The organism is Puniceibacterium confluentis, from assembly GCF_007923445.1.
GTDB classification, from domain to species: domain Bacteria; phylum Pseudomonadota; class Alphaproteobacteria; order Rhodobacterales; family Rhodobacteraceae; genus Puniceibacterium; species Puniceibacterium confluentis.
The window spans coordinates 1-53703 of the sequence record NZ_VOJI01000002.1; the positions used below are offsets into that span (position 1 = coordinate 1).

The following is a 53703-nucleotide window of genomic DNA, read 5'->3' on the forward strand; positions in this document are numbered from 1 at the left end:
CCGCCCTGGCCCCGACCCGCGCCGCCATCGCCCGCAGGTTCGGCCTGTCCGCCCCGACCGGGGGTGATGCGGCATGAGCACTCCCAGCCCCCTGCACGACGACTCCACCCGCGCCCGCGCCACATGCCTGCTGGTGATGGCGCTGGCACTCGTCGCCGAAGCGGACCGCATGGCCACCCTGCTGGCGGACCTCTGCGATCTCGATCCGTCTTGCGACGAGATCACAGAGGCCGTCTGGAACAACACCAACGTGGGCGAAGGCATCATGATCCTGCGCGGCGACCTCCCGGTGCGCCCGGACGCAGAGGTGCTGCAATGATCGACCACCTTGCCGACACCTACGCCCGCAGCCAGCGGATCCGGCCCAACTGGCTGGCCTATGGCATCGCCCTCACCTCGGTCAGCATCGCCACCCTGCTGGCCACGCTGATCACCGGCGACCTGCTGCAGCTTCTGGCGCTGACCCATGCCTACGGCACACCCTGTGCCCTGACGGGGTGCTGAGCCATGGCGGATGACATGATTACCCGCACTTCCCCCCAGGCGGGTGGCCTGCAGGCGGGCGCAGAGCCGCTGTTCTACGCGCGCTCCGTGCTCGCCGATCTGGCCCACTTTGACGACGAGACGATCCACCTGGCCTGCGCCTTCCTGATCGGCCACGCCGACACGGACGAGGCGGAAAAACATCGCGCCCGCCGCACCCGGCAGATGTTCCTCGGAAAGCCATCCGCATGACGTCGCCCCTCCGGGTCCTGATCGGCTGCGCGACCAGCTGCGTGGCGCTGGACGCTTTCCTTGCCCGGGGCCACGACGCCTGGCAGTGCGATCTGCTGCCCGCGGACAAGCCGACGAACCGGCACATCCAGGGGGACATCCGCGATGTGATCGGCTGGGGATGGGATCTGCTGATCGTGAGCAACCCGCCCTGCACCCGGCTCTGCAACTCCGGGGTCCGCTGGCTGCACACGCCACCGCCAGACAAGACCGCCGTCGAGATGTGGGCCGAGCTGGACGATGGCGCGGCCCTGTTCAGCGACTGTCTCAATGCCCCCATCGCCCATGTTGCGGTCGAGAACCCCGTCATGCACCGACACGCCCGCGAACGGATCACAGGATGGATCAAGCCGCAGATCGTGCAGCCCTGGTGGTTCGGGGATCCGGCATTCAAGGCAACGGGCCTCTACCTGCGCAACCTGCCCGATCTGTCGGCAACCGGGCGCCTGGAGCCGCCCAGGCCCGGCACGGCAGAACACAAGGCCTGGTCCGCGATCCACCGCGCGCCGCCGGGACCGGACCGCTGGAAGATCCGCAGCAAGACGTTTCCCGGCATGGCCGAGGCCTGGGCAGACCAATGGGGCGGGCATGCCCTCGGACAGGAGATTGCAGCGTGAGGATGATGGAATGACCGACGAGGCAACAATCACCAAACGTCGCATCGAGGCCGCTGTCATTGCCTCTCAGATGAACGCGCGGAACCACGGCGGCGATGACGCCACTGCCGCTGCTGACTTGAAGTGCGCATTTGTCCTGATCTCGGTCAAATCAGGCGCTGACCCTGAGCGGGCCCTCGCGGCGATGTGGGAGAATGCCAAGGCGGCGGTGTCCGGCTTCTGGCCAGATCAGAGGGTGAACTGACATGGCTGACCCCTCCCGCATCCTTCTGTGCCGCACCAAAGGCTGGCGCAAGCCACCAGAGGCCCGCGTGGTCGCGCGCAACACGATCTTCGGCAACCCCTGGGTGGTCGGCGCGGATGGCGCGTACTGCTGGCCGCGTGGCACCCGGGCGGGCTGGCAGTCGTCGCACCGCACCCCGGCAGGCAGGCTGACCGCAGAGCAGGCCGTGGGTGCCTTCGCGGTCTGGATCCATGGTTATCCGGTGCCGGTACGGCTGCGCCCCGACATTCTGCCCCCGACCAGTCGGCGCCGGTGGCGTGACGACATGCAGGCCCGCCGCGCGGCGATCTGGCAGGCGCTCAGTCTGGGCGAACTGCGCGGCCTCGACCTGTGCTGCTGGTGCGCCACAGATGCGACCTGCCATGCCGACGTGCTGCTGGCGCTGGCGGCTGACACGCGGGCGGATCTGAGCCGGTGGATGGATCTGGTCGCGGGGGAGTTCGACTGACATGGGACAGCACCGCACCATTACCGTGACAGTGCCGACCGAGATCGCGCAAACAGCGCGACCATTGGCATATGTATCGGCCGCGACGTTGGCGCAGCTGCTCGACGCCAGCGAAACCACCATCCGGGAATGGACGCGGACCGGCGTCCTGCCCAAACCGATCAAGATCAGCAGCGGCGCGACACGATGGAAGTGGACCGATGTCGAGAATCGGCTCAACACTGGGTCAAACCACGTAGAGGACGATCCAATTTTGAGAGCAAGCCGTGGCCAGAAGTGAATTTCGCTTGGAGCGCTATGTTCAGCGCAAGGTGAAGCGCGGCCGCGAATTCTTCTATTTCCGAGTAGTGCGCAACGGCAATGAACAACGCTTCCCTCTGCCTCACCCTTTTGATTCCGACTATCGCGCCGCGTACAATAGCGCGCACCGTGTAGTCTTCGGCACGATCCCGGGGGAATTCGAAAGCAAGACTAGCATCGCCCGCATGGTGCGCGATCACCGCGACAGTGAACGGTTCCGCAAGCTGCCAAAGGCGTCGACCACCCTGCGCAATCTCGCATGCGATCTTATGCTGGAGCGATGGGGAGAGTTCGAAGCCTCTGCCATCAAACCGGTGCACGTTCAGGCCCTCTACGACTCTCTGGCCGATCGTCCGGCCACCGCGAACCGCCGCCTTGACGACATCAGCGCCGTGTTCGGATGGGGCAAGCCGCGGGGTTTTGTGGACACAAACCCCTGCACCGGCATCGAGCGGGTCCAGAGCGACGTCAGCTACGAACCTTGGCCAGAGGAAAAGCTGCAGCTGCTGATCGATCAGGGCAAGCGCGAGATCGTGAAGGTGGCCCTTGTCGCCGCCTACACAGGCCAGAGACGCGAGGACGTGCTGCGCAAGTTGACGGACAAGGCAATCAAGGACAGCGTCTGGTACCTGGAACAGGGCAAGACCAGGACAAGCGTCCCTGTTCCCCTTCATCCTGTTGTGCTGGCCATTCTCGACATGGAGCGCGCCGCGCGCCGCAAGGCCAGCATCATCGATCCCGGCCGTCCGCTACTGACAAACTCTCGCGGCAACCCATGGACTCCGAGCGGCTTTGGAGCATCGTGGCGGACCGAGCTCATCCGGCTGAAGCTGCGCCCGCACCGTGTGGAGAATCTGCCAGAGGGCGCGTTTCGCGCCACCCTGCACGGGCTTCGCCACACGAACGCAACGAACATAGCAAACGCGGTGGCCAGAAATGCCGAGATCTTTGGGGGAATCGCGCGGGTTCAGGCTATGTTGGGCCACCTCTCAGAAAGCATGTCCAAGCACTATGCCCGCCGTGCGGAGGTCGAGCATTTGAACCACGAAACGCTGCTGCTGTTGCCGGAAATTGGGAACCGGCCCGGCTGGATTGGGAACCAGTCAGAAAATTAGGCTGTAAGTGTTTGATTTTGGTGGGTGATAACGGGCTCGAACCGCTGACATCTTCGGTGTAAACGAAGCGCTCTACCAACTGAGCTAATCACCCGACTGAACGGCTTTTAGAATCCTGCGGCGCGGAGATCAAGGCATCTTGGGCCTGTCAGCCAATAGAATTTTCGCCGTCTTTCTCCAGCCAGCGCCGGGGTCCCGCGCCGGTGCGGCCCAGCGCATCCCCCGGATTGTAGAGCGGGCAGTTTTCCAGGGAAAGGCAGCCGCAGCCCATGCAATGGTCCAGCTGGTCGCGCAGTTTTGCCAGCAGCGCCATGCGCCGGTCGATCTCGTCACGCCAGCGGGTTGACGCGACCGCCCAGTCAGCCTTGCCCACGGCGGCACCGCTGGGCACCTGATCGAGGACAACGCGCACCTCGGCGAGCGGAATGCCAAGAGTCTGCGCCACGCGGATCACCGAAACCCGACGCAATTCGCGGCGATCATACCGGCGATGGTTGGCCGGGGTACGCCAACTGCTGATCAGGCCCTCGGCCTCGTAATAATGCAGGGTCGACACTGCAACCCCGGCGCGCCGGGCCATCTCTCCGACACTCAGATCGGCGGGCAGTATTTTGCGGGCAGGTTTTGACATCGGGCTTGACCTCAAGTTCACTTGAGGTCCGAGAGTAGACAGACTGACCGATTCCTCAAGGAGAATTCCATGTCCGTCCACCATCTCGATTTCCTGTTTCCGTTGCGCCGCCGGCCGCGCCTATGGCAACGCCTCAAACAGTGGTCACGAGCCCGCCGTGACCGCCGTCGTCTGGAACTGCTGCGTCAGACACCGCATCTGGCGCGTGATATCGGAATTCCGCACACGCCAGACACCCGCGGGACGACAGTCGACGATCGGGCATCATGGTAGAAGTTTTCCGGCGCGTGGCGCAGATTTTCGCCTTTGCACCCGGGTGCGGCGGATTGTGCGCAGCCGTTGCCGACGAGGTTGCGTCCATGCAGCACGCAGCGGATATCAGCGTGCTGGCTGCGCAGCCCGGCGACGCCCCGGCCCGGGAATCCCCTTCGGGTCAGGCGCGTGCCAGCTTGGCCTCTCGGGCGGCGCGCAGGCGGGCAAAATCGTCGCCGGCGTGATACGAAGACCGCGTCAGCGGCGTCGCTGACACCATCAGGAACCCCTTGCCCAGCGCCGCCCGTTCGTAGCCCGCAAATTCATCCGGATGCACGAAGCGATCCACGGCATGATGCTTGGGCGTCGGTTGCAGGTACTGGCCGATGGTCAGAAAATCCACGTCCGCGGCACGCATGTCATCCATCACCTGGAGCACTGCTTCGCGGCCCTCGCCGAGACCAACCATGATGCCGGATTTGGTAAAGATCGACGGATCCAGCTCTTTGACCCGCTGCAGCAGGCGCAGCGAATGGAAATAGCGCGCGCCGGGACGGACCGACGGATAAAGCCCGGGCACGGTTTCCAGGTTATGGTTGAACACGTCCGGTCTGGCGGCAACAACCGTTTCCAGAACCGAGGGCGCACATTTCAGGAAATCCGGTGTCAGAATCTCGATCGTGGTGCCCGGCGCCCGGTGGCGCACGGCGCGGATGGTCTGGGCAAAGTGCTCGGCGCCGCCATCGTCCAGATCATCGCGGTCGACGCTGGTGATCACCACGTGGTTCAGCCCGAGCTTCTGCACGGCATCCGCCACGCGACCGGGTTCGAAGGCGTCCAGAGTCTCCGGACGGCCGGTGGCGATGTTGCAGAAGGTGCAGCCCCGGGTACAGATGTCACCCATGATCATCATCGTCGCGTGGCCCTGGCTCCAGCATTCTCCGACGTTCGGGCAGCTCGCTTCTTCGCAGACGGTGACCAGATTGTTTTCTCGCATGATCTTGCGCGTGTCGGCATAGCCCTGCCCGCCGGGTGCGCGCACCCGGATCCAGTCGGGTTTCTTGGGTTGGGCATTGTCGGCGCGATGCGCCTTTTCGGGGTGCCGCTGCTCGGGTATCTTGAGATCTCGCATGTGGTGCCCCCCGCTGTGTCCTGACGCTTGGCCTATAGCATATGTCACGCTGGCAGGCAGTACCAGCATCGCATAGCTGCCATGCAATGCGCGATGTTCTGAAGAAGACAGGAACTGCGGCACCTTAGGTGTCCGGGCGGGCCGCTTGTTGCCGCCCCCTGCCCGGCGGTCGTACCAATTCGCAGGCATTTGGCGGGCACCGGGCCGGTTTACCCGCCGTCACGCTCAGCCGATCAACCCGCCGCCCGCGCCCACCGTCTCGTCGTAATGGCGGCGCAGGCGTTGCAGCGCGATGCGCAATACGATCTTGCCCGACCGGGCCGACCAGCCCATGCGCTTCTCGGCGGTCTCCAGACCCTCGAGGTGGCAGCAGCAACGCACCGCGACATCCGCGAGTCCGGGTCCAAGTTCCGACAGAGCCGCCGAAACCCGGCTGCGGGCCGCTTCCTGCCCGCGTGGCTCGGTGGTTGCACATTGCGGCTTGCCCGGCGCGGCACTCGGAACCCGGTCGCAGGTCTGCGGCCCCGGCTGCCCCATCTGGCTCAGCTCGAAATCCTCGCGCAGCCGCTCACCGGCACTGACCAGCGCATCTTCGAGAAACGGACTGCCGTCCCGGTCGCGGCGGCGGGCCAGAGCGGCCAGCGGGCTGTCACCGACCGCATAGCGCGTGCGCGCCGCGCGCGGGTCCAGCGCCTGGCGCTCCATCGCCTCTTCGGCGGCACGCCCGGTCAACTGTCCGGCAAAGCTGGTTTGCGTCTCGGCAAAGCCACGCAGCCGGCTTTCCTGCTCGGCAATCAGCTGAGACAGGGCCGCCCGCCCGGCCGGCGTGATCCGGTAGCGCGCGATCCGGCCCGGAGTGACGCAGGCGATCCAGTCTTTGAGGGCCATCGCCTGGGCAATCGTGCTGTCCACCACGGCGGTTCTCGTGCTGCCGCCATCCGCCGTATCGCGCACCACGACAGCCTTTTCCATTTCCGCCGCAACCGCAAGGACCGCCCCGGTTTCGCTCAGCCGCCGCAGGATCCGGCGTCCCTCACGTGCCAGGGTCTTCTGGTCGATGTTCGATGGGTTGGAAGAGGAGAGTGCATTCATCTTGGCAGATTCCTTTTCAAGCTGTCCGGCTGTCGGCTGAATGAGATGTTGACCCAAACGGCGCAGCGCAGCGTCAACCAGGGGATCGTCGCGCCGACCTTCCAGTTTGCGCACCTGGCGCAACACCGTCGAGGCATGACAGCCCGCCTGCCTGGCCAGAGCCCGGATCGGCAATCCGGTTTCGATGTGCACCAGGTAATGGCGTGCTGCCTCCGGCACCCACCCCGGCAGGGTCTGTTCAGTGTCACGCTGCGTGCTGCGGATCATGGTCCGGCTTCCTTTGATGCCCGCTGAGATATCCACAGAGATATCCCCAGCTTGGTGTGGAACATTTGACTGTTATCGTTACCCGCTGGTTAACAAATTTACGCTTATGTAAGGATTGTTGCGAATTTCTAAACAGTTGTGAACATTCCGGACGGTGACATTCGGCTTCGCGCAACACCCTCAAAAGTTGTGTCACATTCCAGAGACACGCTTTTTGGGAGAGACGCCATGACCACCGCCCTTCGCTGCCTTGACACGATTCGCCGCCCGCGCCTGCTGATCCGGACCGCCCGGATCGGTGTCGCAGACTATCGGCGGAATGTTCATCTGCACCGGCTGCTGGGCTTGGCGCACCTGCCCCGGAACGAAGCGGCACTGGAACAGCTGATCACCCTGGAACAGGAAATCGACACACAGCGACAGGAATGCGCGGCGAGCTACTCGATCAGCCGCCACATCGAGGTTCTGGTCGCCATGATGGGCGAGGCGCAACTGCTGCGCGCCTCGGCTCCTGTGTCACTGGTGGCGGCGGGTTAGAGAAAGGAATCCTGCATCGACGCCTTCTTGCTCGCAACAAAGGCGTCCAGCGCCTCGGCGATCGCCGGATCGAGCGGCGGTTGCTGATAGGTGTCCAGCTGCCGCTTTACCCGCAGGCTGGCCAGTGCCATGGTATCGCGCGCACCCTCCTCGCTCCAGGTCTCGAAAGGTTTGTAATCAAACACGTCCGAGCGCCAGAACGCGGATTTGAAATTCGCCTGCGTGTGCGCACAGCCCAGATAATGCCCGCCGGGACCAACCTCGGCTATGGCATCCATCGCCTGAGCTTCTTCGTCGATCCGCACGCCACGCGCGAGATGGTGCAGCGTGCCGAGCTGATCGGCATCCATCACGAACTTCTCGTAGGACGAAACCAACCCGCCCTCCATCCAGCCGCAGGCATGCAGCATGAAGTTCACACCGGACAAGAGCCCCATGTTCAGAGAGTTGGACGTCTCGTAGGCGGCCTGCGCATCCGGCAGCTTTGATCCGCAGAACGACCCGGCACTGCGATAGGGCAACCCCATCCGGCGGGCCAGCTGCCCGGCGCCATATGTGATCAGAGAGGCTTCGGGGGTGCCAAAGGTCGGTGCCCCCGAATTCATGTCGATCGACGTCACGAATGCGCCAAAGATCACCGGCGCGCCCGGGCGCACCAGCTGGGAATAGGCGATCCCCGCCAGCACCTCGGCCAGAACCTGCGTCAGCGTGCCCGCGACCGAGACCGGCGCCATGGCGCCCCCCACGATGAAGGGCGAGATGATGCAGGCCTGATTGTTGGCGGCATAGATCTCGAGCGCCCCCATCATCGTGTCGTCGAACGTCATCGGCGAGTTGATGTTGATCAGCGATGTCATCACCGTATTGTCCTGCACGAACTGCTTGCCGAACAGGATCTCGCACATATCAATCGAATCCTGCGCCCGGCTGGGTTCGGTGACCGAGCCCATGAACGGCTTGTCCGACAGGGTCATGTGGGCGTGCAGCATGTCCAGGTGGCGCTTGTTGACCGGCACATCGGTCGGCTCGCAGACCGTGCCGCCGGAATGGTGCAGCCACTTGGACATATATCCCAGCTTCACGAAGTTGCGGAAATCTTCCATCGTGGCATAGCGACGGCCGTTTTCCGCGTCATGTACGAAGGGCGGGCCGTAGACCGGGGCGAGGACAAGATTCTTGCCGCCCACAACCACGTTGCGCTCGGGGTTGCGGGCGTGCTGGGTGTACTGTGCGGGCGCGGTGCTGCACAGCTGGCGCGCCAGCCCGCGCGGAATGCGCACGCGTTCGCCTTCGACTTCGGCACCGGCGTCCTGCCAGCGTTTCAGTGCTGCCGGATTGTTGATGAAGTTGACGCCGATCGTCGCCAGGACCGTCTCGGCGTTGGTTTCGATGACCTCAAGCGCTTCCTCACTCAACACCTCGTAGTTCGGAATGTTGCGTTCGATGTACTTGGCGGTCTCGATGCTTATGGCCGAACGCTCGGCCCTTCGGGCCGCTCCGCCGCCGCCGCGTGTCCGTCTTGCTACTTCGGCCATGTGCCACCCTTTATCCCGTCTGCAGGGACTGCCCCCGCCTATTTTCAAGCGGTTCTAGCCTGACAGGTCGCGCGCCTTTGTGCGGTTTGCGCCACCTCAGGGGAAAAAGCGACACCGGCCGTGAGGTTCAGGCCAGTTGCCAGCCTGTTTGCGGCGGCAGGAACACCTCGATTGCCGCCGAGGCCACAACCGTCACCGCGCTGGTGTCCGGATTGACGAGGTCGAGCCCGCCGTGCACAGCCGTGACCGTCACTGTACCGCGCGGCAGCAACCCGACCAACGAGTCGCAGTCGACCTGGTCCGGTGCCTGCACACCGACCGTCACCTGCACCCGCATGTCCGCGGGCGACACCGCCAACTGCGCGATGATCGGCAGTGACGAATGTCGCAGCGCATCCTCGATCGCGCGGCCCGCCGCCTTGGTATAATCCTGACCGTGCTGATCGTTGCCCGTGCCCATTTCGATGATCATGCGCTGGCTCATGTCGCGCGCTCCATGTCGAACGACACGGACAATGCGGCATTGGCCAGGATGGTCGGGTTGCCGTGGCCTTCGGGACGGGCAATGTCCAGCCCGCCACGCACCACGGTGATGGTCGGCTGTCCATAGGGAAACAGCGCGGCAAGCACGCCGACATCCACTGCTTCGGGCTGTTGCACCCCGATTTGCACGTCAATCAACATGTCTTCCTTGGCGAACCCGAACAGCTCGGCCAGATTGATCGAATTGTGCCACAGCGCATCGCGCACCGCGCGTGCCGCTGCCTCTGTGTAATCGCCCCGGCGCAGGGACGTCCCCATTCCGAACTCGCTCAGCAACCGCATCTGGATTTCCCTCCCAACAGTCTCTTGCCGGATATTGCACTTTTCCCGGCGCCTGCCTATCAGAGCCTATGACCCAGACCCAGCATGACCGCCTTCTCATCATAGACTTCGGATCGCAAGTGACGCAGCTGATCGCGCGCCGCCTGCGGGAACTGAACGTCTATTGCGAAATTCACCCGTTCAACCTGGTGACAGACGCCTTTCTGGACGACTTCGCCCCCAGGGCGGTGATCCTGTCCGGCGGCCCGGCTTCCGTCATCGACGACGGCTCTCCGCGCCCGCCCGCCAAGGTGTTCGATCTCGGTGTGCCGGTGCTGGGCATCTGCTACGGCCAGCAGGTGATGATGCAGATGCTGGGCGGCAAGGTCGAACGCGGCCACGGCACCGCCGAATTCGGGCGTGCCTACGTTACTCCCGGGGACAACCGCATCGACCTGCTCAAGGGGTGGTTCCTGGACAGCCGCGAACAGGTCTGGATGAGCCATGGCGACCACGTTTCGGCCATCGCACCGGGTTTCAAGGTCTATGGCACCTCTCCGAACGCACCTTTCGCGGTCACGGCCGATCTCGAACGCCGCTTCTACGCCGTTCAGTTCCACCCCGAAGTGCACCACACCCCGAACGGCAGGACGCTTTACGAGAACTTCGTGAAAGATGCCGGCTTTACCGGTGACTGGACCATGGGCGCGTATCGGGAAGAGGCGATCCGCAAGATCCGCGAGCAGGTCGGCGACAAGAAGGTGATCTGTGCCCTCTCGGGCGGTGTCGATTCCTCGGTCGCGGCGGTCCTGCTGCACGAGGCGATCGGCGACCAGTTGACCTGTGTCTTTGTCGACCACGGGCTGCTGCGCCTGAACGAGGCGACCGAAGTCGTCACCATGTTCCGCGAACACTACAACCTGCCGCTGATCCATGCCGATGAATCCGAACTTTTCCTCGGCAAGCTCGACGGCGTGAGCGATCCGGAAACCAAGCGCAAGATCATTGGCGGCCTGTTCATCGACGTTTTCCAGAAATACGCCAACACCATCGACGGCGCCGAATTTCTGGCTCAGGGCACCCTGTACCCCGATGTCATCGAATCGGTGTCGTTCTCGGGCGGCCCCAGTGTCACCATCAAGAGCCACCACAATGTTGGCGGCCTGCCCGAAAAGATGGGCCTGAAACTGGTCGAGCCGCTGCGCGAACTGTTCAAGGACGAAGTCCGCGCACTGGGCCACGAACTCGGCCTCCCCGCGAGCTTCATCGGACGCCATCCTTTCCCCGGCCCCGGCCTCGCCATCCGCTGCCCCGGAGAAATCACCCGCGAAAAGCTCGAGATCCTGCGCAAGGCCGATGCGGTCTATATCGACCAGATCCGCAAGCATGGTCTGTATGACGAGATCTGGCAGGCCTTTGTCGCGATCCTTCCGGTGCGGACCGTCGGTGTGATGGGTGACGGGCGCACCTATGATTTTGCCTGCGCCCTGCGTGCGGTGACATCCGTTGACGGCATGACGGCGGATTATTACCCCTTCACGCACGATTTCCTTGGCGAAACCGCCACGCGGCTCATCAACGAGGTCAAGGGCATCAACCGCGTCACCTATGACGTGACCAGCAAGCCTCCGGGCACCATCGAGTGGGAATGATCCACCTGACCGGCACACTGACCTGTGCGCCGCAGGACCGGCAGACGGTGCGCGACGCCTTGCCCGCGCACATCCGCCACACCCGGGCCGAACCTGGCTGCCTCGAATTCGAGGTGGTCGAAACGCGCCCGGGGGTCTTTGCGGTCTCGGAACTGTTTGTCGACCGCGCGGCCTACGAGGTCCACCAGACCCGCACGAAAGCCAGCGACTGGTTCACGGCGACCGTCGGCATGACACGCGACTACACCGTCTCCGAGGTCTGATCCCGGCTTGCCATTCCCGGCCCGGTCTGGGCAGATGCGCAGGTGGAGAAGGAGAGCCCGACATGCGCCGGCACAGACCCCGATGAGCGAGACTTTGCGCGCCTGTCTCTGGATGATCGGAGCCATCGTTTCCTTCACCTCCATGGCTGTGGCCGGCCGGGCCGTCAGCCTTGATCTCGATACGTTCGAGATCATGATGTACCGCAGCCTGATCGGCGTCGCCATCGTCCTGGTGGTGTCGGGACTGGCGCGCACGCAGTCGCAGATCACCACCCGCAGCCTCGGCTGGCACCTGATCCGCAACATCAGCCATTTCACCGGGCAGAACCTGTGGTTCTTTGCCATCACCGCGATCCCGCTGGCCCAGGTTTTCGCGCTGGAATTCACCTCGCCGCTCTGGGTCATGGTGCTCTCGCCGCTGATCCTGGGCGAGCGGCTGACCCGGACCCGGGCCATCTCGGCGCTGTTCGGCTTTGTCGGCATCCTGATCGTTGCCCGCCCCAGCCCCGAAACCCTTGACATCGGCTTGCTGGCGGCCGCGCTGGCCGCGATCGGCTTTGCCGGATCGGCGGTGTTCACCCGCCGCCTGACCCGCACGGAAACCATCACCTGCATCCTGTTCTATCTGACGGTGATGCAGGCGGTCTTTGGCCTGATCTGCGCGGGGTATGACGGCGACATCGCCCTGCCGTCGGCGGCGAACTGGCCGTGGATCGTGCTGATTGCCTGCGCGGGTCTGCTGGCTCATTTCTGCCTGACCACAGCGCTGCGCATCGCACCCGCCACGGTTGTAATGCCGATTGACTTTGTCCGCTTGCCGGTGATCGCAATTCTGGGAATGCTGGTCTATGCCGAACCTCTGGATCCCTATGTCATTCTCGGTGCCGCCGTCATTTTCGCCGCGAATTACTATAATATCCTGCATGAAACACGGCCTGTTACGGGAAAGTTACGTAGCGGCGCATAAGCTTCCCGTGACGTACGGTCAAAGATTGACCGGTTCGAGAACGCCTGTACCCTCTACCTTGAGGAGAGACTTCTAATCAGGGATGAGGAAACAATGAAAAAAATACTGGTCAGCGCCTCGGCGCTTGCCCTTGCCGCTGGATCAGCCTCGGCAGCCGGGCTCGACCGTTCAGGGCAAAGCGTGCTGAGCATCTTCGATGCCGACAACACTGCCACGCTGTCCTTTGGCTATGTGCAGCCATCCGTCACCGGCCGTGACGCGCTGGGCAACAAGTACGATGTCGGCGAAAATTACACACAGACCGGGTTGACCTACACCAACGCCGTCAACAGCCAGTTCAATTATTCGGTGATCCTGGATCAGCCCTATGGGGTCAATGTGGATTACAACGGCAACCCTGCGACCAGCACGCTGGCCGGCACGGGCGCGGATCTGCGTTCCGAGGCGATCAGCTTTGTCGGTCGTTACAAGATCAACGACCGCTTCAGCGTCTTTGGCGGCATCAAGGGCGAACGCGTTTCCGCCGAAGTGGCGCTGAATGGCCAGGCCTATGCCCAGGCGATTTCGACCGCTGCCGTGGCCCGCAGCTTCTCGGGCTCCCTGCCCGCCGGTGCCCCGGCCCTGTCGCCGACGACACTGGGGGCGGCACTTGCCGGCAGCCCCACCGCCGCCGGGACCATCGACACGACCTATGGCGCCGGGACCACGGCTGCCCTGGGGGGCGCGGTCGCCGGACAGATCGGCAGCTACTTTGCCAACGGCGGTTACGACTTCGAGATGGAAGACGACTCCTCTGTCGGCTACGTTGTCGGTGCGGCCTACGAGATCCCCGATATCGCCCTGCGCTTAGCCGCCACCTACAGCTTCGAGATCGACCACAAGGCGGACACCACGGAACGGCTGTACGGCACCACGTTCAAAAGTGATGTCGAATACGTCACACCGCAGTCGCTCAACCTGGATTTCCAGACCGGAATCGCTGCGGGCACTCTGCTCACGGCCAGCTACCGCTGGACTGACTTTTCAGAGGTCGACGTGATCCCGACAACGCTGAACTCGGATCTTGTGAATCTCGAAGATTCGCACCGCTACACCATCGGGCTGGCGCGCCAGTTCAACGATCAGTTCGCCGGCTCGATCTCGTTCATCTACGAGCCTGAAACCGGCGCCAAGACCGTCTCGCCGCTGGGGCCGACCGACGGGCTGATGGGGGTTTCCCTGGGCGGGCGCTATGTGAACGGACCGATGAAGATCTCGGCCGGGATCAACTACTCCAAACTCGGCGATGCCGATGCGGGTGTGGCCGACAGATCGGTCGCCAAGTTCCGCGACAACTCGGCCGTCGGCATTGGATTCAAGGCAGAAATGACGTTCTGAACCGGATAGGATTTGCACCGAAGACCGCCCGGACCAGACAGTCCGGGCGGTTTGCATTTCCGGCAATGTCCGACCGGACAGCATCTGCCCGCCCCTGATCGTTAATGACGCGTTCCTTTCCCTTTCTGAGCATGTTCCGGGTCGCGGACTCACGGCAACCGGGTCTAGAACCGCGATATGATACAGCAAACCGCACTCACCGCCCGGGCCTGGGGCGAACTGGCGCTTCTGGCGCTGATCTGGGGCGGATCCTTTCTTGCCATCCGCACCGCGCTGGACGAAATCGGTCCGCTGACATCGGTATTGCACCGCACCTTCTGGGCCATGTGCGCCCTCTGGGTGGTGATCGCCCTGCGCCGTATCGCCCTGCCCCGGAATCCGCGCCTGTGGGGGGCGTTCCTGGTCATGGGACTGCTGAACAATGTCCTGCCCTTTTCGCTCATGGCCTGGGGCCAGCTGCATATCCCGACCGGGCTGACCTCGATCTTCAATGCGGCGACGGCGATATTCGGCGTTCTGGTCGCGGCACTGGTCTTTGCCGACGAGCGGCTCAGCCCGCGCAAGGCCCTGGGTGTGGCGCTGGGTTTTGCCGGCGTTGCCATCGCCGTCGGCCCCGCCGCGCTGACATCCTTTGACGTGACCTCGCTTGCGCAGCTTGCGGTGCTGGCGGGCACCCTATCCTACGCCTGCGCCGGAGCCTGGGCGCGGCATACACTGCGGGGTCTGCCGCCCGAACTGGCCGCCGCCGGCATGCTGACCGGATCGACCCTGATCATGGCGCCGCTGACCCTGTGGACCGAGGGCGTGCCCAGCTTCGACCTGCACCCTGCCACCTGGCTGGCCATAGGCTATTATGCCGGAATCGCCACAGCCCTGGCTTACCTGTTGTATTACAGGGTGTTGGCGATGGCAGGCAGCGGCAACCTGATGCTGGTGACACTGCTGATTCCCCCGGTTGCGATCACACTGGGTGCGCTGGTGCGCGGCGAGGCATTGTCCGCAGGTGCCTATGGCGGCTTTGTCCTTCTGGCACTGGGGCTCATGGTGCTGGACGGTCGGATCTGGCGCGCCGCCCTGCGTAGGGTTTGACGCCGCTGCCCGCGCTGGATACGTAACGGCGCAACTCCTCCAACCGGAAGGCGCACGAACCATGCTGTACGACTCTGCCGAATCCTGGCTTGCGGCGCCGCGAAAACGTGTGGTGCTTTTCGCAATGTCGGGCCTGGGCAAGACCCATGTCTCCAACATGCTGCGCAGTGACGGCGACTGGTTCCACTATTCCATAGATTACCGCATCGGCACCCGCTACATGGGCGAATACATCGCCGACAACGCCAAACAGCAGGCAATGAAAGTGCCGTTTCTGCGCGACCTGCTGATGAGCGATTCGATCTACATCGGCTCGAATATCACCTTTCACAACCTGGCCGCCGTTTCCGCCTATCTGGGCAAACCGGGCGCGCAGGCCAAGGGCGGTCTGCCGATGGCCACCTACCAGCGCCGTCAGGAACAGTTCGCCCGCGCGGAAAAACAGGCGTTGCTGGACACCGGTTATTTCATCGACCGGGCCGATGCGCTCTATGGCTATCCGCATTTCGTCTGCGACACCGGCGGGTCGATCTGCGAATGGGTGTCACCCGAGGATCCCGCCGATCCGATCCTGTCGGCGCTGTCGCAGCAATGCCTGATGATCTGGATCCGTGGCAGTGAAGCCCATACCGAAGAACTGATCCGCCGCTTTGACCGCGCCCCCAAGCCGATGGCGTATCAGCCCGAATTCCTCCTGCGGGTCTGGACGGAATACCTTGCGCTCAAGGGCTGTGGCGAATCCGAGGTTGATCCCGATGATTTCATCCGCTGGACCTATGCCCAGGCGCTTGCCCACCGGCAGCCGCGCTACGAAGCGATGGCCCGGAACTGGGGCATAACGGTCGAGGCGGCGGATCTAGCCGGGGCCACCACTCCGGCGGCGTTCGAAGCGGTGGTGGCCGCTGCGCTGGCCGCGCGTTAGCAGCCCGCGATCACCGTCGCCACCGCCTCGCGGGCGCCCCGCAGGGGCAGGTCGAACAGCGTTTCCCCTGCGGGGTTGCGCACCACCAGGTGGCTGCCGGACTGCATGGCGGCGATCACCGCGGCATCCGAGGACAAGGCCGCCAGCGCCCGCGTGTCACCGTCCGCCCGGAAGCCGAGCGGGTAGGTCTTGCCGTCGATCACAATGATCAGGTTCTGGCCGTGCAGCGCGCTTTGTCCAATCCCATCCAGTTGCAGAAACATCTCTCCCCCGCGTTTGCAGAAGAATATCACCCGCGCGCCCTCAGCCCGCCCCGGTGCGTCAATCGTGGCATAACCCGTGCCGTTCCCTGATCGCCCGTAACGCCAGGCCCGGCCGGCGTCGCTCAGCCCCGGTCCTGGTGGCAGGGTGCCGACCTCGGCCGTACAGCGCTGCTGCACACATTGCGTGTGGGCCGCGCTGCCCTCGGCGCCCCCGTCGGGCCCGTGCAGGCAGCTCCAGATGCACTGCTGGTCGGCGACCCCGACCTGCGCCGACGCAGCCTGTACAAGGCCCAGAAACACCACCACCGGCACAATAACTCGCATCAAAGGGCTCCGATCCCCGACTCAACCGGTGTCCAGCCTACACCAGTCCCGCCACCTTGCCAGAGAGTGGTGCCCGACCGTTCGCAACAAACCGCCGCCACGCCGTGCCGGACAAGTCGGCTCAGCGCTTGTGATGCCGGCCGCTCTGGCCTATCTCTGCCACGCCCAGCGCCCGCGACGACTGCCAAGGATTGACCGATGCCCATCAAGCTGCCCTCCGACCTGCCCGCCTATGCCGTCTTGTCGCGCGAGGGTGTCATGGTCATGCCCGAGGATGCCGCCAGCCATCAGGATATCCGGCCGTTGCGCATCGGGCTGCTCAATCTCATGCCCAAGAAGATCCAGACCGAGACCCAGTTCGCCCGGCTGATCGGCGCCAATCCGCTCCAGATCGAGCTCAGCCTGATCCGGATGAGCGAACATGAAACCCGCAACACCGCCGCCGAACATATGGAGACGTTCTACCGCCCCTTCACCGAGGTCGAAGCCAGCGGCGAGAAATTTGACGGGCTGATCATCACCGGCGCCCCGATCGAGCGGCTGGAGTACACCGACGTCACCTACTGGGACGAACTCACCCGGGTGTTCGACTGGACCCAAACGCATGTGCATTCGACCTTTGGCGTGTGCTGGGGCGGCATGGCGATGATCAACTACTTCCACAGCGTGCCGAAACACCTGCTGGACGCCAAGGCGTTCGGCTGCGTGCGTCACCAGAACCTTGTGCCCGCCTCACCCTACCTGCGCGGGTTTTCCGACGACATGGTGATCCCGGTCAGCCGCTGGACCGAGCTGCGGCGCGACGAAATCGAATCCGCGGGCCTGCCGGTGCTGATCGACAGCCCCGAGACCGGCCCCTGTCTGGTCGAGGATACCGCGCACCGCGCGCTCTACATTTTCAACCACCTCGAATACGACAGCGACACGCTGAAACAGGAATATGACCGCGACGTCGCGGCCGGCACGACCATCAATGTGCCCGCAAATTATTACCCCGCGGACGACCCGACCCAGCGCCCGCAGAACCGCTGGCGCAGTCATGCGCACCTTCTCTATGGCAACTGGGTCTCCGAGCTCTACCTGACAACTCCGTTTGACATGACGCAGATCGGCAGCGCCAGCACCGACCTGCGCACATAATCCAAAGGTGTTTGCATGAGTGTCCGTTTCCTGTCCGTCCTGACACTTGTGCTGGCGGCGGGATGCTCCGCGCTGGTGGAACGCCGCGCCGATACACGCGAAGCCGAGGCGGTGCGCGAATGGCCACCCGTCGGTCAGTTTGTCGATGTGGGCGGCGGGCGGCGGGTACACGCCCTTGTCACCGGGTCCGGCCCGGATCTGGTGCTGATCCACGGCGCATCCGGCAATCTGCGCGACTTTGCCTTCGATTTCGTCGACCAGGTCAAGGGCCGCTACCGGGTCATCGCGTTCGACCGCCCGGGTCTTGGGTATTCCGACCGCCCCTCGGATGCCTTTGGCGGTGCCTTCAACACTGCGGCCGAAAGCCCCGCGCAGCAGGCCGACATGCTCTGGCAGGCAGCAGAAAAACTGGGGGTCACCCGTCCCATCGTGCTGGGCCACTCCTACGGCGGATCCGTCGCCATGGCCTGGGGGCTGGATCATCCCGCCGCAGCACTGGTGATTGTCGCGGGCGCCACCATGCCCTGGCCCGGTGAGCTTGGCCTGTCCTATACCGTCCTCGGCTCGTCCCTGGGCGGCGCAGTGCTGCCACCGCTGGTGACGGCCTTTGCCGGAGAGGATCGGATCAACAGCGCGGTTGCCGCCATCTTTGCCCCGGATCAGCCGCCTGCGGGCTATCTGCAATACGTCGGTCCCGGCCTGACCCTGCGCCGCGAGTCCCTGCGCGCCAACGGCCGCCAGGTCGACAGCCTGCGGCCGCATGTCGTTGCCATGTCGCAAAGATACCCCGCGATCACAATCCCGGTCGAACTGGTACACGGCGATGCAGACAACACTGTGCCGCTGGACGTGCACTCACGGCGGCTGGATGCGCTGCTGCCCAACAGTACCCTGACCGTGCTGACCGGTGTCGGCCACATGCCGCATCACGCCCGGCCGCAGGCAGTCGTCGCGGCAATCGACCGCGCCGCGCGCAAGGCCGGACTGCGCTAGCAGCCCCGGCGCCAAAACACACGCCCCACATTCCCGGAGTTGCAAGAATCCCCGCCAGAGTCCGAGACGTTTCCTCTCCCACACCGTCCCGCTGCGGGACCTCGGCTTCCACAATTGCGTTAACCGGTTTAACATCCCATATTGCCCGCAAAAGACAGGACAACCCGCATGGATCTTCCCTTTGACGGCGCCATCAGCGCCTTTTTCGCCAAAGACGCCCCGAAAGAGGTGCGCGACGCCATTCAGCGTGCCGAAAAGGAAGATATCCTGAATCCGAACTATCCCTATTCCGAAATCCTGCCGAAAAAGGCCTATGAAAAGGACCTTGAGAAGCTGCAGATCGAACTGGTGAAGATGCAGTCCTGGGCGCGCGAGACCGGCGCCCGCATCGCCATCCTGTTCGAAGGCCGGGACGCCGCCGGCAAGGGCGGCACGATCAAGCGTTTCCGCGAAAACCTCAATCCGCGCGGGGCGCGCACCGTGGCATTGCCCAAACCCTCGGACACCGAGGCGACGCAGTGGTATTTTCAGCGCTACATCCCGCACCTGCCCGCCGGCGGCGAAATCGTGTTCTTTGACCGCTCCTGGTACAACCGTGGCGTCGTCGAACACGTGTTCGAATTCAGCACGCCGGATCAGCGCCAGCATTTTTTTGCCCAGGTGCCGGATCTCGAAAAGATGCTGGTCGAGGACGGCATCCACCTGTTCAAGATCTGGCTCAACGTCGGTCAGGCCGAACAGCTGCGCCGATTTCTCGACCGGGAAAAAGACCCGCTGAAACAGTGGAAACTCAGCTGGATCGACGTCGAGGGACTGAAACGCTGGGATGCCTATTCCGCCGCCATCCCCGAGACGCTGACCCTGACCCACACCCAGTCCGCCCCCTGGACCGTGATCCGCTCGGACGACAAGCGGCGGGCGCGGCTCGAGGCGATCCGCGCGGTTCTGTGCGGGCTGAACTACACCAACAAGGATGCCAAGGCGCTGGGGCAGACAGATGCCAGGATCTGCGGAGGCCCCGAGCTCTGGGATGCCTAAACGCGGCTACCACCACGGCAATCTGGCGCAGGCGCTGGTCGATGCCGCGCTGACCCTGATCGAACAGAAGGGTCCGACCGGCTTCACCCTCTCCGAGGCCGCCAAGCAGGCCGGTGTGACCCCGGCTGCCGTCTACCGGCATTTCTCGGGCCGCGAGGATCTGATCGCCGAAGCGGCGCTGCAGGGCTATGAAATCTTTGCCGACCTGATGCAATATGCTTATGACAGCGGCCAGCCCTCGGCCCTGGCCTCATTCGAGGCGACGGGGAGGGCCTACCTTGCCTTTGCGCGCAAGTACCCCGGCCACTATATCGCGATGTTTGAGAGCGGCGTTTCCGTCAACCATTCGCCCGAGCTTGCCGCGGTGTCGGCCCGGGCGCGCGGCGTGCAGGAACGTGCCGCGGCTGGTCTGAGCCAGCACATCCCGACGGCGAAGCGGCCGCCCGCCGCAATGGTTTCTGCCCATATCTGGGCCCTGAGTCACGGGGTGGTGGAGCTGTATGCGCGCAACTCTCCCGGCACGCAAAGCCCCTATCCGCCCGAGGATCTGCTGGAATCCGGCATCGGGATCTATCTGCGCGGCCTCGGTCTGCTGCCGCCGGACAAATGACCCGGGCCGGACCCGGTTTGTCGGCACCGGTGCCGAAGAACCTTGGGCCCGCATCCGGGATGGCGTAGGGCAGATCGCGGCGCGCAACCACATGCGGCGCGCACAGTATCAAGAGGGTGGAATGCCAGAGAAAACCTTTGTTCTGGGGTTGGGCGCGTCAAAGTCCGGCACCACTTGGATCCAGACATATCTGCACCGGGCCGAGGGCGTGGACATGGGGCGTCTGGGCGAATACCAGGTCTGGGACGCGTTGCATCTGCCGGAAAACAGCCGCTACCGCATTGCCCGTCCCGGACTGGTGCAGCGGCTCGAGGCCGCGCTTGCCGTCCGCGTTGGCCTGCCGGTGAAGGGTCCGGTTTTCCGCTATGGCCTGCAACAGAACCCCGCCCGCTATTTTGAGTATTTCCAGCACCGTCTGGCCCAGCCGGGCATCCGCGTCACCGGCGACATCTCTCCCGGCTATGCCGGGCTGCCTGTGTCCGTATTGCAGATGATCGACTCCACGTTTGCAACCCGGGGCATCGCGGTCAAACCGCTGTTCGTCATGCGCGATCCGATCGAGCGCGCCTGGTCCATCGTCAAGATGCGGCGCCGCAAGGGCCGGAGCGGCGGAGACGGCGACACATCCGCAGAATCCGATTTTCGCGAGGCTGTCCGCGCGGGGTTTGGCGTGAGCTACGAGACTTCACTGCGCAACATCGACGCCGCCTTTGGCCCCGGACGCGCCTATCTGGGTCTGTTCGAGACGATGTTCACCCCCGAGGCCGTGCAGCGCCTCAGCGATTTCGCCGGAATTCACAGCAATCCCGCCGCCAGCCGCCAGCGGGTGAACGATTCCGGCGACCGCTCGGGGGTTGCGCCCGCCCTCGCCCGCGACGTGTTCGACACCTTTGCCGCCGATTACGCCTATTGCCTGGCCCGCTTCCCTGAGGCGCGCACCGCATGGCCGCACGCCCATCTGTCTGGCTGAAACGCAAAAGGGCGGCCCGAAGGCCGCCCTTTGTAACACCGTTCCGAAACGCTTAACGCTTGGAGAACTGGAAGCTCTTGCGGGCCTTGGCACGACCGAACTTCTTCCGCTCGACGACACGGCTGTCACGGGTCAGGAAGCCCGCCGCCTTCAGTGCCGCGCGCAGCGAGGGATCATAGAGTTGCAGTGCCTTGGACACACCGTGCTTGACCGCGCCGGCCTGACCGGACAGTCCGCCACCCTTGACAGTGGCGACAACGTCGAACTGGCCTTCGGTGCCGGAAACGGTGAACGGCTGCTTCAGGATCATCTGCAGCACGGGGCGCGCGAAATAATCGTTGATCGGCTTGCCGTTCACGGTGACCTTGCCGGAGCCCGGCTTGATCCAGACGCGGGCGACCGCGTCCTTGCGCTTGCCGGTGGCATAGGCCCGGCCCAGAGCGTCGCGCTGCGGCTCGCGGGGTTCGGCGATTGCAACCACGGCTTCGACGCCGGCGGCGGTGCCCAGGTCTTCCAGGGAATTGATCTGTTCAGCCATTATTTTGCCACCCGGGTGTTCTTGGAGTTCATCGACTTCACATCCAGCACTTCGGGGCTCTGGGCCTCGTGGGGATGCTCGCCGCCTGCATAGACGCGCAGGTTGGTCATGACGGACCGGCTCAGACGGTTGCCCGGCAGCATGCGCTTGATCGCCTGGACGACAACACGCTCGGGGTGTGCGCCCTCAAGGATCTGCTGCTTGGTGCGCGACTTGATGCCGCCCGGATGTCCGGTGTGCCAGTAAAAGTTTTCCTGGCGTTTGTTGCCGGTCATCTGCACTTTTTCAGCGTTGATGATGATCACGTTGTCGCCCATGTCCATGTGCGGTGTGAACGACGGCTTGTGCTTGCCACGCAGACGCATGGCGACGATCGAAGCGAGACGGCCCAGCACCACGCCTTCGGCGTCGATGATGATCCATTTCTTCTCGATGTCTGCAGGTGTTGCAGAAAAGGTTTTCATATGGGGTTACCCTTGGTTTGACGTGTTCCGGACTCATGCGTGGGGCATGAGGCCCGCGAAATCCGATTGCCGGGTTATACGGGCTGGACACGCACAGTCAAGCGCGTGAAGTCAAATATAATACTGCGTATTCAATGGCTTGAAATTAAGGTATCCAGATACCCCAATCCGGAGCCACTGCGGAACCACATCGGCCACCGCCGCCGCGCCCCGGAACCGGGCTCGCTTTGCCGCCCGCGCCGGAAACCAGCGCGCGCCAGCGGCGCGCCCCGCCGGATCAGGCCCCTCAGACCGCGATCTGCTCGGGCGGGTTTTCCAGCAGCCGCCGCAACCGCTCCATCGCCGCCTCAAAGCTCGCCAGCGTCACCTGCGCATTGATTCCGATGCGTATGGCATGGGGCGCAAAGCCGTCGCGCAGGGCGAACTCGTCCGCCGCGCGCACCTGCACGCCCTGCGCCTCGGCCGCCTGGCAGAACGCACCGGCCCGCCAGCCGGAGGGCAGATGCAGCCACAGGAACGGCATGTCCGCGCGCCAGACCAGATCGTGTGTGCCCAGCACATTCACCGCGGCCCGGATATAGCGCCCGAGCTCTTCGCGCACGCGCGCCATGATCTTCGGCGTTTCGTCCCGGCTCAGAATATCTTCGGTCAGATCCGCGAGAGGTCTCGCCAGCCCGAAAAAGCCGTGCTCGGCCACGCGCCGCAGATCCGCCCGCCGCTCCTGCGGAGCGACGGCGAAACCGATGCGCAGGGCCGGGGTGATGGTCTTGGAGATCGAGGACACGTACCAGCTCTGACCCGGCAGCAAGGCCCGATAGGACAGCTCCCGCGCCTGGCCCACCCGGTAACAATCATCCTCGAGCACCTGCAACCCGGTCCGCCGCGCAACCTCGGCAATGGCCTGCCGCCGCTCCAGTGGGGTGAACAGGCCGGTCGGGTTGTGCATTTCCGGCGAGGTGCACAGCAACTGTGCCTCATGACGGCGCACCAGATCCTCAAGAGCTTCGGGGATGATGCCGAACGCATCCATCGGCACGCCGACCACATCTGCCCGCAACAGCTCTGCCGCGCGGCGGAAACCGACATAGTTCAGCTCTTCAAGCAGAACGACCGGGCGCCGCCCGCGCAGCACCGCCTGCATCACCAGCGATATGCCATTCTGCCCGCCATGGCTCAGCACGATATCTTCCTGGTCCAGCGGCCCCAGCGGCGTGTCCTCCAGCCATCGCACCACCGCACGGCGCGCCGACGCGAACCCGGCGCGGGACGGATAGTTCAGCAGGTCAGCCGCCGGCCGGTCCGCAAGGCGCCGCAGCCCGTCCCGGATCATCGCAACCTGCCCCATATCCGGCAGCTTGGCCGAAAACAGGCTGACCAGATCGGTCTCTTCGGGCGCAGTGTGTTGCTGCCATAAAATGTCCGGCGGCGTTTCAGGGCCTGCGGGACTGGCGACAAACGTCCCGCGCCCGACCTCGGCCCGCAAGACGCCCTCGTCGGTCAGGACAGTATAGGCGCGCGCCACTGTGCCCGGGGTGATCCCCAGCGCCCAGGCCAGTTCGCGCACCGGCGGAAGCCGCTCTTCGACACGCAGCGCGCCGTCCTCCAGCGCCGACCGGATCGCCCCCACGACCGAACGGTACTTTGCCCCCTTGCCGGAGGACTCATAACGATTGAGAATTGTATCCATTACAATCTTTCACTCGACGCCACACAATCGACATTGTATCTCTAAATGCGTAGCAATATCGCTACATTGTGTCAATACAATTTAAAGGAACACTCTGATGGCACAGACATCACATGCCCCGCACCTCGCCTTTCTCAGCGCCGAGGCCCACCTCGCGCCGCTGCCGGCCTTCGCGGTATTTGCGGCGGTGATTCTGACCAAATGGAGCACCCGTCACCGTACCCGCCGTGCGCTCGCCCGGCTCGAACCGCACCTGCTGCGCGATATCGGTCTGGACTCCCTGGCCGCACGGCACGAGGCCAGCCGCATGTTCTGGCAAGGCTGATCCCTGACTTGCCAGACCTCTTGCCTGGGCGCGGTTCTGCCGCGCCCCTTTTTGTTGTCGCCCTGTCGGCCCTGCCTGCTTCGCTCGGGCAAATCTCGCCCCCCAACCCGGCCGACCTCCGGTTTCATCTGCCCCTGAAGGGCGCCGACAAGGCCCCAAATTGCGCGGCTCAGCCCACGGGCGGCAACGAATAGGTCAGCGAGGCACGCGCGACAGGCTCGGATGCGCCTTCGGAAAACAGCAGCACGTCACAGACCGACAGCACCCGCCCCAACTTGAGCACCCGGCACTGCGCCAGCACATCGCGCCCCGCCGCAGGCTTGCGCATGAAATCTATGGAACAGTTGGTGGTCACCGCCAGCGCCTCCCGACCGATCCGCGCCATGGTGGCAACATAGGCCGCCACGTCCGCCAGCGCGAACATCGACGGCCCCGAGACCGTCCCACCGGGCCGCAGATGCTCTTCCTTCACCAACAGGCGCATTACCAGCAGGTCCTCGTCGAGCCGATCAATTCCGAACATTCCCCGGACCTGCGGAAACACCGAGTCCAGAAATGGCCCCATCTCTTCTGCTGTCACTTTCAGCGCCATGCTTGTCCTCCCCTGACCTGCCCGCCTAAGCTGCCGCCAAGCGCGAAGGAGGACAAGATGACAATCGTAACCCGCACCGATACCGGCGCCGTCCGGCATCTGCAACTGAACGCGCCTGAACGGCTGAACGCCCTGTCGGACGCCATGCTCGCGGCACTTCAGGCAGAATGCGAGGCCCTGATGGACGACCGCAGCATCCGCGTCGTGATCCTGTCCGGCACGGGCAAGGCGTTCTGCGCCGGTCATGACCTCAAGGAAATGACCGCCGGGCGGCAGGCACCGGACGGCGGCGCGGCCTACTTCAAAGACCTTTTCGACCGCTGCGCCACCTTCATGCAGACCCTGCCCCGCCTGCCGCAACCAGTGATCGCCCAGGTTCATGGCACGGCCACCGCCGCCGGCTGCCAGCTTGTGGCCTCCTGCGACCTCGCGGTCGCGGCGCAGGGCTCCCGGTTCGGAGTGAACGGCGTGAACATCGGGTTGTTCTGCTCGACCCCCATGGTGGCGTTGTCGCGCAACATCCCGACCAAACACGCCTTCGAGATGCTGACCACCGGCGCCTTCATTGATGCCGACCGCGCCGCCGAGCTTGGTCTGGTGAACCGCGTGGTGCCCCCCGGCGATCTCGGGGCCGCAACACGTGCGCTCGCCGAGACCATCGCCGCCAAGCTGGGGTCGGCCGTCACTGTCGGCAAGCAGGCCTTCTACCAACAGTTGCAGATGCCGCTGGACCGCGCCTATGCCCATACCGGGGATGTCATGGTGCGCAACATGCTCGACCGCGACACCACCGAAGGCATCGCCGCCTTTCTCGCCAAGCGCGATCCGGACTGGCCCCAGAACTAGGGCGCCCGGTCCGGTCACGGCATTCGCCGTCATGGCGCAGCAACCCCCGTGACAAACGGTGCCAATGCGCCTAAATGGCCCACATGACACAAGAGCTACACATCGTCGGCGGCGGAATGGCCGGATCCGAAGCCGCCTGGCAGGCCGCAAGCCGTGGCATCCGGGTGGTACTGCATGAAATGCGCCCCAAGGTGAAGACCTTTGCGCACAAGACTGAAAACCTTGGAGAAATGGTCTGCTCCAACTCGTTCCGCTCGGACGATTCCGAACAGAATGCCGTCGGCCTGCTGCATTGGGAAATGCGCGCCGCCCAGGGGCTGATCATCTCGACCGCGTACCAGCACCGCCTGCCCGCCGGCGGCGCCCTGGCCGTCGACCGCGACGCCTTTGCCGCCAGCATCACCGACCGGCTGAAGGCACACCCCAACATCCGGATTTCCCACGAGGAAATTTCGGAACTGCCTGGGGATGGCCAGTGGATCATCGCCACCGGTCCGCTGACCTCCGAAGGACTGGGTCGCGCCATCCAGGCCGAAACCGGCTCCGAGGCACTGGCTTTCTTCGACGCCATCGCGCCGATCCTCTATGCCGACAGCATCGACATGTCCAAGGCCTGGATGCAGTCGCGCTATGACAAGGGCGAAACCGAAGAGGAACAGCGCGCCTATCTCAATTGCCCAATGGACAAAGAGACTTACGAGGCGTTCATCGACGCGCTTCTGGCCGCCGACAAGACCGAATTCCACGAAGGTGAAACCGCCGGGTACTTTGACGGCTGCCTGCCGATCGAGGTGATGGCCGAACGAGGCCGCGAAACGCTGCGGCACGGCCCGATGAAACCGGTCGGTCTGACCAATCCGCATCAGCCCGAAGTCAAGGCACATGCGGTGGTGCAACTGCGCCGCGACAATGCCCTGGGCACCCTGTTCAACATCGTCGGCTTCCAGACCAAGATGAAATACGGCGCCCAGAAGGACGTGCTGCGGATGATCCCCGGGCTGGAAAACGCCCAGTTCGCGCGCCTCGGCGGCATCCACCGCAACACGTTTCTGAACTCACCCATCCTGCTCGACGATCAGATGCGGCTGAAATCCCGGCCGAATATCCGCTTTGCAGGCCAGATCACCGGTGTTGAGGGCTATGTCGAATCCGCAGCCATGGGCCTTCTCGCCGGTCGGCTTGCGACTGCCGAAATTCTTGGCCAGGACCTGCCGCAGGTGCCGCAGGACAGCGCGCATGGCGCCCTGGTGCACCACATCACCGGCGGCGCCGAGGCCAAGACCTTTCAGCCGATGAATGTGAATTTCGGTCTGTTCCGCCCGCTCGACGGGGTCAAGGGCGGACGCCGCGGGCGTGTGACCCGCTACAAAGCCTACACTGACCGCGCCAAGGCTGCCTGGTCGGCCTGGCTCGAGGCACAGACGCTGGACGCCAGCGTCGCGGAATGATTTACTGCTCGCATGGCAGATACATTTCTGGACAAGGTCTACGGCGCCACACCGCCGGAAAACGTGTGCGAGCTTTACGATGCCTGGGCCCCCAGTTACGACGCTGAGGTGACGGAAAATGGATATGCCACCCCGGCCCGCGCCGCAAAGGCGCTGGCACAGCATCTGGCCAGCCGCGACGTTCCGATTCTCGATTACGGCTGTGGCACCGGGCTGTGCGGTGTGGCACTGCAGACTGTGGGCTTCAAGGTGATCGACGGCTGCGACATTTCCACACAAATGCTTGCCCGCGCTACGGACAAGGCGGTTTATCGCACGCTCGACCGTGTCGATTTCGATGCACCGCCCGACATCGCCCCCGGCACATATGCTGCGATCACCGCAATCGGCGTCATGGGCGCCGGTGCGGCGCCCATCAGCCTGCTGGACGGGCTGATGTCCAAACTCGCCAAAGGCGGAAAACTGGTGTTCTCCCAGAACGACCTGGCCCGCAAGCGACGCGGCAGCATGGCGCGGATCCACGAACATCTCGACACCGGAAGCGCCACCCTGCTGCATGCCAAAGTCGGCCCACACCTTCCGGGAATCAACCTGAAGTCCACAATTTACATCCTTGAAAAGAATTGATTTTCACCACACGCTTTGCGCCATCCCCGACCGGCCCCCTGCATCTGGGCCATGCCTATTCGGCTTTGCTTGCACATGACATGGCCCGTGCCCGGAACGGATGCTTCCTGCTGCGGATCGAAGATATCGACCGCGCCCGCAGCAAACCGCACTGGGAACAGCAGATTTATGACGACCTGGCATGGCTCGGGATTGGCTGGGACGCGCCGCCGCTGCGCCAATCCGACCGCCAGGACACCTACCAGGCCGCCCTGGACACACTCTGGGGCCGCGGCCTGCTCTATCCCTGCAGCTGCACCCGCCGCGACATCACCGAGGCCGCCAGCGCGCCACAGGAGGGCAGCCTGCCACCGGTCGGCCCGGACGGGCTGATCTATCCCGGCACCTGCCGCACCCGCCCCAGACCGGCTCGGCGCCCCGGCGACGCGGCACTTCGGCTTGATCTCACCGCGGCGCTGCGGGACGCCACCCTCGCCGGCGCCAGCCTGCTTTCATTTCAGGAAACCGGATCCGGACCGCAAGGCAGGACCGGAGATATCTCGTTCGAGGCTGGCGCGTTGCGGCACAGTGTCGGCGATGTCGTACTGGCCCGACGCGACATGGGCACGTCCTACCATCTCTCGGTCGTGCTCGACGATGCCGACCAGAGGATCAACCATGTCGTGCGCGGCGCCGACCTGTTCGAGGCCACCCAGATACATGTGCTGCTGCAGCGACTCCTGGCGCTGCCCACCCCCTGCTATCACCATCACCGGCTGATCCGCGACGACACTGGCAAGCGCCTTGCCAAACGCGACGACGCGCGCGCACTGGCCAAGTACCGCGCCGACGGTCTCGGCCCCCGGGACATCCGCGCCATGGTCGGGCTCTGATCCCGTCCCCCGGTTTCTTCTCTTCAAAAATACTCGGATTCGGCCGCCATGACCCGCGCCGCCCTCAGGCGAGCGGCGCCATCAGTTCCACCTCGGACCGATCCCGCACCGCGGTGAAGAAACAGCTGCGCCGGTTGGTGTGGCAGGCCGGTCCGGTCTGCCGCACGATCACCAGCAGGCAATCCCGGTCGCAATCAATGCGCAGGTCGACCAGCTCCTGAACATGGCCAGAGGACTCGCCCTTGACCCAGAACGAGGACCGCGACCGCGACCAGTAGGTGACGCGCCCCGACTCGATGGTCCGGGCCAGCGACTCGGCGTTCATCCAGGCCATCATCAGCACCTCGCCGCTGGCCTCATCCTGGGCAATGGCGGGTATCAGGCCACGGGCATCATAGACCAAAGTCGAAGGATCGAAGGACATGGGAAAAAACCTTTTTGCATCCGCTCAGTTGGTGCCTATTTATGGGTCAGACAGCCAAAGGAAAAGCCATGTCCGGCGAAAGCGACCTGATCAAGCTCTACTCGACGCGCATTCTTGCGCTTGCGGCGGATATTCCCAATACCACCCGGCTCGACTCTCCCGATGCAACCGTCAAGAAGCGCTCGCCCCTGTGTGGCTCGACGGTGACCGTGGACCTGAACATGCGGGACGGACAGGTCAGCGCCTTTGGTCAGGACGTCAAAGCCTGTGCGCTGGGACAGGCCGCTGCGTCGGTCGTGGGGGCTGCGATCATCGGCTGCACGGCGGATCAGATCGTGGCGGCGCGTGATTCACTGCGTGCGATGTTGAAATCCGGCGGCCCTGCCCCGGTCGCGCCTTTTGACGGTCTCGAGGTGTTGCGCCCGGCGGTCGATTACAAGAACCGTCACGCGTCGATCATGCTGACGCTCGAAGCATCAGTCGAAGCGGTGGAAAAGGCCCGCTCGGCCCACTGCGCCTGAGGCCGCGCCACCGTCCCGCGCCACCGTCCCGTTTCCAATCATCCGATTTAACCAGATCGTAACCATCTACCCGCTTATCTGGAAACAGAGGCAGGCGGACGTGCGAAAAAAAGCCGCCGCACTTCGGGGACGAAGGCGGCGGCAAGGAACGTGAACCGTGGGAATCCAGGTCCGCTCTGGCTGGGGTAAGGCGACCCCCTAGGACGGGACAGGCAGTGTCAGTCGCAGCGCATCAGATTTGGGACAGGATGCGAGAGCGCCCGGCACAGTTCACGCAGGCAGAAAACGACGTCAGTAAAATCCGGGAAGATGCAGCCCGGTGACCAGCATCACAATCAGGCTTATCGCGCCAATGGCATCTGTCAGCAGCGTATCCCGCGAGCGTTGCGCCGCCGTCTTGATCTGATCGAACATGGTGTCACCTCTGTCTGAGCATCTCTCTGTTGCCCCTTTGTTCTCACACTCTTTACGTTGTGTAAAGAACTTTATGGGAACACACGCGAACAAAGCGGCACTCACCGCGGAATGTTTCAGCCGACAGAGATCAGCCTGATCGCCTCGTCCTGCCGCATCAACCACAGCAGAACCCGCGCCGCCTGCCCTCTCGGGCCCGCCAGATCCGGGTCTTCGCTCAGCAGCGCCCGGGCGTCAGACTGGGCGACGGCCATCAGATCGGACTGGTGTTCCATATCGCCGACGCGAAAACGCGGCAGACCCGACTGGGCTGTGCCGATCAGATCACCGGAACCGCGCATTTCCAGATCCACCTCGGAAATGCGGAACCCGTCCTCGGTTTCCCGCAGCGTTGTCAGACGCTTCATCCCTGTCTCCGCCAGCGGCGGCTGATACAGCAGCAGGCAGGTCGACGCCTGCGCGCCGCGCCCGACGCGTCCCCGCAACTGGTGCAACTGGGCCAGTCCAAAGCTCTCGGCCTGTTCGATCACCATGATCGTGGCGTTGGGCACGTTCACCCCGACTTCGATCACTGTCGTCGCGACCAGTACCGAGGTCTTCCCGGCCACGAAGGCAGCCATGGCCGCATCCTTTTCCGACGGCGGCAACTGGCCGTGTACCAGCCCGACGACGCCGTCGCCCAAGGCCGCCCGCAGTGACTGGAACCTTTGCTCTGCCGCCATCAGCGGCACCGATTCACTTTCCTCTACCAGCGGGCAGACCCAGTATGCCTGCCGCCCCTCCGAGATCGCGCGGCGCAGATGGCTCACCACCTCGTCAAGGCGTTCGACCGACACCAGCGCGGTTTGGATCGGTTTGCGTCCCGGGGGCTTTTCGTCCAGCACCGAGACCTCCATATCGCCGTACTGCGCCAGCGCGAGACTGCGAGGAATCGGGGTGGCCGTCATCACCAGCACGTCCGCTGCCGCGCCCTTGCGCCCTAGTTCCATGCGCTGGCGCACGCCAAAACGATGCTGTTCATCGACAATGGCGATGCGAAGATCCTGGAACAACACGTCTTTCTGGAACACCGCATGGGTGCCAACCAGAATCTGGATGTCGCCGCGTTCCAGGGCGGCCAGTTTGGCCTGCCGCTCGCCGCCCTTGTCACGCCCGGTCAGCAGCTCAAGAACCACGCCCGCCGCCTCCGCCAGGGGCTGCAAGCCTTCGAGGTGCTGACGGGCGAGAATTTCGGTCGGGGCCATCATCACGCCCTGGCCACCGGCTTCGACGGCCACCAGCAGCGCCATAAAGGCCACCAGCGTCTTGCCAGAGCCGACGTCCCCCTGCAACAGACGGTTCATCCGCTCGGGACGGGCCATATCGGCTGCGATCTCATCCATCGCTCGCATCTGCGCGCCGGTCGGCTGATAGGGAAGCGATTTCAACACCTTGTTACGCAGATGACCCGACCCCTGCGAGACAAGCCCGGCGGCGCGGCGGCGGTGCGCCCGGGCCAGCGCCAACGTGAGCTGGTGCGCCATGAATTCATCGTAGGCCAGCCGCATGCGGGCGGGCGCACCCGCAACCAGATCGGCCATAGACTCCGGCGCATGGGCCTGCCGCAACGCATCGCGCCAACCGGGCCAGCCCACTTTGGCCTTTTGCCCGGGGCTGATCCACTCGGCCAGGTCCGGCAGCCGGTCGAGCACATCCGCAACGGCCTTTGTCATCGCCTTGAGCGTGAGGCCGGCTGTCAGCGGGTAAACCGGCTCGAATCTCGGCAGGCTATCGGCTGCTTCCCGCTTCAGGACATGGTCGGGATGCACCATTTGCGCCATCCCATCAAACAGCTCGACCCGCCCCGACACGATGCGGCGCTGTCCAACCGGCAGGAGTTTGGTCAGATAATCGCCGCGGGCATGGAAATAGACCAGCTGAAATCCGGTTTCGCTGTCCTGAACGTCGATCCGATACGCGCCGCCTTTGGCCCGGGACGGGCGGTGCTGGCCGATTTCGACCTCGACCGTCACCACGCCGGGCAACACCGCGTCCTTCAGCGACATGCGCAGCGCCCGGTCTATGCCGGAATGCGGCAATGTGTAGGCCAGGTCGCGCGGCGCCGAGATATCGAGCTGCCCCAGAAGCTGTACGCTCTTGGGCCCGATTCCCGCGAGCTTGGTCAGATCTCCGAACAGCGGAAACAGAACCTCGGGGCGGCTGCTCATATCCGGCCGATCAGCGTCAGCCAGTCGTCTTCATTGAGGATCTCGATCCCCAGTTCCGCCGCCTTCTTTTCCTTCGACCCGGCCCCGGGCCCCGCGACCAGGATGTCCGTCTTGGCCGAGACCGAGCCCGACACCTTGGCGCCAAGCGACTCGGCCCGCGCCTTGGCTTCGGCCCGGGTCATGCGTTCCAGCGTTCCGGTAAAGACCACCGTCTTGCCCGCGACCGGGCTGCCCTCTGTCCTGGGGCGTTCGGCCTCCTGCACGTCGAGATACGCCACCAATCTGTCGATCGATGCCCGCTCTCTGTCCTGGGCAAAACTGGCGACGAGCGACTGTGCCATCACTTTTCCCACGCCATCAATCGCCAGAAGGTCACCATATGCCGGATCCTCGGGGTCAGCGGCGGCGCGCATCGCGGCTTCAAAAGCCTGCCAGGAACCGTAGTGCCGGGCCAGCAACGTCGAAGCCTGCTCGCCCACATGACGCAGACCCAGCGCAAAAATCAGTCGACGCAGCGCGATCGACCGGCGTTCCTCAATGGCGGCAAACAGATTCTGCGCGGATTTCTCGCCCCATCCTTCCCGGTTCTTCAGTTGCTGCAAGCCGGTGCCGTACCGGCTCTGCAATTCGAATATGTCCGCAGGCTCGCGGACCCATCCGTCCTGATAGAACTGTTCGACCTGCTTGGCGCCCAGCCCCTCGATGTCAAAGGCCGCACGGCTGACAAAATGTTTGAGCTTTTCCACCGCCTGCGCCGGGCAGATCAGGCCGCCGGAACAGCGGCGCACCGCATCGCCCTCTTCGCGGATCGCATCGCTGCCGCACTCGGGACACTTTGTGGGAAAACTGTAGGGCTCAGAGGTCTCAGGTCGTCTTTCCAGATCCACATCGGCAATCTTCGGGATGACATCGCCGGCGCGGTAGACCTGCACCCAGTCGCCAACTCGAATGTCGCGTCCTTCGCGGATTGGCGCACCGGTGGAATCCTTGCCTGCGATGTAGTCTTCGTTGTGCAGCGTTGCATTGCTGACCACGACCCCCCCGACCGTCACCGGCGCGAGACGCGCAACCGGACTCAGGGCGCCGGTCCGCCCGACCTGGATGTCGATCGCGTCCAGCCGGGTCCAGGCGAGTTCGGCGGGAAACTTGTGCGCCAGGGCCCAACGCGGTGTGGTCGAGCGGAACCCCAGCCGCGCCTGCAGCGCCAGATCGTTCACCTTGTACACCACCCCGTCGATGTCATAGCCCAGCGTCGCGCGCTGCGCTTCGATCCGCGCGTAATGCTCCAGTATTTCCGCAGTGCCGTCGCAAAGCCGGGTCAGGGGGTTGGTCTGGAACCCGAGATCGCCAAGCCGGAAAATCGCCGCCATCTGGGTTTCGCCAAGCGGTTCCGACAGGGCTCCCCAGGCATAGGCAAAAAATCTCAGGGGGCGTGACTGGGTGATTTCAGCATCCAGTTGACGCAGGCTCCCGGCTGCGGCGTTGCGGGGGTTGGCAAATGTCTTCTGACCCTTCTCGGCCTGGCGCGCGTTCAGCGCGGCAAAGTCCGCATGGCTCATATAGACTTCACCCCGCACCTCAAGCAGGCGTGGAGCGTCTTTCAGAGTTTCAGGTATGTCCGCCACGGTGCGGGCATTGGCAGTGACGTTTTCGCCGACCGCTCCGTCGCCCCGGGTCGCCGCCTGGACCAGCCTGCCGTTTTCGTATCGCAGGCTCAGCGACAGTCCGTCGATTTTCGGTTCTGCGGTATAGCTCAAGCCGGTGTCCGGCTCCATCCCCAGGTAGCGTTTGACCCGGGTATCGAACTCGACAATTTCTGCAGCGTCAAAGGCATTTCCCAGCGACAGCATCCGGACTTCGTGTGCGACCTTTGAGAACCCTTCGGACACGGCCGCGCCGATCTGATCACTTGCACTGTCCCGGCGTTTGAGCTGCGGAAACCGGGCCTCGATCAAGCTGTTGCGGTGTTTCAGAGCATCGTATTCTGCATCCGACAGCGTGGGCGCATCTTCTGTATGATAGGCCTTGTTCGCCTGCCCGAGTGTTTGGGCAAGCCACGCAAGTTCTTCGCGCGCTTCTGCCTCGTCCAGCTTGTCCACAGCAATTCTCGCCACCGGCCTGAGCCCTCTGAAAGTCGTTTTACCGGCTCAGTGATAGGCGGCGGGTCGGCGCAGGTCCAGAGGTGCTCTCGTCCGATCTGTGTGGTGGTCAGGCGCCGATGGCCAGCGGTGGCACACGGTCCTTTGCGCTTTCGGGATCGCGCAGGACATAGCCGCGCCCCCAGACCGTTTCGATGTAGCTCTCTTCTCCGGTGGCCTCGGAAAGCTTCTTGCGCAATTTGCAGATGAAAACGTCGATGATCTTGAGTTCCGGTTCGTCCATCCCGCCATAGAGATGGTTCAGGAACATCTCCTTTGTCAGGGTGGTGCCCTTGCGCAGACTGAGAAGCTCCAGCATCTGGTATTCCTTGCCGGTCAGATGCACCGAGGCACCGCCGACATCCACAGTCTTGGCATCGAGATTCACCGAAATCTTTCCGGTATTTATGATGGATTGCGAATGGCCTTTGGACCGCCGTATTATCGCGTGGATCCGTGCGATCAATTCATCTCGGTGGAATGGCTTGGTCAGATAGTCATCGGCGCCAAAGCCGAAACCCTTGATCTTGTTATCGGTATCGTCCGCGCCGGACAGGATGAGTATTGGCGTTTCAATACGCGCCAGCCGCAGTTGCCGCAGAACTTCGTGGCCGTTTATATCGGGCAGATTCAGATCAAGCAAAATCAAATCGTAGTCATAGAGTTTGGCCAGATCGATGCCTTCTTCCCCAAGATCGGTGGCGTAGACATTCAGATTGGCGTGTGTCAGCATCAATTCGATGCTTTTTGAAGTCGTCGGGTCGTCTTCAACCAGCAGCACTCGCATAAGCTGTCTCCGTTCTTGAAATTGAGTACAATTCCGAAACTGCAGAAAATAGGTTAACGCTTGATTACTATATCATGACGGGAACTATTGGCCGCTTCAAGATAAATCTCAACTCAAGGTTGTCGGTATTTTTGCACAGCCGTGGCTTTGAGCGCTTCTTCACCATATGTGGCCACAGCACGCATCCATTCCTGCAATTCATCGTCACTCAACCGGTAACGGACAAGCGCCTGGTCCCGGGTCAGCAGGCCGTACAGAACCGCACGCACGACAGTTGCCTTTCGGGACGCGACCCATCGCCTGGTGTCCGGCGGGGGCAAATCGGCGCGGGTCATGACGGTTCCGTCCGGCAAGGTCACGGCCCTGGGACCGTCTATTTTCTTCAGGTACATCGCTCGTTCCAATCATCGCTCGCTCCATCTGAGCGAAACCCGTTTAATGGCGCGTGAAACGGCCCCTTGAGAATGTCTCGGATTTTCTTATATTGCCCGCGATCATCAGGAGAATGTCATGCCCCTCGACGCGCCCAGGCTTAATTCGCTTGGCTTGCCAAAACCGGTTTCCGAGACCCGTGTTGTCGTCGCCATGTCCGGAGGCGTCGACAGTTCCGTCGTGGCCGCGCAGCTTGCCGAAGAGGGCTATGATGTCGTCGGCGTGACGCTGCAGCTTTACGATCACGGCGCTGCCTTGGCCAAAAAAGGCGCCTGCTGCGCCGGGCTAGATATTCACGATGCCCGCCGGGTCGCCGAGACCATGGGCTTTCCGCACTATGTCCTTGATTACGAGAACATCTTCAAGGATGCGGTGATCGACGAGTTTGCCGAAAGCTATCTGGCCGGGGCAACCCCCGTGCCGTGCATCCGCTGCAACGAGCGCGTGAAATTCAAGGATCTGCTGCAGACCGCCAGGGATCTGGATGCCGACTGCATGGCGACGGGTCACTACATTCAGCGCAAGATGGGGGTGGCGGGGCCCGAACTGCACAGCGCAGCCGATGCCAACCGCGACCAGAGCTATTTCCTGTTCTCGACCACTCCCGAGCAGCTTGACTACCTGCGGTTTCCGCTCGGTCACCTCGCGTCCAAGGCGGAAACCCGCGCCCTTGCGGCGAAATACGGGCTCAGCGTCGCGGACAAGCCGGACAGCCAGGACATCTGCTTTGTGCCGAACGGCAACTATGCCAGCGTGATCGAAAAGCTGCGCCCCGGCGCGGCGGAACCGGGTGAGATCGTCGATGTGGACGGCACTGTTCTGGGCAGGCACAACGGCGTCATCCATTATACCGTGGGTCAGCGCCGCGGGCTCGGCATCGGCGGTCTGGTCGACCCGCTGTATGTGGTCAAGCTGGACGTGGATGCAAAACGGGTGATCGTGGGGCCGAAGGAGCTGCTCTCGACACGGGTTGTGCCGGTGCGTGAAATCAACTGGCTGGGCGACGAGCCGTTCGACAGCCGGTCAGAGTGGGCCATATCGGTCAAGGTCCGCTCGACCCGCCCGCCGCGCGACGCCATTGTGCGCCCGCTGTCGGCCACCGAGGCCGAGGTCGAATTGATCACGCCCGAAGAGGGGGTGTCTCCCGGTCAGGCCTGTGTTTTCTACGACCCGGACAGCACGCGCATCCTGGGGGGTGGCTGGATCTGGCGCGGACATTAGACCGACCCGGACCATCGCGGCGCTCCGCAGGCCGCCTCTGCACTGCCCGTCCGCCCGAGGACAATTGCCACCCGGAGGATCAAGGGTGTCTTGGCCTGTACCATGCCTCACTGAAGCGGCGGTACAGGCGGAGATGCCGATGATCGCCCGCGGATCTACCCCCTGTCTGTTGGCCATCTGGCGACCGCACCGGAAGGTTTCTCCGGTTAATAATATCCCGGGGAGCGCGCGGCGTCGGCCCCTCGCTCCCGCAGAACGGATCTTTCGGCCCCGTGGCGCTCAGACCCGCTTCAGAGCCAGCACCGCATTCAGCCCGCCAAAGGCAAAGGCATTGGACAGCGCATAATCGACACGGGCGTCCCGGGCTTCGTTGGGGACAACATCCAGAGCGCACTCCGGGTCCGGTTCCTCATAACCGATGGTCGGCGCGACGATCCCGTCGCGCAGCGCCATGATACAGGCCAGAAGCTCGACCGCGCCGGTCCCGCCGATCAGGTGGCCGTGCATGGATTTGGTCGAGGAGATCATCAGCTTGTCGGCATGGGTGCCGAAGACATCCGCCACCGCCGCGCATTCGGTCTTGTCGTTGGCTGCCGTGCCGGTACCGTGGGCGTTGATGTAGCCGACCTTGTCACGTGCCACCCCCGCGTCCGCCAGGGCGCCCGCGATGGCCCGCGCCGCGCCCTGTTTCGAGGGCATGACGATATCCGCCGCATCCGACGTCATCGCATAGCCGACAACTTCCGCGAGGATCTCGGCGCCGCGCGCGCGGGCATGTTCGTAGTCCTCAAAGACAAACACCCCCGCGCCTTCACCCTGCACCATGCCGTTCCGGTTGGCACTGAACGGGCGGCAGGCATCCCGGCTCATCACCCGCAGGCCTTCCCAGGCCTTGACCCCGCCAAAGCACAACATCGATTCCGATCCACCGGTCACCATTGCCCGTGCCATGCCCGAGCGGACCATGGCAAAGGCCTGCGCCATCGCGTGATTGGACGAGGCGCAGGCGGTTGAGACGGTAAAGCTCGGACCCTTGAGGTTGTACTGCATCGAGACATGGCTTGCCGCGGCATTGTTCATCAGCTTTGGCACCACAAAGGGATGCACCCGGTTCTTGCCGTCCTCGTAGACCGAGCGGTAATTGTCGTCCCAGGTACTGACCCCGCCCCCGGCGGTGCCCAGCACCACGCCGGTGGTCGCCGCCAGTTCGCCTCCGAAGACCAGACCGGACTGGGTGATCGCCTCCTGCGCCGCCATCAGGGTGAACTGGGTGAACCGGTCATACAGGGTCAGCTGCTGGCGGTTGAAGATCGCCTCGGGCTCGAATCCCTTGACCTGGCCGCCGATCTTGATCGCGAGGCGGTCGACATCGCGGAATTCGAGTTCGGCGATACCGCAGCGGCCTTCGCGCATCGCCTCCAACGTCTCCGGCACGGACTTCCCCAGCGCGTTGATCGTGCCGGCACCCGTGATGACAACGCGGTTCACGAAACCTTCTCGTCCACAAGCTTTCTGATGCCGGCGACGATTGTCGCGACCGAAGTTATGTCAAAGTCGCTTTCCGACGGATTGTTGGCATTGAACGGAATGGTGATGTCAAAGGCTTCTTCTATGGCGAAAATGCTTTCCACCAGCCCGAGACTGTCGACACCCAGGCTTTCGAGGGTGCTGTCCATCTGCACATCCTGCGGATCCAGCATCGCCTGTTCGGCGATGATTTCGCGTACTTTGGTTTCAACGTCCATGGCCCAGATCCCTTCGCTGCGCACCGTTGTGCGCTGATTTAAGTGCTCTCATCCGACTTGGGAACCGCTTTTTGCGAGCGGCCCAACTCGCGCAGCAGCCGCGGCAGGCGCCGCAGCGCCTTGTAGCTCTCTATATGTGTCTCCATCTTGACAGCCGGATAGCCCAGCATCACCCGGCCCGCCGGAACGCTGGACAGCACCTTCGTGCCGCCACCCGTAATCACGTTGTCGCCGATGCGAAGGTTGTCGCTGACGCCGGTCTGCCCGCCCAGAACCACGTTGTTGCCAATCACCGTAGACCCAGCGATTCCCACCTGGGAACAGATCAGACAGTCGCGACCGATGACCACATTGTGGCCGACCTGCACCAGATTGTCGAACTTGCAGCCATCCCCCACAGTCGTGTCGCGCACGCTGCCCCGGTCGATGCAGGAGTTTGCCCCAAGTTCCACGTCGTCGCCGATGCGCACCGCGCCAAGGGAGTGGATCCGCGCCCAGGACTGCGCGCTCTCGGTTCCCGCTTCGCCCAGCGAATCCCGGGCACGTTCGACGCCGGAGACCTCGGGCGTCACGAAGGAAAAGCCATCGGCTCCGATCACTGCTCCGGGCTGGGCGATGAAGCGCGCACCGATACGGACCCGGGCCCCGATGCGCACACCGGCGTGCAGCAGTGCCGCCTCGCCCAGGACCGCGTCGCAACCGATGTGACACTGTGGACCGATCACCGAATGCGCGCCGATTTGCGCACCCGCAGCGATAAAGGAGAACGGGCCAACCGAGACATCCCTGTCCAGCACTGCGTCGGGATCGATGACGGCTGTCGGGTGTATGCCCGCGGCATACCCCTGCCCCGGGTCCATGAGGACCGAGAGCCCCGCCATGGCAAAGCGGGGCCGGGGCGACAGGATGGCGGCATTCAGGCCGTAACCGCGCCAGTCGGCCCCGGCCCACAGCATGGCGACGCGGGCCCGACCCTGCCCGAGCGCCTGTGCATATTCGGGGCGCATCGCCAGCGCCAGCTGGTCAGGGCGCGCCAGGGCCGGCTCTGACACCCCGGTGACCACCAGATCGGTATCGCCCTCGGCCGCCAGGCCAAGCGCAGTGGCGATGTCTTTGATCCTGTGCTGCATGACCGTCTCCCGGAAGCGTCCGGGCTGGTTCTAGCTGCCCTGTGACGGCAGGGCTACCCCCGCGTTGCTGAGTGCCGACCAGATCCGCGCGTCGCGGCCATAAATGTCGTTGCGATAGCTGGTCCTGCCTTTGGCCGATGTAAAGGCCGTCCGGTAGACCAGGTGCACCGGTACCGGCGTCTCGAGGTTGATCCGGGACTCGGCCCCCGAGCGCAGCCGCGACTGAAACAGCCCCTGGGGATCGTTGGTCTGAACCGCCAACAGCGCATATGCAAAATCCTGCGGATCGTTCAGGCGGATGCAGCCGTGGCTGTAGGCGCGCACCTCTCTGTCGAAGAGATTCTTTGACGGCGTGTCGTGCAGGTAGATGTTGTATTTGTTGGGAAACATGAACTTCACCTGACCCAGCGCATTGCGCGGACCGGGTGGCTGGCGCATCGAAAACGGAAAGCTCGACGCGGTATACTGGCTGAAACCCTGGCCGCGGTTCACCCGGCGCCCCCGGCTGTCGGTGATCTCGAGATGGCTGACAGAGCCCGCATTCGAGCGCAGCAGCGGCAGGTACTCGTTGACCACGATCGAGCGCGGGACGTACCAGCTCGGGTTGACGACCATGTGCTCCATCACATCCGAGAATTCCGGGGTCTCGCGGTCCGGGCCGGTGGCACCGATGACCGACCGGGTTTCAAAGGTGACCTTGCCGTCATCGATGATCTTGGCGGTGAAATCGGTCAAATTCACCAGCACGTGCCGTTTGCCAAGCCCTTCCGGCAGGTTCATCCAGCGTTCCCGCTCCATCGCGACCAGAACCGACTGCAGCCGCTCCTCGACACCGACGTTGAGCGCACCAAGCGTGTCCGCGCCGACGATGCCGTCAGACAGCAGTCCGTGATCGCTCTGGAACGACATGACCGCGTCACGCACTTCGGAGTCATAGGTGGAAGCGGCGCTGTGCGCCATGTAGCCCATCGCTATCAGCCGATTGCGCAGCGACACCACGTCCGGGCCGCTTTGCCCCGGCTCCAGCTTTGTGGTCTTGACTACCGGACCCCAGCCTCCTTGCAGGAGCTTGCGTTCCAGGGTGAGCTTTTCCTTCACCAGCCGGGAATATTCCTGCGACTTGGGCGCAAGGGCACGGATGACGGCGCGCGGATCACCGGTGGTCAGAGCCGTCAGCGTCGCCGCCGGATCCCGCAGCGGCACTTCACGCTTGATCGCCGAGACCACCTTGGCGGGGGTCAGAATCCCGGTCTGGATGTCGTGTGCATAGGCCATGAACGCACGGCTCAGGGCCACTTCGACCGCACCGCGATCGCGGGAGGACTGCGCCGACCGCATCATCGATACCAGACCGTCCGCGTCATAGCGCGATGCCGGCAGACCGTGCACCTCTGCCATCGCCAAAGCTTCAAGCAGCGCTTCGCGTCGCGCGAGGTGATCTGCGCCCGGGCCGGTCCAGATGGGTTCGAAATTGCGCGTCCGGTAGAATGCGGCGATGCCGTCGCTCTGCGACGCCTGCTCGGCCACAGCCTGTTTGAAAGCCGTGACCTGCGCCTGCCCGGCTTGCGGCAGGGCGGTGGCCAGCGCTGCCAGCAGCAGGCTCACGTTCAGCGTACGTCGGGCGTGGGATGACAGGTTCAACGACATAATCTCGACTCCGATGCAGAACGCGCGTCTTTTATTGTTTTCTCAGAGTGGCTTGATCACTGTCCATTCACAAAAGACGTGATCTGCGAACCTCTCCTGCTCTGATGCCAAACTGCACCGCTGTCGGAAAAGTTCCCTTTGCGATTGCGCCACACTGCGCCCGCTTTAAGCAAAATCCCGCCGAAAACGCTTGAATATCCAGAAAGTCGGCATTTTCGGGTTACGAAAATTTCACCATTGTGGCATACAACTCCTGCATCTGGGGATGAGATGGCAGGGTCCGCGCAACGTCGCGGGCACACAGGTACAGGACACGGGACAGGCTCTTTACCATGACGAATGCAAGCGCGAGCGTAATCTCGCGGCGCGGCCTTCTGGGCGCGTTCGCGGCTACAATGATCACGGCAGCACCGAACTTTGCCAACGCCGCAGGCTTTCTGCGCGGCGGCGGCGACATCCGACGAGTCCGAATGTATTCCGGCCGCACCGGTGAGCGCCTCGACATGATATACTGGGTCGAAGGCCAGTACATTGCCGACGCGGTCAAGGAGATCACCTACTTCATGCGCGACTGGCGCAACGATCAGGTCAAGGGGATTGACCTGCGCACGGTCGATATCATGGCCGCAGCCCACAACATGATGGACGTCAGTGAGCCCTACATGCTCATTTCCGGCTATCGCAGCCCGGCAACAAATGCCTTGCTGCGCTCCCGCTCGTCGGGTGTGGCCAAGAATTCGCGCCATCTGCGCGGTGAAGCCGCCGATCTCCGTCTTTCCTCGCGTTCCGTCAGCCAGATGGCACGCGCCGCAGCAGCATGCCAGGCAGGCGGGGTTGGACGCTACAGCGGATCCAACTTTGTGCACATGGACTGCGGACCGGTGCGCTCCTGGGGCAGCTGACCGTCCGAGAAACCTCATTATGTTCAATCGCAAAGGCGCCGGAAGGCGCCTTTTGCCGTTTCAGCCGGGACAATCCGAATCCGGGACAGGCCGAATCCGGGGCAAACCGAATATTGCATTGAGCGATCCGGGGCAGATCGGTGGTACAGGTAATTCCTGCTGCTCGCCGACAAAACGCCCGATCAGACCGATGGTTCCGTCGGAACCCAATCTTTTTCTGTGCCCCATGAAGGGGTGTGATTTTACAGGAAAAGTGGCGCGGTTGACGGGGCTCGAACCCGCGACCCCCGGCGTGACAGGCCGGTACTCTAACCAACTGAGCTACAACCGCGCATCGCAACGGAAGGATCAAGGGCAGTGGTGGCGCGGTTGACGGGGCTCGAACCCGCGACCCCCGGCGTGACAGGCCGGTACTCTAACCAACTGAGCTACAACCGCTCACTGCCGCATGGTCTCCCAAGCGTGAGGGGGGTAATAGGCGGAGCGCCCTGCCCCGTCAAGCAAGGAATTGCAGAAAAATCACAACCGGGCGTACTGGCGCCGGGGGGCCTTGGCGGGGGCCATTTTCCTGCCCTCAGCGATCCGGCAATGGAATGAATTCCGCATCATCTCCCGGCGGCAAATGGAACCGTCCATTGGCCCAGTCCTGCCGCCTCCAGGCCTCCTTTGCCTCTTCGATGCGCTCTTGCGAGGACGCGACAAAGTTCCACCAGATGTACCGCGGACCCTCCAGCGTTTCACCGCCCAACAGCATCACCCGCGCCCCGGCCTCGGCGGCGGTCAAGCTGATCTGGTCACCGGGACGGAAAACCATCATGCGACCGGCCTCGTAACGCACACCTGCGATGATCACTGCGCCCTCAACGACATAGACGCCGCGGTCTTCGTGGTCATCCGGCATCGGCAGCCCTGCCCCGGCCTCCAGCTGGGCGTCGGCGTAGAACATTTCCGAAGCGGTCTTGACCGGCGCACGTTCGCCATAGGCAGTGCCGAGAATGAGCCGCACCGTCTTGCCTTCGCCCTCCAGCAGCGGCAACGCATCACGCCCGGCATGAATGAATTCCGCGCCGCGATCCTCGTGGTCCTTGGGCAGGGCAACCCAGGTCTGGATCCCGAAAAATGGCATCGCGTCGGTCTGCGTCGCGTCGTCCGTGCGTTCGGAATGGGTGATGCCGCTGCCCGCCACCATCCAGTTCACCGCACCCGGCTCGATCCAGGCGTCCGTGCCGAGCGAATCGCGGTGGTGCATGCGGCCGCGATAGAGATAGCTGATCGTGGCCAGACCGATATGCGGGTGCGGCCGGACATCCAGCCCGCGTGTCGGCAGGAACTCGGCCGGGCCCATCTGGTCAAAGAATATGAACGGCCCGACCATTTGCCGCTTTGGCGCGGGCAAGGCGCGACGGACCTCAAAGCCGCCCAGGTCGCGGGCTCGGGGCACGATCACTGTTTCGATTGCGTCAACCTCGTCTCCGGTGGGGCAATGCGGGTCCAGGGCGGGATTCCAACTCATGGCATTTCTCGCTTTACTGTTGGGTGTGGCGAAAAACGTAGGAGCATGAAGGTCACGGGTAAAGCCGCACGCCGCGCAAGGCCGCTGTGCGCATTTGCAGAGGCGTCTGGAGACCAGGGAATCTGCCTCGGCCGGCCGCGCACAGGTTTACGCAGCGTCACCCAAGTTTCAATCTCGCAAACCTCTGAATTCCGGTCCATATCTCAAAGCTGGCGCTATTAGGCGTCACTCAACTGACCAAATTCCGGCACGCTTTCCAGTCATGCAGCCATTTTATCAAACTCTCTCTCTGCGCGCGCTGCTCGGGGATCGGTTCGAACTGAGCCTGCAATCTCTCATCGCGCTGCTGATGACGCCCAAGTCGGCGATTTTTTTCACCCTCGCCCTGAGCGTTCTGATGACCGCAGACGCGCCCGGCGTGTCGGTCTCACTGGACACCTGGATGCTGGCGATTGTCTGGCCAGTCGCTGCAGCCACCTATCTGTTCAGCTACCTTGCGATATTCTGGCTGGTCGCCCTGGTTCAGCTCCGGATCCCGAAAATCACCTGGCCCCTGCCTGTGGCCGCCATCCTGGCAGTTCTGCCTGCGGCGGCCGCGGCAGAAGGGGTGACCTGGCTGCTAATGAGAGGTCAGTTCCAGTCCGACATCTGGACCCATTCATTTTACTTTGCGCCCACGATTCTGGCTTTTGATACCGTATTCTACGGATTTGTCGTGCCCGTCCTGCAGTCGGCTTCTCCCCCTGCCGACACCGGAGGTACGCCCTCCGAGACTGTCGCGACTGAGGAGACAGCCCGGCATTTGCAGATCGGACAGCACAGCGTGGACATCGCAAAGGTCCGGTACATCCAGGCGCGCCAGCACCATGTCCACGTGACCCTGAACGGCACGACCCTGTCACAACGGGCCCGGCTAAGTGACATTGTCGCACAGACCCGTGCCGCAGATGGCGTCCAGCCGCACCGGTCCTGGTGGGTCGCCCGGTCCGAGGCAAAGGGCATCGCGCGGAACGAAAACCGGCATGTGCTGACGCTGGCCGACAACACGCAGATCCCCATTGCCCGCACCCGCCTGGACTCCGTGGAAAAGTGGCTGGATGCACACCTGTCCGAGCAGCGGGACAGTGAAGCGGGCTGATCCGCCGATTGCCCCGCCGCCGCACAGGATCGGCCGCAGTGCGGGCCTCTGTTGCGCGAACGTCAGGCTCCTTCCGCCTTCTCTGCCCGAGTTGTGAAGTGAGATCGTTGCTCCTGGCTGTGGGGCCAGCTGTCAGCGATCTCAATGGTCCGCATGTCTGGTTGCAGTGACGAGACCTGCTGAAAGGCGAACAGCGCCAAAAGGATGGCAAGGGCGATTTCAACCCAGATCCGGGTTTCACCCGTCAGAAAACGCTTTGTGCTCATGTCGATTCATTTCCGTCGGCAAGGTCGGATTGCCGCACTTCGTGCCGGATGCGCGCTGCGTGCAAGTCACATCAGCGCGGGCCCCCGGCCATCGGCGTCATCGCGCGTTTTTCCGGGTCCGGGTCGGCAGAAAGCATCCACCGGCACGCAGGCTGTGCGCAACGCGACCTGTGGGGCTTGTGTGACGCCGGGACAAACCACCATCAGGGCTCAGGCCGTCAGGTTGCGCGCCCCTTGACCAGGCACGCACCTGTCAACGCGATGCACGGCGCGTTCCATACGGTTTCGTGTCATGAAAGATCCGGATCGCGATTGACCCGGAGTGCAAATTGGGCTTGGCTTGCAGAGTGTCCGTCCACAGGGCTCCCGCAAGCAGAAGTACTGTTCCGATGGCCTCAGATTCCAGTCTTCAAAAGACTGTTCTAGTTCTTGATGATGACGTGATCATTGCCATGGATGTGGCGCTGATGGTCGAAGAGGCGGGCGGCGTTGTGATCGGACCGTTCCACAGGTCCGCCGAAGCGCTGGCCAGCCTGGAAAAAAACCGTCCCGATCTTGCAATCATCGACTTCAACCTGGGCAATCACACCAGTGAACGTCTGGCAGAAGTGCTGAACGAACGGGGCATCCCGCTGATATTCCTGACCGGCCACTCTGACAAGTCGCTCGAGCAACTGGCACCGAAACAACGGATCTTCGAGAAGCCTATCCTGCCCGAGGCAATTGCTGTCATCATGGATCTGATCTGAGCTCGGGCCCTTCCCGCCCGTTTACCGAAGCCGCGCAAAGGGCCGCGACACACCTGACGACCGGCAGTGTGGCACGCTGGCAGGGAACAGGTGGGCCCATGCGGAAAACCGCCAGGCTGCACCGGGCGTTAGCCTTTCAGACAACCCTCGGTCCAGGCGTCCCCCACCGCAGCGCCAAGCTGTTCGTCCGGAAGCGTGTAGACCCAATCAACCACCACGGAAACAATGGTGGCGAATTTTTGCGTCTCGCCGTTCAGGCCGGCCTGAATCTGCTGCAGGGCCGCCTCGCTCTCAGCGCCGGCGCTGCGGGCGTCAACCACCTGCATCACCAGACCTGCCTGCAAGGCACACTCTTTCGCGCCCAGAGCCAGCGCGCTTTCCGCGGTAAAGGTGGCAGCGACAAGCGCGGCCAGCATCGTGAATTTCATTGGTAGAGTTCCGCCTGTATCATACTGGCCCCAGAATAGGACCCAAACCTGACCCTGTCATCTGGCCACAGGCGCGCGCCACGATGACAATTCCGTGTTTGGCCGAGACCGCCGGGCTGTTGATCTGTCCGCCGACATGCACCGCTCCCGAACCCGACTGGCCTAAGCCCGGCGGCTCCTGAACCGTCACTGCAATCGAATCGCACCACCGTGGTCTCCTGCCTCTGAGCTTTCGGGATGGTCTCCGCGCGCCCCGGACAGGGTCCAGCACCGCAGGATGACTGCGCGAAGATGTACCTTGTGGCTGTCGAGGGGAACATACAGACCGCGTCCCTGGCAGCGACGCTTGCTCAAAGCCCTGAATTTGCTGGCCTCAAGGCATGCCTGCCCAGAGCCAACTGCGCTGCAGAGTCACGAAGACGCTGCAAGTCAGCCACATTTTCGCCATGCCCCGGGGCTATTTTTGCATTCAACACGTTTTTTCCGAATGGAATGGAAAGCACCATGAGCCGCCTTCTGTCCGCTCTCGCCATTGTCCTGTCCCTGGCGGCGGCACCCTCTTCACATGCTGCTGTCGTCAGCATCGACCTGATCGGTGGCCCGATTGATGACATTGGCAAAAACATCAGCCTGGCATCCGTCGGCGGCCTCACCGGTTTCCGCACGGGTGAAACCGTGCTCACGCGACTGGTCTTTGATGACAGCGTTGTCGATTCCAGCGCCAGAACCGGCGAGGGCACCTTTTCGACCTCTGCCCTGTTCAGCTTCATAGGTCAGACCTCGGGCACGAACCTGACATTTTCGCAGTCGCTTCTGGTGACCTCCCGCGACAACCGCGTGGAGTTCAACACCGGCTCGGCGTCGCTGCTTCAGCCTTTCAGCCTGAAGTCCGGGATCAAACTCGACGTCGGAGCAGGCTTTTTCTCCAACCCGGACAACCTCGCATCCGTGGTGTCGGACCTGACCAGAAAGACGTTCGCCGACAGTTCCGGCGGTCATGTGCAGTTGCAGTTCTTCAACCCGGTGTCCGGCAAGAGCGAAAATGCCATTCGCTACGGCGACACGTTTACCTCGGCCAGGCTGACCCTGGCGTCTGTGACCCCGATAAGCACCGTACCGTTGCCGCAGTCGTTGCTTTTTGCATTGCTGGGACTGGCGGCGTTGTTGATGCCGCGCCTTGAAACCCTGCGCACCCGGATGTCCCAGAAATTCCGCCGGGTCCGCGTGGCAACGGCCTGAGCTTCGAACGTCAGAAGACACCCCCGTGTCAATGTCCCGGCAAGGCGCGCCGCCCTGCCGGGGTCTGCCGTCAAAGCCCCTTTGCCCGATAGCTTGCCGCGACTTTTCCAATCGACACCAGATAGGCCGCTGTCCGCAGATCGGTCACATCCGCCCGGCCATGCCAGACCTCGCGCATGGACTGATAGGCGATGCGCATCGTGTCATCGAGCCCCGAACGCACCAGTTCCAGTTCACCGGCACCGCGCAGGTACTTCTGCTTGAAATCCGGGCTCAGGCTCCAGGTCTTGCCAAGAGAATCCGAGATTCTCTCCAGTTCATCCACCACCAGCTGGTGGCGCGACTCTTCCTGCCGCCGCTGCATGCGCCCAAAGCGGATGTGGCTCAGGTTCTTGACCCATTCGAAATACGACACGGTCACGCCGCCTGCGTTGGCGTACATGTCCGGAATGATCACCGTCCCCTTGTCGCGCAGGATCTCGTCGGCGCCGGCGGTGATCGGACCGTTTGCAGCCTCGATGACCAGCGGCGCCTTGATGTTGTGGGCATTGCCCAGGTGGATCACCCCTTCCAGTGCAGCCGGGATCAGGATGTCACATACTTCTTCCAGAACCTTTGCGCCCTTGGCGTGATGTGTCGCATCGGGGTAGTTCGCCACCCCGCCATGCTTGATGATCCAGTGGCGGACAGCCTCGACGTTCAGACCCTTTTCGTTGAACAGGGCGCCGTCATGTTCGATGATCCCCGTGACACGGCAGCCATCCTCTTCGCTCAGGAATTTGGCGGCGTGATATCCCACATTGCCCAGCCCCTGCACAATCACCCGCTTGCCATCCAGGGATCCCGAAAGTCCGGTCTTGGCGACATCTTCGGGGTGACGGAAAAATTCCTGCAACGCATACTGCACGCCGCGCCCCGTCGCCTCGACCCGACCGGCGATGCCGCCTGCGTTCAGCGGCTTGCCGGTGACACAGGCCCTAGCATTGATGTCGGTGGTGTTCATCCGGGCATACTGGTCAGCGATCCAGGCCATTTCACGCTCCCCGGTTCCCATATCGGGGGCGGGAACGTTTTGTGACGGGTGGATCAGGTCGCGCTTGGCCAGCTCATAGGCAAATCGCCGGGTGATCAGTTCCAGCTCGTGTTCCTCGTATTGGCGCGGGTCGATGCGCAGGCCGCCCTTTGATCCGCCGAAAGGCGCTTCGACGAGCGCACATTTATAGGTCATCAGCGCCGCCAGCGCCTCGACCTCGTCCTGATTTACTCCCAAAGCATAGCGGATACCGCCTTTTACCGGCTCCATATGTTCGGAATGGACCGAGCGGTAACCGGTAAAGGTCTGTATACCTCCTCGCAGTCGCACCCCGAACCGCACAGTGTAGGTTGCATTGCAGACACGAATTTTTTCTTCGAGCCCGGGGCTCAGATCCATCAGCGCCACCGCGCGCGTGAACATAAGGTCTACGCTTTCGCGAAAGCTCGGTTCGTGGGTGGGTGTGGCTGACATGATTGGTTCTCCAGTTGCAGATGCGGGCAGCGACTCAGCTGTGCCTGTTTTCCGTGCAACCAGACTAGGCCAGATGACTTTGGAAAAGACCCCCAATTGTGGCAAAGCAAAAAGTCCCGATTTCAGGGGATGTGATCACGCAAAGGTCGCGATTGTCGCCCTCCGGGAAACAGAAGGCCCCGAACCGTTTAGAATGTCCTAATACATCCGAAATTTTAAGAAAATAGCGCCTTGTTTCGCCCAAGTTTGGCCACTTTGGGCCGCCATATATGGCCCATGAAACTCTGTCAGTGGTGGGGCGAGTTCCCGGAGTGTTACCGGGAGGAAGGTTACGGATGCACATATGAAACCTGCTCTTAAAAAACGACCTGAAACGGGTGTTTTCGGGTCGCCGCTGACGGGCCTGGGCCGTGTTTTGCCGTTCATCAAGGATGAATCCGGCGCCATGACCTATGTCGGCGTTACCGGCGCAATCGTTCTGATGATCATGGGCGGTATGGGGATCGACATGATCCAGACCGAACTGAAGCGGAACAAGATCCAGAACACTCTGGACCGCGCGGTATTGGCGGCTGCGGATCTGGATCAAATGCTGGATCCGGCCGAAGTTGTCACCGACTACATGAACAAGATGAACCTCTCGGGTGCCCTGACGTCTGTCACCGTCGACAGTGGTCTCAATCACAAGACAGTCACTGCGGACGCCTCGATCAGCAATCCGGCCAACTTTACCAAGATGCTGGGCATCGAGAGCATGCGCGCCGATGGTCTGGCCCAGGCGGAAGAGCGGATTTCCAAGGTCGAAATCTCCATGGTGCTCGATATCTCGGGGTCCATGGCCAACAACGAAAAGCTCGTGCGCCTGAAGTCGGCATCCAACACCTTTATCGACACGGTGCTGGGCAGCGATACCCAGGATCTCATATCGATCTCGTTGGTGCCCTATTCCGAACAGGTCAACGCCGGCCCGCTGCTCACCAGCCAGATGAACGTCAACTGGGTGCATGGCTACTCGCACTGCCTCGAGTTTCCGGAATCCGAGTTCAACTCGACGGCTCTGAACACCTCGATGCAGTATCAGCAGATGCAGCATTTCCAGTGGAACTATTTTGGCGACAACACCCGCACCGATACGGTTTGCCCGCGGTATACCTACGAGCGGATCAGTCCGTTCAGCCACAATGCGACCGCGCTGAAGGCACAGGTCGCGCAACTGCAGCCGCGTGCCGGAACGTCGATCTTCATGGGGATGAAATGGGGCGCCGCCCTCCTGGATCCCTCGACCCGCAACATGACCAGCAACCTGATTGCAACCGGCAAGGTCGACAGCATCTTTCAGGGACGTCCCGCCGCTTTCGACGATGTCGAGACGCTCAAGACGGTTGTTCTGATGACGGACGGCCAGCATGACCGCTCTTTCAGAATACAGAACTGGGCCTACGACTCGGCGAGCGAAATCGCGCAGTGGGACAACTACAACCTGTGGTATTACCTCCAGCGCAACGTGTCATCGCGCAACTGGGGCCAGTTCTACACCCAGAAGTACAATGCCGCTCTTGGCGACTCCCTGCTCGACAGTGTCTGCGACGCGGCCAAGGCGAACAACATCGTTATCTGGTCCATCGGCTTCGAAGTCACCGACCACGGCGCATCTGTGATGCAGAACTGCGCGTCCTCCCCCGCCCACTTCTTCCGGGTCGAAGGCGTCGAGATCGAAGAGGCCTTTTACTCCATCGCCCGTGCGATCAACCAGTTGAGGCTCACACAATGATCCGCTCCTTTAACAAAACCCTCCGTCGCTTCCGCGACACCGAGGAGGGGTCCATGGTGGTCCCCTTCGCGCTCTGGCTGCCGCTGTTTGTCGGCCTCATCCTGTCGGGCATCGAACTCGGCGCCGTCACCATCCGCCACACGGCGCTGGAACGGGCCCTTGACGAAACCGTCCGCGATGTCCGGCTTGGCACAGGCACCAACTATACACACGACTCGCTCAAGACCGAGATCTGCAACACCGCGGCGATCCTTCCGGACTGCACCAACAAGCTCAAGCTCGAGATGGTCAAGATGAACGTCCGCTCCTGGGTCGATCCCAACCGGACAGCGGATTGCATCGACACCGCGTTGCCGGTCAACCCTGTGCGCAGCTTTACCTATGGCCGTGACAACGAGCTGATGCTGCTGCGCGCCTGCTACAAGTACTCGCCGATTTCACCGGCCGGAGGCCTGAGTTCTGCACTGCGCCAGGATGATCAGGGCTTCACCGCCATCGTGTCCACCTCTGCCTTTGTGCAGGAACCGAGCTAAGGAACAGGTTATGCTGAATATTCTTACCTCCCGCCTGCGCCGTTTCCGCGACGATACGCAGGGTTACATCACCGTCGAGGCGATGATCATCCTTCCCGTCCTGCTGTGGCTGTTCGGCGCCTCCTGGGTCTACTTTGACGTCATGCGCCAGCAGACGGTCAACCAGAAGGGCAACTACACCATCGGCGACATGATCAGCCGCGAAACCGATGCCGTGACCGACGCCTATATCGACAACTCCCGCAAGCTGCTTTACCTGCTGGACAAATCGCAAGGCAACGAGACCGACCTGCGCGTCACCGTGGTGTCCTACAAGGCCAACAACGACCGCTACGAAGTGTTCTGGTCGGAGTCGCGGGGGGCCTATCCCCCGCTCACCACCGGCGATCTGGTGGCCTACCGGGATCGTCTGCCGATCATGGCCAACGCCGACCAGGTGGTCGTGGTCGAGACATGGGACGACTACAACCCGGTGTTCAGCGTCGGACTGGATGACTTCCGGATCAAGACCTACTCGTTCACCCGACCGCGCTTTGCGCCGCAGGTTCTGCACGCAGACATGGTCAAGGGCAACAACGGCTGGGGCAACGGCGATCAGGATGCGCCCGGCGGCTCGCTCTGCAACAACAACGCGGAAAATGCCACCAACTGCACAAACGACTCCGGTCAGGCCAATGTCGAGCCCGCGAAGAAAGAAAAGAAGACCTGATAAGGCTAGCTGTCGGGCCGGTCGTCAGACCGGCCCGACGCCCGCGACCAGGGCGGCGATCACATCGGCCATCGGCCGTGTCTGCGACCCGGGCGTGACACCGCCCACCGCAACCCGCCGCCCGAGCCGCCACCAAAGTCCCGGCCGCCAGCTTCGCGCCAGCGGCCGTTTCAGTATCAGGGTGAACCCGTTCGACGGCTTCATCGCAAAGACGCCGCGGTCGATTTTTTCGATATCGGCGATCCGCGCCAGCACCGTGCCTTCGGAGTCGCGCAGCTCGTGTGCGGTCAGTTGCAGGATCAGGGTCGTGGCCTGCATCAGCGCATACCCCAGCCACAGCGCGCAGGCCCCCAGCAGCACCAGAAAGATCTGCCAGCCCGCCGACGGCGGCGTCGCCGCGGCGACATAGATCAGAAACCCGCCAAGAAACCACAGCATCCCGACACCCAGAACGCGCCGTGGCCCCGAGGCGCTGACCTCTGCCAGAATCCGTTCATCATTCATGTCCGACCCTCCATTCGCTGCGGACGCTCTACAGGGGAACGGCGCAAGGGGGAACTGCTAAGGTCGACCGGACCCGCTCCGCCGCACACGCGCCGCCGGGCAGACAGCAAGAAGCCCGGACATCGCTGCCCGGGCCTGTCGGTTCACACGTCGGGGAAATCAGAATGGGCTGTCGGGAAAATAGAAGCTTTCCGCGTTTTCCGGCGTGATGATCTGGCTGCCGATGATAAAGCGGCCCGACACCGGCGTGGCCGACACCAGACCAAGGGCGGTCAGCTCGATCGCGGTCGCAATCTGGGCCGGCGGGTAGGTCACGTTCACCGGAAGCTGCGGATCACCGTCCATGATGCGCTTGATGATCTCTTTCATCCCGGCACCGCCGACGACCCACATGTCGGCGGACCGGTCGGCCTGCGCGATCGCCTCGAGCACACCGATGGCCATGTCGTCATCCGCCGCCCAGACCGCGTCGATGTCATCATACTTGGACAGGAAATCCTGCATCACGTTGAACGCGTCGTCGCGGTTCCAGTTGCCGTGCTGCATGTCCAGCACGTTGATCCCCGAGCCATCGATGGCGGCGGTAAAGGCGTCCACCCGTTCGTTGTCCAATGTCGTCGGAATGCCGCGCAACACGACGATGTTGTCGCCGGCCTTAAGGTTCGCCGCGAAATATTCGCCCGCCGTGCGACCGAACCCGGGGTTGTCACCGGCGACATACAGATCCTCGATGCCCGGCACCGACAGGCCCCGGTCCACCACCGTGACCCAGATCCCCGCCTCCTTGACCGCCTGCACAGGCGAGGTCAGCGGCTCGGATTCGAACGGCAGCACCACCAGCGCGTCGATGTTGCGGGTGGCGACCATGTCTTCGATGTCGTTGACCATCTTGCCGGCGTCTCCCGCCGTCGCCAGCACAAAGCTGAGCTGCGGATAGGTCGCTTCGAGCCGCTTGATGCTGTCCTGGGCGTGATAATTCAGCCC

General features: G+C 63.1%; 61 protein-coding genes and 3 tRNA genes (1 of these 64 only partly in view). 34 read left to right on the forward strand and 30 right to left on the reverse strand.

What is annotated here, in order from left to right; genetic code table 11:
• The first annotated feature begins 73 nt into the window (after window positions 1–73).
• Genes FOY53_RS02635 through FOY53_RS02670 form a run of 8 tightly spaced genes read left to right on the forward strand, consistent with a single transcriptional unit; the run spans window position 74 to window position 3537 of the window.
• Complete coding sequence (locus FOY53_RS02635) at window positions 74–319, forward strand: hypothetical protein (protein WP_146585445.1); 246 nt, start codon at window positions 74–76, stop codon at window positions 317–319.
• Window positions 316–504 carry a hypothetical protein gene (locus FOY53_RS02640; RefSeq protein WP_146585447.1) on the forward strand — a complete coding sequence of 63 codons (189 nt, stop codon included), beginning with the start codon at window positions 316–318 and terminating at the stop codon, window positions 502–504. The genes FOY53_RS02635 and FOY53_RS02640 overlap by 4 nt, the downstream gene beginning before the upstream one ends.
• 3 nt (window positions 505–507) lie before the next feature.
• Window positions 508–735, forward strand: coding sequence for a hypothetical protein (locus tag FOY53_RS02645; protein ID WP_146585449.1), 228 nt, complete (start codon window positions 508–510; stop codon window positions 733–735).
• Window positions 732–1391: a hypothetical protein gene (locus tag FOY53_RS02650; protein ID WP_146585451.1), complete on the forward strand. Its 660-nt coding sequence runs from the start codon at window positions 732–734 to the stop codon at window positions 1389–1391. Before FOY53_RS02645 ends, FOY53_RS02650 begins: the two co-directional genes overlap by 4 nt.
• 10 nt (window positions 1392–1401) lie before the next feature.
• Window positions 1402–1635, forward strand: a complete 234-nt coding sequence (locus FOY53_RS02655) for a hypothetical protein (RefSeq protein ID WP_146585453.1) — start codon at window positions 1402–1404, stop codon at window positions 1633–1635.
• A 1-nt stretch (window position 1636) separates the two neighbouring features.
• Window positions 1637–2122 (forward strand): DUF4326 domain-containing protein, encoded by a 486-nt coding sequence (locus tag FOY53_RS02660; RefSeq protein WP_146585455.1) that lies wholly within the window; start codon window positions 1637–1639, stop codon window positions 2120–2122.
• 1 nt (window position 2123) lies between these two features.
• Window positions 2124–2402 carry a helix-turn-helix transcriptional regulator gene (locus FOY53_RS23385; protein ID WP_222435212.1) on the forward strand — a complete coding sequence of 93 codons (279 nt, stop codon included), beginning with the start codon at window positions 2124–2126 and terminating at the stop codon, window positions 2400–2402.
• Window positions 2403–2409: 7 nt separating this feature from the next.
• Window positions 2410–3537, forward strand: a complete 1128-nt coding sequence (locus tag FOY53_RS02670; protein WP_146585457.1) for a tyrosine-type recombinase/integrase — start codon at window positions 2410–2412, stop codon at window positions 3535–3537.
• An 18-nt stretch (window positions 3538–3555) separates the two neighbouring features.
• On the opposite strand, the gene FOY53_RS02675 is transcribed toward FOY53_RS02670, so the two are convergent.
• The 4 genes from FOY53_RS02675 to FOY53_RS02690 all read right to left on the reverse strand — a co-directional run bounded on the left by FOY53_RS02675 (window position 3556) and on the right by FOY53_RS02690 (window position 6911).
• Window positions 3556–3631 (reverse strand) — tRNA-Val (locus tag FOY53_RS02675).
• Window positions 3632–3685: 54 nt separating this feature from the next.
• Window positions 3686–4168 (reverse strand): redox-sensitive transcriptional activator SoxR, encoded by a 483-nt coding sequence (gene soxR, locus FOY53_RS02680; RefSeq protein WP_146585460.1) that lies wholly within the window; start codon window positions 4166–4168, stop codon window positions 3686–3688.
• 433 nt (window positions 4169–4601) lie between these two features.
• Window positions 4602–5552, reverse strand: coding sequence for a lipoyl synthase (gene lipA / locus FOY53_RS02685; RefSeq protein ID WP_146585462.1), 951 nt, complete (start codon window positions 5550–5552; stop codon window positions 4602–4604).
• Between the two features lie 225 nt (window positions 5553–5777).
• Window positions 5778–6911 carry a DUF6456 domain-containing protein gene (locus FOY53_RS02690; protein WP_146585464.1) on the reverse strand — a complete coding sequence of 378 codons (1134 nt, stop codon included), beginning with the start codon at window positions 6909–6911 and terminating at the stop codon, window positions 5778–5780.
• A gap of 228 nt (window positions 6912–7139) precedes the next feature.
• On the opposite strand from FOY53_RS02690, the gene FOY53_RS02695 reads away from it, so the two are divergent.
• On the forward strand, window positions 7140–7448 hold the full coding sequence (locus FOY53_RS02695) for a DUF6477 family protein (RefSeq protein ID WP_146585466.1): 309 nt from the start codon (window positions 7140–7142) through the stop codon (window positions 7446–7448).
• Here FOY53_RS02695 and FOY53_RS02700 read toward each other — a convergent pair.
• From FOY53_RS02700 to FOY53_RS02710, 3 genes are all read right to left on the reverse strand, one after another.
• A complete protein-coding gene (locus tag FOY53_RS02700; protein ID WP_146585468.1) occupies window positions 7445–8983 on the reverse strand; it encodes a trimethylamine methyltransferase family protein in 1539 nt (512 codons plus the stop codon). The two genes, FOY53_RS02695 and FOY53_RS02700, sit on opposite strands and share 4 nt — an antisense overlap.
• Before the next feature lie 127 nt (window positions 8984–9110).
• Window positions 9111–9467 (reverse strand): Lin0512 family protein, encoded by a 357-nt coding sequence (locus FOY53_RS02705; RefSeq protein WP_146585470.1) that lies wholly within the window; start codon window positions 9465–9467, stop codon window positions 9111–9113.
• On the reverse strand, window positions 9464–9808 hold the full coding sequence (locus tag FOY53_RS02710; RefSeq protein ID WP_146585472.1) for a Lin0512 family protein: 345 nt from the start codon (window positions 9806–9808) through the stop codon (window positions 9464–9466). Before FOY53_RS02710 ends, FOY53_RS02705 begins: the two co-directional genes overlap by 4 nt.
• A 68-nt stretch (window positions 9809–9876) precedes the next feature.
• Here FOY53_RS02710 and guaA point away from each other — a divergent pair, with 68 nt between their 5' ends.
• From guaA to FOY53_RS02740, 6 genes are all read left to right on the forward strand, one after another.
• A complete protein-coding gene (gene guaA, locus FOY53_RS02715; RefSeq protein WP_146585474.1) occupies window positions 9877–11439 on the forward strand; it encodes a glutamine-hydrolyzing GMP synthase in 1563 nt (520 codons plus the stop codon).
• The gene (locus FOY53_RS02720) at window positions 11436–11702 is read left to right on the forward strand and encodes a putative quinol monooxygenase (protein WP_146585476.1); all 267 of its coding nucleotides are present in this window, start codon (window positions 11436–11438) and stop codon (window positions 11700–11702) included. The genes guaA and FOY53_RS02720 overlap by 4 nt, the downstream gene beginning before the upstream one ends.
• Window positions 11703–11784: 82 nt before the next feature.
• Complete coding sequence (locus FOY53_RS02725; protein WP_146585479.1) at window positions 11785–12669, forward strand: DMT family transporter; 885 nt, start codon at window positions 11785–11787, stop codon at window positions 12667–12669.
• A gap of 93 nt (window positions 12670–12762) precedes the next feature.
• Window positions 12763–14046, forward strand: coding sequence for an outer membrane protein transport protein (locus FOY53_RS02730; RefSeq protein ID WP_146585481.1), 1284 nt, complete (start codon window positions 12763–12765; stop codon window positions 14044–14046).
• Between the two features lie 177 nt (window positions 14047–14223).
• Entirely contained in the window at window positions 14224–15135 is a 912-nt protein-coding gene (locus FOY53_RS02735) for a DMT family transporter (protein ID WP_146585483.1), read from the forward strand.
• Between the two features lie 61 nt (window positions 15136–15196).
• The gene (locus tag FOY53_RS02740; RefSeq protein WP_146585485.1) at window positions 15197–16057 is read left to right on the forward strand and encodes an ATPase; all 861 of its coding nucleotides are present in this window, start codon (window positions 15197–15199) and stop codon (window positions 16055–16057) included.
• On the opposite strand, the gene FOY53_RS02745 is transcribed toward FOY53_RS02740, so the two are convergent.
• Complete coding sequence (locus FOY53_RS02745) at window positions 16054–16644, reverse strand: hypothetical protein (protein WP_146585487.1); 591 nt, start codon at window positions 16642–16644, stop codon at window positions 16054–16056. The genes FOY53_RS02740 and FOY53_RS02745 overlap by 4 nt on opposite strands.
• A 198-nt stretch (window positions 16645–16842) precedes the next feature.
• Between FOY53_RS02745 and FOY53_RS02750 the strand changes: the two genes are divergently transcribed.
• The 5 genes from FOY53_RS02750 to FOY53_RS02770 all read left to right on the forward strand — a co-directional run bounded on the left by FOY53_RS02750 (window position 16843) and on the right by FOY53_RS02770 (window position 21395).
• Window positions 16843–17784 (forward strand): homoserine O-succinyltransferase, encoded by a 942-nt coding sequence (locus FOY53_RS02750; protein WP_146585489.1) that lies wholly within the window; start codon window positions 16843–16845, stop codon window positions 17782–17784.
• 15 nt (window positions 17785–17799) lie between these two features.
• The gene (locus FOY53_RS02755; RefSeq protein ID WP_146585491.1) at window positions 17800–18777 is read left to right on the forward strand and encodes an alpha/beta fold hydrolase; all 978 of its coding nucleotides are present in this window, start codon (window positions 17800–17802) and stop codon (window positions 18775–18777) included.
• Window positions 18778–18945: 168 nt separating this feature from the next.
• A complete protein-coding gene (gene ppk2, locus FOY53_RS02760) occupies window positions 18946–19815 on the forward strand; it encodes a polyphosphate kinase 2 (RefSeq protein ID WP_146585493.1) in 870 nt (289 codons plus the stop codon).
• Window positions 19808–20425 (forward strand): TetR/AcrR family transcriptional regulator, encoded by a 618-nt coding sequence (locus FOY53_RS02765; protein ID WP_146585495.1) that lies wholly within the window; start codon window positions 19808–19810, stop codon window positions 20423–20425. The genes ppk2 and FOY53_RS02765 overlap by 8 nt, the downstream gene beginning before the upstream one ends.
• A 121-nt stretch (window positions 20426–20546) precedes the next feature.
• On the forward strand, window positions 20547–21395 hold the full coding sequence (locus FOY53_RS02770; RefSeq protein ID WP_146585497.1) for a sulfotransferase family protein: 849 nt from the start codon (window positions 20547–20549) through the stop codon (window positions 21393–21395).
• A gap of 52 nt (window positions 21396–21447) precedes the next feature.
• Here FOY53_RS02770 and rpsI read toward each other — a convergent pair whose 3' ends face one another.
• The 3 genes from rpsI to FOY53_RS02785 form a co-directional block, all read right to left on the reverse strand.
• Window positions 21448–21933 (reverse strand): 30S ribosomal protein S9, encoded by a 486-nt coding sequence (gene rpsI / locus FOY53_RS02775; protein ID WP_146585499.1) that lies wholly within the window; start codon window positions 21931–21933, stop codon window positions 21448–21450.
• Window positions 21933–22397, reverse strand: a complete 465-nt coding sequence (gene rplM, locus FOY53_RS02780) for a 50S ribosomal protein L13 (RefSeq protein WP_146585501.1) — start codon at window positions 22395–22397, stop codon at window positions 21933–21935. Before rplM ends, rpsI begins: the two co-directional genes overlap by 1 nt.
• A gap of 286 nt (window positions 22398–22683) precedes the next feature.
• The gene (locus FOY53_RS02785; protein WP_146585503.1) at window positions 22684–24084 is read right to left on the reverse strand and encodes an aminotransferase-like domain-containing protein; all 1401 of its coding nucleotides are present in this window, start codon (window positions 24082–24084) and stop codon (window positions 22684–22686) included.
• A gap of 97 nt (window positions 24085–24181) precedes the next feature.
• Here FOY53_RS02785 and FOY53_RS02790 point away from each other — a divergent pair, with 97 nt between their 5' ends.
• Window positions 24182–24409 carry a DUF1127 domain-containing protein gene (locus FOY53_RS02790; protein WP_146585505.1) on the forward strand — a complete coding sequence of 76 codons (228 nt, stop codon included), beginning with the start codon at window positions 24182–24184 and terminating at the stop codon, window positions 24407–24409.
• A gap of 169 nt (window positions 24410–24578) precedes the next feature.
• Here the strand turns inward: FOY53_RS02790 and FOY53_RS02795 are convergent, their stop codons facing one another.
• On the reverse strand, window positions 24579–25001 hold the full coding sequence (locus FOY53_RS02795) for a PaaI family thioesterase (RefSeq protein ID WP_146585507.1): 423 nt from the start codon (window positions 24999–25001) through the stop codon (window positions 24579–24581).
• Window positions 25002–25058: 57 nt separating this feature from the next.
• On the opposite strand from FOY53_RS02795, the gene FOY53_RS02800 reads away from it, so the two are divergent.
• The 4 genes from FOY53_RS02800 (at window position 25059) to gluQRS (ending at window position 28794) form a co-directional block, all read left to right on the forward strand.
• A complete protein-coding gene (locus FOY53_RS02800) occupies window positions 25059–25847 on the forward strand; it encodes an enoyl-CoA hydratase (RefSeq protein ID WP_146585508.1) in 789 nt (262 codons plus the stop codon).
• Window positions 25848–25930: 83 nt separating this feature from the next.
• Window positions 25931–27295, forward strand: a complete 1365-nt coding sequence (trmFO, locus tag FOY53_RS02805; RefSeq protein ID WP_146585511.1) for a methylenetetrahydrofolate--tRNA-(uracil(54)-C(5))-methyltransferase (FADH(2)-oxidizing) TrmFO — start codon at window positions 25931–25933, stop codon at window positions 27293–27295.
• 12 nt (window positions 27296–27307) lie between these two features.
• Window positions 27308–27922, forward strand: a complete 615-nt coding sequence (locus FOY53_RS02810) for a class I SAM-dependent DNA methyltransferase (protein WP_146585513.1) — start codon at window positions 27308–27310, stop codon at window positions 27920–27922.
• The gene (gene gluQRS / locus FOY53_RS02815) at window positions 27919–28794 is read left to right on the forward strand and encodes a tRNA glutamyl-Q(34) synthetase GluQRS (protein WP_146585515.1); all 876 of its coding nucleotides are present in this window, start codon (window positions 27919–27921) and stop codon (window positions 28792–28794) included. Before FOY53_RS02810 ends, gluQRS begins: the two co-directional genes overlap by 4 nt.
• 64 nt (window positions 28795–28858) lie before the next feature.
• On the opposite strand, the gene hisI is transcribed toward gluQRS, so the two are convergent.
• Window positions 28859–29218 (reverse strand): phosphoribosyl-AMP cyclohydrolase, encoded by a 360-nt coding sequence (gene hisI, locus FOY53_RS02820; RefSeq protein ID WP_146585517.1) that lies wholly within the window; start codon window positions 29216–29218, stop codon window positions 28859–28861.
• A gap of 68 nt (window positions 29219–29286) precedes the next feature.
• Here hisI and FOY53_RS02825 point away from each other — a divergent pair, with 68 nt between their 5' ends.
• Window positions 29287–29739 (forward strand): iron-sulfur cluster assembly scaffold protein, encoded by a 453-nt coding sequence (locus FOY53_RS02825; RefSeq protein WP_146585519.1) that lies wholly within the window; start codon window positions 29287–29289, stop codon window positions 29737–29739.
• Between the two features lie 291 nt (window positions 29740–30030).
• Here FOY53_RS02825 and FOY53_RS23935 read toward each other — a convergent pair whose 3' ends face one another.
• From FOY53_RS23935 to sciP, 5 genes are all read right to left on the reverse strand, one after another.
• Window positions 30031–30153, reverse strand: coding sequence for a hypothetical protein (locus FOY53_RS23935; RefSeq protein WP_281289544.1), 123 nt, complete (start codon window positions 30151–30153; stop codon window positions 30031–30033).
• A 116-nt stretch (window positions 30154–30269) separates the two neighbouring features.
• Window positions 30270–32360, reverse strand: a complete 2091-nt coding sequence (gene recG, locus FOY53_RS02830; protein WP_146585522.1) for an ATP-dependent DNA helicase RecG — start codon at window positions 32358–32360, stop codon at window positions 30270–30272.
• Window positions 32357–34474 (reverse strand): NAD-dependent DNA ligase LigA, encoded by a 2118-nt coding sequence (gene ligA, locus FOY53_RS02835; protein ID WP_146585524.1) that lies wholly within the window; start codon window positions 34472–34474, stop codon window positions 32357–32359. The genes recG and ligA overlap by 4 nt, the downstream gene beginning before the upstream one ends.
• A gap of 94 nt (window positions 34475–34568) precedes the next feature.
• Window positions 34569–35285: a response regulator transcription factor CtrA gene (ctrA, locus tag FOY53_RS02840; RefSeq protein ID WP_146585526.1), complete on the reverse strand. Its 717-nt coding sequence runs from the start codon at window positions 35283–35285 to the stop codon at window positions 34569–34571.
• Between the two features lie 113 nt (window positions 35286–35398).
• A complete protein-coding gene (gene sciP / locus FOY53_RS02845) occupies window positions 35399–35677 on the reverse strand; it encodes a CtrA inhibitor SciP (RefSeq protein WP_146585528.1) in 279 nt (92 codons plus the stop codon).
• A gap of 118 nt (window positions 35678–35795) precedes the next feature.
• Between sciP and mnmA the strand changes: the two genes are divergently transcribed.
• Window positions 35796–36938 (forward strand): tRNA 2-thiouridine(34) synthase MnmA, encoded by a 1143-nt coding sequence (gene mnmA, locus FOY53_RS02850; protein ID WP_146585530.1) that lies wholly within the window; start codon window positions 35796–35798, stop codon window positions 36936–36938.
• A 279-nt stretch (window positions 36939–37217) separates the two neighbouring features.
• Here the strand turns inward: mnmA and FOY53_RS02855 are convergent, their stop codons facing one another.
• Genes FOY53_RS02855 through FOY53_RS02870 form a run of 4 tightly spaced genes read right to left on the reverse strand, consistent with a single transcriptional unit; the run spans window position 37218 to window position 41460 of the window.
• Window positions 37218–38426 carry a beta-ketoacyl-[acyl-carrier-protein] synthase family protein gene (locus tag FOY53_RS02855; protein WP_146585532.1) on the reverse strand — a complete coding sequence of 403 codons (1209 nt, stop codon included), beginning with the start codon at window positions 38424–38426 and terminating at the stop codon, window positions 37218–37220.
• A complete protein-coding gene (locus FOY53_RS02860; protein WP_146585535.1) occupies window positions 38423–38683 on the reverse strand; it encodes an acyl carrier protein in 261 nt (86 codons plus the stop codon). The genes FOY53_RS02855 and FOY53_RS02860 overlap by 4 nt, the downstream gene beginning before the upstream one ends.
• Window positions 38684–38721: 38 nt before the next feature.
• Window positions 38722–39813: a UDP-3-O-(3-hydroxymyristoyl)glucosamine N-acyltransferase gene (gene lpxD, locus FOY53_RS02865; protein ID WP_146585537.1), complete on the reverse strand. Its 1092-nt coding sequence runs from the start codon at window positions 39811–39813 to the stop codon at window positions 38722–38724.
• Between the two features lie 30 nt (window positions 39814–39843).
• Complete coding sequence (locus tag FOY53_RS02870; protein ID WP_146585539.1) at window positions 39844–41460, reverse strand: L,D-transpeptidase family protein; 1617 nt, start codon at window positions 41458–41460, stop codon at window positions 39844–39846.
• A gap of 332 nt (window positions 41461–41792) precedes the next feature.
• On the opposite strand from FOY53_RS02870, the gene mepK reads away from it, so the two are divergent.
• Window positions 41793–42362 (forward strand): peptidoglycan L,D-endopeptidase MepK, encoded by a 570-nt coding sequence (gene mepK / locus FOY53_RS02875; RefSeq protein WP_146585541.1) that lies wholly within the window; start codon window positions 41793–41795, stop codon window positions 42360–42362.
• 254 nt (window positions 42363–42616) lie between these two features.
• On the opposite strand, the gene FOY53_RS02880 is transcribed toward mepK, so the two are convergent.
• The 3 genes from FOY53_RS02880 to FOY53_RS02890 form a co-directional block, all read right to left on the reverse strand.
• A tRNA-Asp gene (locus FOY53_RS02880) sits at window positions 42617–42693 on the reverse strand.
• Between the two features lie 30 nt (window positions 42694–42723).
• Window positions 42724–42800 (reverse strand) — tRNA-Asp (locus FOY53_RS02885).
• A gap of 136 nt (window positions 42801–42936) precedes the next feature.
• Window positions 42937–43875, reverse strand: a complete 939-nt coding sequence (locus tag FOY53_RS02890; RefSeq protein ID WP_146585543.1) for a pirin family protein — start codon at window positions 43873–43875, stop codon at window positions 42937–42939.
• 262 nt (window positions 43876–44137) lie between these two features.
• Between FOY53_RS02890 and FOY53_RS02895 the strand changes: the two genes are divergently transcribed.
• Window positions 44138–45013: a LytTR family DNA-binding domain-containing protein gene (locus FOY53_RS02895; RefSeq protein WP_146585545.1), complete on the forward strand. Its 876-nt coding sequence runs from the start codon at window positions 44138–44140 to the stop codon at window positions 45011–45013.
• A 62-nt stretch (window positions 45014–45075) separates the two neighbouring features.
• Here the strand turns inward: FOY53_RS02895 and FOY53_RS02900 are convergent, their stop codons facing one another.
• Window positions 45076–45279: a hypothetical protein gene (locus FOY53_RS02900; protein ID WP_146585547.1), complete on the reverse strand. Its 204-nt coding sequence runs from the start codon at window positions 45277–45279 to the stop codon at window positions 45076–45078.
• A gap of 389 nt (window positions 45280–45668) precedes the next feature.
• Between FOY53_RS02900 and FOY53_RS02905 the strand changes: the two genes are divergently transcribed.
• On the forward strand, window positions 45669–46028 hold the full coding sequence (locus FOY53_RS02905) for a response regulator (protein ID WP_146585549.1): 360 nt from the start codon (window positions 45669–45671) through the stop codon (window positions 46026–46028).
• Window positions 46029–46156: 128 nt separating this feature from the next.
• Here FOY53_RS02905 and FOY53_RS02910 read toward each other — a convergent pair whose 3' ends face one another.
• Window positions 46157–46456, reverse strand: coding sequence for a hypothetical protein (locus tag FOY53_RS02910; protein ID WP_146585551.1), 300 nt, complete (start codon window positions 46454–46456; stop codon window positions 46157–46159).
• 504 nt (window positions 46457–46960) lie between these two features.
• Between FOY53_RS02910 and FOY53_RS02915 the strand changes: the two genes are divergently transcribed.
• Window positions 46961–47695 carry a hypothetical protein gene (locus FOY53_RS02915; RefSeq protein ID WP_146585553.1) on the forward strand — a complete coding sequence of 245 codons (735 nt, stop codon included), beginning with the start codon at window positions 46961–46963 and terminating at the stop codon, window positions 47693–47695.
• Between the two features lie 70 nt (window positions 47696–47765).
• Here the strand turns inward: FOY53_RS02915 and FOY53_RS02920 are convergent, their stop codons facing one another.
• Window positions 47766–49202 (reverse strand): Glu/Leu/Phe/Val family dehydrogenase, encoded by a 1437-nt coding sequence (locus FOY53_RS02920; protein ID WP_146585555.1) that lies wholly within the window; start codon window positions 49200–49202, stop codon window positions 47766–47768.
• A 343-nt stretch (window positions 49203–49545) separates the two neighbouring features.
• Between FOY53_RS02920 and FOY53_RS02925 the strand changes: the two genes are divergently transcribed.
• From FOY53_RS02925 to FOY53_RS02935, 3 genes are read left to right on the forward strand one after another with little or no spacing between them, the layout of a single operon-like run.
• Window positions 49546–50973, forward strand: a complete 1428-nt coding sequence (locus FOY53_RS02925) for a TadE/TadG family type IV pilus assembly protein (RefSeq protein ID WP_146585557.1) — start codon at window positions 49546–49548, stop codon at window positions 50971–50973.
• Between the two features lie 53 nt (window positions 50974–51026).
• Window positions 51027–51506: a TadE/TadG family type IV pilus assembly protein gene (locus FOY53_RS02930; protein ID WP_246107259.1), complete on the forward strand. Its 480-nt coding sequence runs from the start codon at window positions 51027–51029 to the stop codon at window positions 51504–51506.
• Between the two features lie 10 nt (window positions 51507–51516).
• On the forward strand, window positions 51517–52215 hold the full coding sequence (locus FOY53_RS02935) for a TadE/TadG family type IV pilus assembly protein (protein WP_146585561.1): 699 nt from the start codon (window positions 51517–51519) through the stop codon (window positions 52213–52215).
• A 24-nt stretch (window positions 52216–52239) separates the two neighbouring features.
• Here FOY53_RS02935 and FOY53_RS02940 read toward each other — a convergent pair whose 3' ends face one another.
• Both FOY53_RS02940 and FOY53_RS02945 read right to left on the reverse strand, forming a co-directional pair.
• A complete protein-coding gene (locus FOY53_RS02940) occupies window positions 52240–52719 on the reverse strand; it encodes a hypothetical protein (RefSeq protein WP_146585563.1) in 480 nt (159 codons plus the stop codon).
• Between the two features lie 159 nt (window positions 52720–52878).
• Window positions 52879–53703: the 3' portion of an ABC transporter substrate-binding protein gene (locus FOY53_RS02945; protein ID WP_146585565.1), read on the reverse strand. Its footprint extends 129 nt past the window's final position; 825 of the gene's 954 nt are visible here — the last part of the coding sequence; the start codon falls outside the window, past its right edge; the stop codon is at window positions 52879–52881.

Excerpts from the sequence above, each read along its gene's own strand:
- lpxD (WP_146585537.1), bottom strand. The coding sequence starts at position 39,813 with ATGCAGCACAGGATCAAAGACATCGCCACTGCGCTTGGCCTGGCGGCC.
- mepK (WP_146585541.1), top strand. The coding sequence starts at position 41,793 with ATGACGAATGCAAGCGCGAGCGTAATCTCGCGGCGCGGCCTTCTGGGC.
- FOY53_RS02635 (WP_146585445.1), top strand. The coding sequence starts at position 74 with ATGAGCACTCCCAGCCCCCTGCACGACGACTCCACCCGCGCCCGCGCC.
- FOY53_RS02700 (WP_146585468.1), bottom strand. The coding sequence starts at position 8,983 with ATGGCCGAAGTAGCAAGACGGACACGCGGCGGCGGCGGAGCGGCCCGA.
- FOY53_RS02725 (WP_146585479.1), top strand. The coding sequence starts at position 11,785 with ATGAGCGAGACTTTGCGCGCCTGTCTCTGGATGATCGGAGCCATCGTT.
- FOY53_RS02705 (WP_146585470.1), bottom strand. The coding sequence starts at position 9,467 with ATGAGCCAGCGCATGATCATCGAAATGGGCACGGGCAACGATCAGCAC.
- ctrA (WP_146585526.1), bottom strand. The coding sequence starts at position 35,285 with ATGCGAGTGCTGCTGGTTGAAGACGACCCGACGACTTCAAAAAGCATC.
- FOY53_RS02765 (WP_146585495.1), top strand. The coding sequence starts at position 19,808 with ATGCCTAAACGCGGCTACCACCACGGCAATCTGGCGCAGGCGCTGGTC.
- FOY53_RS02940 (WP_146585563.1), bottom strand. The coding sequence starts at position 52,719 with ATGAATGATGAACGGATTCTGGCAGAGGTCAGCGCCTCGGGGCCACGG.
- FOY53_RS02825 (WP_146585519.1), top strand. The coding sequence starts at position 29,287 with ATGTCCGGCGAAAGCGACCTGATCAAGCTCTACTCGACGCGCATTCTT.
- FOY53_RS02740 (WP_146585485.1), top strand. The coding sequence starts at position 15,197 with ATGCTGTACGACTCTGCCGAATCCTGGCTTGCGGCGCCGCGAAAACGT.
- FOY53_RS02935 (WP_146585561.1), top strand. The coding sequence starts at position 51,517 with ATGCTGAATATTCTTACCTCCCGCCTGCGCCGTTTCCGCGACGATACG.
- FOY53_RS02745 (WP_146585487.1), bottom strand. The coding sequence starts at position 16,644 with ATGCGAGTTATTGTGCCGGTGGTGGTGTTTCTGGGCCTTGTACAGGCT.
- FOY53_RS02915 (WP_146585553.1), top strand. The coding sequence starts at position 46,961 with ATGAGCCGCCTTCTGTCCGCTCTCGCCATTGTCCTGTCCCTGGCGGCG.
- FOY53_RS02750 (WP_146585489.1), top strand. The coding sequence starts at position 16,843 with ATGCCCATCAAGCTGCCCTCCGACCTGCCCGCCTATGCCGTCTTGTCG.
- hisI (WP_146585517.1), bottom strand. The coding sequence starts at position 29,218 with ATGTCCTTCGATCCTTCGACTTTGGTCTATGATGCCCGTGGCCTGATA.
- sciP (WP_146585528.1), bottom strand. The coding sequence starts at position 35,677 with ATGTACCTGAAGAAAATAGACGGTCCCAGGGCCGTGACCTTGCCGGAC.
- FOY53_RS02655 (WP_146585453.1), top strand. The coding sequence starts at position 1,402 with ATGACCGACGAGGCAACAATCACCAAACGTCGCATCGAGGCCGCTGTC.
- FOY53_RS02930 (WP_246107259.1), top strand. The coding sequence starts at position 51,027 with ATGGTGGTCCCCTTCGCGCTCTGGCTGCCGCTGTTTGTCGGCCTCATC.
- FOY53_RS02785 (WP_146585503.1), bottom strand. The coding sequence starts at position 24,084 with ATGGATACAATTCTCAATCGTTATGAGTCCTCCGGCAAGGGGGCAAAG.
- FOY53_RS02925 (WP_146585557.1), top strand. The coding sequence starts at position 49,546 with ATGAAACCTGCTCTTAAAAAACGACCTGAAACGGGTGTTTTCGGGTCG.
- FOY53_RS02720 (WP_146585476.1), top strand. The coding sequence starts at position 11,436 with ATGATCCACCTGACCGGCACACTGACCTGTGCGCCGCAGGACCGGCAG.
- FOY53_RS02890 (WP_146585543.1), bottom strand. The coding sequence starts at position 43,875 with ATGAGTTGGAATCCCGCCCTGGACCCGCATTGCCCCACCGGAGACGAG.
- FOY53_RS02645 (WP_146585449.1), top strand. The coding sequence starts at position 508 with ATGGCGGATGACATGATTACCCGCACTTCCCCCCAGGCGGGTGGCCTG.
- rplM (WP_146585501.1), bottom strand. The coding sequence starts at position 22,397 with ATGAAAACCTTTTCTGCAACACCTGCAGACATCGAGAAGAAATGGATC.
- FOY53_RS02810 (WP_146585513.1), top strand. The coding sequence starts at position 27,308 with ATGGCAGATACATTTCTGGACAAGGTCTACGGCGCCACACCGCCGGAA.
- FOY53_RS02905 (WP_146585549.1), top strand. The coding sequence starts at position 45,669 with ATGGCCTCAGATTCCAGTCTTCAAAAGACTGTTCTAGTTCTTGATGAT.
- FOY53_RS02650 (WP_146585451.1), top strand. The coding sequence starts at position 732 with ATGACGTCGCCCCTCCGGGTCCTGATCGGCTGCGCGACCAGCTGCGTG.
- mnmA (WP_146585530.1), top strand. The coding sequence starts at position 35,796 with ATGCCCCTCGACGCGCCCAGGCTTAATTCGCTTGGCTTGCCAAAACCG.
- FOY53_RS02735 (WP_146585483.1), top strand. The coding sequence starts at position 14,224 with ATGATACAGCAAACCGCACTCACCGCCCGGGCCTGGGGCGAACTGGCG.
- FOY53_RS02730 (WP_146585481.1), top strand. The coding sequence starts at position 12,763 with ATGAAAAAAATACTGGTCAGCGCCTCGGCGCTTGCCCTTGCCGCTGGA.
- FOY53_RS02800 (WP_146585508.1), top strand. The coding sequence starts at position 25,059 with ATGACAATCGTAACCCGCACCGATACCGGCGCCGTCCGGCATCTGCAA.
- FOY53_RS23385 (WP_222435212.1), top strand. The coding sequence starts at position 2,124 with ATGGGACAGCACCGCACCATTACCGTGACAGTGCCGACCGAGATCGCG.
- FOY53_RS02770 (WP_146585497.1), top strand. The coding sequence starts at position 20,547 with ATGCCAGAGAAAACCTTTGTTCTGGGGTTGGGCGCGTCAAAGTCCGGC.
- guaA (WP_146585474.1), top strand. The coding sequence starts at position 9,877 with ATGACCCAGACCCAGCATGACCGCCTTCTCATCATAGACTTCGGATCG.
- trmFO (WP_146585511.1), top strand. The coding sequence starts at position 25,931 with ATGACACAAGAGCTACACATCGTCGGCGGCGGAATGGCCGGATCCGAA.
- FOY53_RS02790 (WP_146585505.1), top strand. The coding sequence starts at position 24,182 with ATGGCACAGACATCACATGCCCCGCACCTCGCCTTTCTCAGCGCCGAG.
- ppk2 (WP_146585493.1), top strand. The coding sequence starts at position 18,946 with ATGGATCTTCCCTTTGACGGCGCCATCAGCGCCTTTTTCGCCAAAGAC.
- FOY53_RS02895 (WP_146585545.1), top strand. The coding sequence starts at position 44,138 with ATGCAGCCATTTTATCAAACTCTCTCTCTGCGCGCGCTGCTCGGGGAT.
- lipA (WP_146585462.1), bottom strand. The coding sequence starts at position 5,552 with ATGCGAGATCTCAAGATACCCGAGCAGCGGCACCCCGAAAAGGCGCAT.
- FOY53_RS02900 (WP_146585547.1), bottom strand. The coding sequence starts at position 45,279 with ATGAGCACAAAGCGTTTTCTGACGGGTGAAACCCGGATCTGGGTTGAA.
- soxR (WP_146585460.1), bottom strand. The coding sequence starts at position 4,168 with ATGTCAAAACCTGCCCGCAAAATACTGCCCGCCGATCTGAGTGTCGGA.
- FOY53_RS02640 (WP_146585447.1), top strand. The coding sequence starts at position 316 with ATGATCGACCACCTTGCCGACACCTACGCCCGCAGCCAGCGGATCCGG.
- recG (WP_146585522.1), bottom strand. The coding sequence starts at position 32,360 with ATGAGCAGCCGCCCCGAGGTTCTGTTTCCGCTGTTCGGAGATCTGACC.
- rpsI (WP_146585499.1), bottom strand. The coding sequence starts at position 21,933 with ATGGCTGAACAGATCAATTCCCTGGAAGACCTGGGCACCGCCGCCGGC.
- FOY53_RS02795 (WP_146585507.1), bottom strand. The coding sequence starts at position 25,001 with ATGGCGCTGAAAGTGACAGCAGAAGAGATGGGGCCATTTCTGGACTCG.
- FOY53_RS02920 (WP_146585555.1), bottom strand. The coding sequence starts at position 49,202 with ATGTCAGCCACACCCACCCACGAACCGAGCTTTCGCGAAAGCGTAGAC.
- FOY53_RS02660 (WP_146585455.1), top strand. The coding sequence starts at position 1,637 with ATGGCTGACCCCTCCCGCATCCTTCTGTGCCGCACCAAAGGCTGGCGC.
- FOY53_RS02690 (WP_146585464.1), bottom strand. The coding sequence starts at position 6,911 with ATGATCCGCAGCACGCAGCGTGACACTGAACAGACCCTGCCGGGGTGG.
- FOY53_RS02755 (WP_146585491.1), top strand. The coding sequence starts at position 17,800 with ATGAGTGTCCGTTTCCTGTCCGTCCTGACACTTGTGCTGGCGGCGGGA.
- FOY53_RS02910 (WP_146585551.1), bottom strand. The coding sequence starts at position 46,456 with ATGAAATTCACGATGCTGGCCGCGCTTGTCGCTGCCACCTTTACCGCG.
- FOY53_RS02710 (WP_146585472.1), bottom strand. The coding sequence starts at position 9,808 with ATGCGGTTGCTGAGCGAGTTCGGAATGGGGACGTCCCTGCGCCGGGGC.
- FOY53_RS02695 (WP_146585466.1), top strand. The coding sequence starts at position 7,140 with ATGACCACCGCCCTTCGCTGCCTTGACACGATTCGCCGCCCGCGCCTG.
- FOY53_RS02870 (WP_146585539.1), bottom strand. The coding sequence starts at position 41,460 with ATGTCGTTGAACCTGTCATCCCACGCCCGACGTACGCTGAACGTGAGC.
- FOY53_RS23935 (WP_281289544.1), bottom strand. The coding sequence starts at position 30,153 with ATGTTCGATCAGATCAAGACGGCGGCGCAACGCTCGCGGGATACGCTG.
- FOY53_RS02860 (WP_146585535.1), bottom strand. The coding sequence starts at position 38,683 with ATGGACGTTGAAACCAAAGTACGCGAAATCATCGCCGAACAGGCGATG.